The organism is Variovorax paradoxus (assembly GCF_000834655.1).
In the GTDB taxonomy this organism is placed as follows: Bacteria; Pseudomonadota; Gammaproteobacteria; order Burkholderiales; family Burkholderiaceae_C; genus Variovorax; species Variovorax paradoxus_F.
Window position 1 is genome coordinate 1 of record NZ_JXQQ01000030.1, and the last position, 55,119, is coordinate 55,119.

Annotated in this window: 55 protein-coding genes and 2 pseudogenes (1 of these 57 only partly in view); 22 read left to right on the forward strand and 35 right to left on the reverse strand. The window is 67.1% G+C overall.

Annotation, left to right across the window (positions count from 1 at the left end):
- Nucleotides 1–188: 188 nt before the first annotated feature.
- The 7 genes from RT97_RS14215 to RT97_RS14245 form a co-directional block, all read right to left on the reverse strand.
- Nucleotides 189–1,169 (reverse strand): 2-hydroxyacid dehydrogenase, encoded by a 981-nt coding sequence (locus RT97_RS14215; protein WP_042579445.1) that lies wholly within the window; start codon nt 1,167–1,169, stop codon nt 189–191.
- A gap of 1 nt (nt 1,170) precedes the next feature.
- Complete coding sequence (locus RT97_RS14220; RefSeq protein ID WP_042579446.1) at nt 1,171–2,124, reverse strand: sugar kinase; 954 nt, start codon at nt 2,122–2,124, stop codon at nt 1,171–1,173.
- An 8-nt stretch (nt 2,125–2,132) separates the two neighbouring features.
- Complete coding sequence (locus RT97_RS14225) at nt 2,133–2,876, reverse strand: sugar phosphate isomerase/epimerase family protein (RefSeq protein ID WP_042579447.1); 744 nt, start codon at nt 2,874–2,876, stop codon at nt 2,133–2,135.
- Nucleotides 2,876–3,631 carry an amino acid ABC transporter ATP-binding protein gene (locus RT97_RS14230; RefSeq protein WP_042579448.1) on the reverse strand — a complete coding sequence of 252 codons (756 nt, stop codon included), beginning with the start codon at nt 3,629–3,631 and terminating at the stop codon, nt 2,876–2,878. The genes RT97_RS14225 and RT97_RS14230 overlap by 1 nt, the downstream gene beginning before the upstream one ends.
- A gap of 146 nt (nt 3,632–3,777) precedes the next feature.
- Entirely contained in the window at nt 3,778–4,575 is a 798-nt protein-coding gene (locus RT97_RS14235; RefSeq protein ID WP_013540638.1) for a transporter substrate-binding domain-containing protein, read from the reverse strand.
- Between the two features lie 61 nt (nt 4,576–4,636).
- Nucleotides 4,637–5,290, reverse strand: coding sequence for an amino acid ABC transporter permease (locus RT97_RS14240; protein ID WP_042579449.1), 654 nt, complete (start codon nt 5,288–5,290; stop codon nt 4,637–4,639).
- A 25-nt stretch (nt 5,291–5,315) separates the two neighbouring features.
- Nucleotides 5,316–5,987, reverse strand: a complete 672-nt coding sequence (locus RT97_RS14245; protein WP_042579450.1) for an amino acid ABC transporter permease — start codon at nt 5,985–5,987, stop codon at nt 5,316–5,318.
- A gap of 134 nt (nt 5,988–6,121) precedes the next feature.
- On the opposite strand from RT97_RS14245, the gene RT97_RS14250 reads away from it, so the two are divergent.
- Together RT97_RS14250 and RT97_RS14255 are read left to right on the forward strand one after the other, a co-directional pair.
- Nucleotides 6,122–7,834 carry a CorA family divalent cation transporter gene (locus tag RT97_RS14250; RefSeq protein ID WP_216595171.1) on the forward strand — a complete coding sequence of 571 codons (1,713 nt, stop codon included), beginning with the start codon at nt 6,122–6,124 and terminating at the stop codon, nt 7,832–7,834.
- A gap of 9 nt (nt 7,835–7,843) precedes the next feature.
- On the forward strand, nt 7,844–8,581 hold the full coding sequence (locus tag RT97_RS14255) for a metallophosphoesterase family protein (RefSeq protein ID WP_042579451.1): 738 nt from the start codon (nt 7,844–7,846) through the stop codon (nt 8,579–8,581).
- A 3-nt stretch (nt 8,582–8,584) separates the two neighbouring features.
- On the opposite strand, the gene RT97_RS14260 is transcribed toward RT97_RS14255, so the two are convergent.
- Genes RT97_RS14260 through RT97_RS14270 form a run of 3 tightly spaced genes read right to left on the reverse strand, consistent with a single transcriptional unit; the run spans nt 8,585 to nt 11,186 of the window.
- Nucleotides 8,585–9,121 (reverse strand): isochorismatase family protein, encoded by a 537-nt coding sequence (locus RT97_RS14260; RefSeq protein ID WP_042579452.1) that lies wholly within the window; start codon nt 9,119–9,121, stop codon nt 8,585–8,587.
- A gap of 4 nt (nt 9,122–9,125) precedes the next feature.
- Nucleotides 9,126–9,539 (reverse strand): hypothetical protein, encoded by a 414-nt coding sequence (locus RT97_RS14265; RefSeq protein ID WP_042579453.1) that lies wholly within the window; start codon nt 9,537–9,539, stop codon nt 9,126–9,128.
- A gap of 57 nt (nt 9,540–9,596) precedes the next feature.
- On the reverse strand, nt 9,597–11,186 hold the full coding sequence (locus RT97_RS14270) for an esterase/lipase family protein (RefSeq protein ID WP_042579454.1): 1,590 nt from the start codon (nt 11,184–11,186) through the stop codon (nt 9,597–9,599).
- Between the two features lie 208 nt (nt 11,187–11,394).
- Here RT97_RS14270 and RT97_RS14275 point away from each other — a divergent pair, with 208 nt between their 5' ends.
- Complete coding sequence (locus RT97_RS14275; RefSeq protein WP_042579455.1) at nt 11,395–12,516, forward strand: MBL fold metallo-hydrolase; 1,122 nt, start codon at nt 11,395–11,397, stop codon at nt 12,514–12,516.
- 17 nt (nt 12,517–12,533) lie between these two features.
- Here RT97_RS14275 and RT97_RS14280 read toward each other — a convergent pair whose 3' ends face one another.
- From RT97_RS14280 to RT97_RS14300, 5 genes are read right to left on the reverse strand one after another with little or no spacing between them, the layout of a single operon-like run.
- On the reverse strand, nt 12,534–12,725 hold the full coding sequence (locus RT97_RS14280; RefSeq protein WP_042579456.1) for a hypothetical protein: 192 nt from the start codon (nt 12,723–12,725) through the stop codon (nt 12,534–12,536).
- The gene (gene parC / locus RT97_RS14285) at nt 12,725–15,127 is read right to left on the reverse strand and encodes a DNA topoisomerase IV subunit A (RefSeq protein ID WP_042579457.1); all 2,403 of its coding nucleotides are present in this window, start codon (nt 15,125–15,127) and stop codon (nt 12,725–12,727) included. The genes RT97_RS14280 and parC overlap by 1 nt, the downstream gene beginning before the upstream one ends.
- Nucleotides 15,128–15,179: 52 nt before the next feature.
- Nucleotides 15,180–16,301, reverse strand: coding sequence for a Kelch repeat-containing protein (locus tag RT97_RS14290; protein ID WP_042579458.1), 1,122 nt, complete (start codon nt 16,299–16,301; stop codon nt 15,180–15,182).
- A gap of 13 nt (nt 16,302–16,314) precedes the next feature.
- Nucleotides 16,315–17,196, reverse strand: a complete 882-nt coding sequence (locus tag RT97_RS14295) for a lytic transglycosylase domain-containing protein (protein WP_042579459.1) — start codon at nt 17,194–17,196, stop codon at nt 16,315–16,317.
- 40 nt (nt 17,197–17,236) lie between these two features.
- The gene (locus tag RT97_RS14300) at nt 17,237–19,225 is read right to left on the reverse strand and encodes a DNA topoisomerase IV subunit B (RefSeq protein WP_042579460.1); all 1,989 of its coding nucleotides are present in this window, start codon (nt 19,223–19,225) and stop codon (nt 17,237–17,239) included.
- 155 nt (nt 19,226–19,380) lie between these two features.
- Between RT97_RS14300 and RT97_RS14305 the strand changes: the two genes are divergently transcribed.
- From RT97_RS14305 to RT97_RS14325, 6 genes are all read left to right on the forward strand, one after another.
- On the forward strand, nt 19,381–20,607 hold the full coding sequence (locus tag RT97_RS14305; protein WP_042579461.1) for an MFS transporter: 1,227 nt from the start codon (nt 19,381–19,383) through the stop codon (nt 20,605–20,607).
- A gap of 17 nt (nt 20,608–20,624) precedes the next feature.
- On the forward strand, nt 20,625–20,765 hold the full coding sequence (locus RT97_RS33445; RefSeq protein ID WP_172672206.1) for a hypothetical protein: 141 nt from the start codon (nt 20,625–20,627) through the stop codon (nt 20,763–20,765).
- Between the two features lie 16 nt (nt 20,766–20,781).
- Complete coding sequence (locus RT97_RS14310) at nt 20,782–21,351, forward strand: class I SAM-dependent methyltransferase (protein WP_042579462.1); 570 nt, start codon at nt 20,782–20,784, stop codon at nt 21,349–21,351.
- 43 nt (nt 21,352–21,394) lie between these two features.
- Complete coding sequence (gene dapA, locus RT97_RS14315; RefSeq protein WP_374221300.1) at nt 21,395–22,321, forward strand: 4-hydroxy-tetrahydrodipicolinate synthase; 927 nt, start codon at nt 21,395–21,397, stop codon at nt 22,319–22,321.
- Between the two features lie 141 nt (nt 22,322–22,462).
- On the forward strand, nt 22,463–23,554 hold the full coding sequence (bamC, locus tag RT97_RS14320) for an outer membrane protein assembly factor BamC (RefSeq protein WP_042579463.1): 1,092 nt from the start codon (nt 22,463–22,465) through the stop codon (nt 23,552–23,554).
- A 120-nt stretch (nt 23,555–23,674) separates the two neighbouring features.
- Nucleotides 23,675–24,451 (forward strand): MBL fold metallo-hydrolase, encoded by a 777-nt coding sequence (locus RT97_RS14325; protein ID WP_042579464.1) that lies wholly within the window; start codon nt 23,675–23,677, stop codon nt 24,449–24,451.
- A 75-nt stretch (nt 24,452–24,526) separates the two neighbouring features.
- On the opposite strand, the gene RT97_RS14330 is transcribed toward RT97_RS14325, so the two are convergent.
- From RT97_RS14330 to RT97_RS14340, 3 genes are all read right to left on the reverse strand, one after another.
- Entirely contained in the window at nt 24,527–24,790 is a 264-nt protein-coding gene (locus tag RT97_RS14330; protein WP_042579465.1) for a hypothetical protein, read from the reverse strand.
- Nucleotides 24,791–24,883: 93 nt separating this feature from the next.
- Nucleotides 24,884–25,393 (reverse strand): hypothetical protein, encoded by a 510-nt coding sequence (locus RT97_RS14335; RefSeq protein WP_042579466.1) that lies wholly within the window; start codon nt 25,391–25,393, stop codon nt 24,884–24,886.
- The gene (locus tag RT97_RS14340; RefSeq protein ID WP_042579467.1) at nt 25,383–26,525 is read right to left on the reverse strand and encodes a cupin domain-containing protein; all 1,143 of its coding nucleotides are present in this window, start codon (nt 26,523–26,525) and stop codon (nt 25,383–25,385) included. The genes RT97_RS14335 and RT97_RS14340 overlap by 11 nt, the downstream gene beginning before the upstream one ends.
- 14 nt (nt 26,526–26,539) lie before the next feature.
- Between RT97_RS14340 and RT97_RS14345 the strand changes: the two genes are divergently transcribed.
- Nucleotides 26,540–27,064, forward strand: coding sequence for an FKBP-type peptidyl-prolyl cis-trans isomerase (locus tag RT97_RS14345; protein ID WP_042579468.1), 525 nt, complete (start codon nt 26,540–26,542; stop codon nt 27,062–27,064).
- A 61-nt stretch (nt 27,065–27,125) separates the two neighbouring features.
- Here RT97_RS14345 and RT97_RS14350 read toward each other — a convergent pair whose 3' ends face one another.
- The 4 genes from RT97_RS14350 to coaBC all read right to left on the reverse strand — a co-directional run bounded on the left by RT97_RS14350 (nt 27,126) and on the right by coaBC (nt 29,925).
- On the reverse strand, nt 27,126–27,626 hold the full coding sequence (locus RT97_RS14350) for a glycine zipper 2TM domain-containing protein (protein WP_042579469.1): 501 nt from the start codon (nt 27,624–27,626) through the stop codon (nt 27,126–27,128).
- Nucleotides 27,627–27,808: 182 nt separating this feature from the next.
- Complete coding sequence (dut, locus tag RT97_RS14355; protein WP_012748537.1) at nt 27,809–28,255, reverse strand: dUTP diphosphatase; 447 nt, start codon at nt 28,253–28,255, stop codon at nt 27,809–27,811.
- Nucleotides 28,256–28,258: 3 nt separating this feature from the next.
- The gene (locus RT97_RS14360) at nt 28,259–28,702 is read right to left on the reverse strand and encodes a hypothetical protein (protein WP_042579470.1); all 444 of its coding nucleotides are present in this window, start codon (nt 28,700–28,702) and stop codon (nt 28,259–28,261) included.
- The gene (coaBC, locus tag RT97_RS14365) at nt 28,702–29,925 is read right to left on the reverse strand and encodes a bifunctional phosphopantothenoylcysteine decarboxylase/phosphopantothenate--cysteine ligase CoaBC (protein ID WP_042579471.1); all 1,224 of its coding nucleotides are present in this window, start codon (nt 29,923–29,925) and stop codon (nt 28,702–28,704) included. The genes RT97_RS14360 and coaBC overlap by 1 nt, the downstream gene beginning before the upstream one ends.
- Nucleotides 29,926–30,048: 123 nt before the next feature.
- Here coaBC and RT97_RS14370 point away from each other — a divergent pair, with 123 nt between their 5' ends.
- The 8 genes from RT97_RS14370 to RT97_RS14405 all read left to right on the forward strand — a co-directional run bounded on the left by RT97_RS14370 (nt 30,049) and on the right by RT97_RS14405 (nt 36,880).
- Entirely contained in the window at nt 30,049–31,728 is a 1,680-nt protein-coding gene (locus RT97_RS14370) for a CTP synthase (RefSeq protein ID WP_042579472.1), read from the forward strand.
- Nucleotides 31,725–32,582 (forward strand): 3-deoxy-8-phosphooctulonate synthase, encoded by an 858-nt coding sequence (kdsA, locus tag RT97_RS14375; protein ID WP_042579473.1) that lies wholly within the window; start codon nt 31,725–31,727, stop codon nt 32,580–32,582. The genes RT97_RS14370 and kdsA overlap by 4 nt, the downstream gene beginning before the upstream one ends.
- Complete coding sequence (locus tag RT97_RS14380) at nt 32,579–32,869, forward strand: DUF1330 domain-containing protein (protein ID WP_042579474.1); 291 nt, start codon at nt 32,579–32,581, stop codon at nt 32,867–32,869. Before kdsA ends, RT97_RS14380 begins: the two co-directional genes overlap by 4 nt.
- A 26-nt stretch (nt 32,870–32,895) precedes the next feature.
- Nucleotides 32,896–34,179 carry a phosphopyruvate hydratase gene (eno, locus tag RT97_RS14385; protein ID WP_013540608.1) on the forward strand — a complete coding sequence of 428 codons (1,284 nt, stop codon included), beginning with the start codon at nt 32,896–32,898 and terminating at the stop codon, nt 34,177–34,179.
- Nucleotides 34,180–34,275: 96 nt separating this feature from the next.
- Entirely contained in the window at nt 34,276–34,554 is a 279-nt protein-coding gene (gene ftsB, locus RT97_RS14390; protein ID WP_042579475.1) for a cell division protein FtsB, read from the forward strand.
- Nucleotides 34,555–34,576: 22 nt separating this feature from the next.
- Nucleotides 34,577–35,197, forward strand: a complete 621-nt coding sequence (gene pnuC, locus RT97_RS14395; RefSeq protein ID WP_042579476.1) for a nicotinamide riboside transporter PnuC — start codon at nt 34,577–34,579, stop codon at nt 35,195–35,197.
- Entirely contained in the window at nt 35,194–35,874 is a 681-nt protein-coding gene (locus RT97_RS14400; RefSeq protein WP_052810664.1) for an AAA family ATPase, read from the forward strand. Before pnuC ends, RT97_RS14400 begins: the two co-directional genes overlap by 4 nt.
- Before the next feature lie 31 nt (nt 35,875–35,905).
- Nucleotides 35,906–36,880 (forward strand): hypothetical protein, encoded by a 975-nt coding sequence (locus tag RT97_RS14405; RefSeq protein ID WP_042579477.1) that lies wholly within the window; start codon nt 35,906–35,908, stop codon nt 36,878–36,880.
- A gap of 6 nt (nt 36,881–36,886) precedes the next feature.
- Here RT97_RS14405 and RT97_RS14410 read toward each other — a convergent pair whose 3' ends face one another.
- Nucleotides 36,887–37,714 carry an AraC family transcriptional regulator gene (locus RT97_RS14410; RefSeq protein ID WP_042579478.1) on the reverse strand — a complete coding sequence of 276 codons (828 nt, stop codon included), beginning with the start codon at nt 37,712–37,714 and terminating at the stop codon, nt 36,887–36,889.
- A 139-nt stretch (nt 37,715–37,853) separates the two neighbouring features.
- On the opposite strand from RT97_RS14410, the gene RT97_RS14415 reads away from it, so the two are divergent.
- The gene (locus RT97_RS14415) at nt 37,854–38,621 is read left to right on the forward strand and encodes an SDR family oxidoreductase (RefSeq protein WP_042579479.1); all 768 of its coding nucleotides are present in this window, start codon (nt 37,854–37,856) and stop codon (nt 38,619–38,621) included.
- Between the two features lie 25 nt (nt 38,622–38,646).
- Nucleotides 38,647–39,501, forward strand: a complete 855-nt coding sequence (locus RT97_RS14420; RefSeq protein WP_042579480.1) for an NAD(P)-dependent oxidoreductase — start codon at nt 38,647–38,649, stop codon at nt 39,499–39,501.
- Between the two features lie 51 nt (nt 39,502–39,552).
- Here RT97_RS14420 and RT97_RS32510 read toward each other — a convergent pair.
- The 4 genes and pseudogenes from RT97_RS32510 to RT97_RS14440 all read right to left on the reverse strand — a co-directional run.
- A pseudogene (locus RT97_RS32510) lies at nt 39,553–40,038 on the reverse strand (ShlB/FhaC/HecB family hemolysin secretion/activation protein); the annotation flags it as partial.
- 373 nt (nt 40,039–40,411) lie between these two features.
- A pseudogene (locus RT97_RS14430) lies at nt 40,412–44,860 on the reverse strand (two-partner secretion domain-containing protein); the annotation flags it as partial.
- Nucleotides 44,861–45,374: 514 nt separating this feature from the next.
- Nucleotides 45,375–46,373, reverse strand: a complete 999-nt coding sequence (locus RT97_RS14435; protein WP_042579482.1) for an Hsp33 family molecular chaperone HslO — start codon at nt 46,371–46,373, stop codon at nt 45,375–45,377.
- A 31-nt stretch (nt 46,374–46,404) separates the two neighbouring features.
- Nucleotides 46,405–46,929 carry a gamma carbonic anhydrase family protein gene (locus RT97_RS14440; RefSeq protein WP_042579483.1) on the reverse strand — a complete coding sequence of 175 codons (525 nt, stop codon included), beginning with the start codon at nt 46,927–46,929 and terminating at the stop codon, nt 46,405–46,407.
- A 37-nt stretch (nt 46,930–46,966) separates the two neighbouring features.
- Here RT97_RS14440 and RT97_RS14445 point away from each other — a divergent pair, with 37 nt between their 5' ends.
- The gene (locus tag RT97_RS14445) at nt 46,967–47,779 is read left to right on the forward strand and encodes a ferritin-like domain-containing protein (protein ID WP_042579484.1); all 813 of its coding nucleotides are present in this window, start codon (nt 46,967–46,969) and stop codon (nt 47,777–47,779) included.
- A 2-nt stretch (nt 47,780–47,781) separates the two neighbouring features.
- Nucleotides 47,782–48,480 (forward strand): pentapeptide repeat-containing protein, encoded by a 699-nt coding sequence (locus tag RT97_RS14450; protein ID WP_437184099.1) that lies wholly within the window; start codon nt 47,782–47,784, stop codon nt 48,478–48,480.
- A gap of 9 nt (nt 48,481–48,489) precedes the next feature.
- On the opposite strand, the gene RT97_RS14455 is transcribed toward RT97_RS14450, so the two are convergent.
- The 8 genes from RT97_RS14455 to psrA all read right to left on the reverse strand — a co-directional run.
- On the reverse strand, nt 48,490–48,969 hold the full coding sequence (locus tag RT97_RS14455; RefSeq protein WP_042579486.1) for a MaoC family dehydratase: 480 nt from the start codon (nt 48,967–48,969) through the stop codon (nt 48,490–48,492).
- A gap of 46 nt (nt 48,970–49,015) precedes the next feature.
- On the reverse strand, nt 49,016–50,149 hold the full coding sequence (locus RT97_RS14460) for a thiolase family protein (protein WP_042579487.1): 1,134 nt from the start codon (nt 50,147–50,149) through the stop codon (nt 49,016–49,018).
- A 94-nt stretch (nt 50,150–50,243) separates the two neighbouring features.
- Nucleotides 50,244–50,840 carry a TetR/AcrR family transcriptional regulator gene (locus RT97_RS14465; RefSeq protein ID WP_042579488.1) on the reverse strand — a complete coding sequence of 199 codons (597 nt, stop codon included), beginning with the start codon at nt 50,838–50,840 and terminating at the stop codon, nt 50,244–50,246.
- Between the two features lie 51 nt (nt 50,841–50,891).
- Nucleotides 50,892–51,872, reverse strand: a complete 981-nt coding sequence (locus RT97_RS14470) for a Bug family tripartite tricarboxylate transporter substrate binding protein (RefSeq protein WP_042579489.1) — start codon at nt 51,870–51,872, stop codon at nt 50,892–50,894.
- An 11-nt stretch (nt 51,873–51,883) separates the two neighbouring features.
- Complete coding sequence (locus RT97_RS14475) at nt 51,884–52,852, reverse strand: Bug family tripartite tricarboxylate transporter substrate binding protein (protein ID WP_042579490.1); 969 nt, start codon at nt 52,850–52,852, stop codon at nt 51,884–51,886.
- Between the two features lie 21 nt (nt 52,853–52,873).
- Nucleotides 52,874–53,620 carry a DUF72 domain-containing protein gene (locus RT97_RS14480; protein WP_080898298.1) on the reverse strand — a complete coding sequence of 249 codons (747 nt, stop codon included), beginning with the start codon at nt 53,618–53,620 and terminating at the stop codon, nt 52,874–52,876.
- Nucleotides 53,621–53,647: 27 nt separating this feature from the next.
- Nucleotides 53,648–55,105: a phosphonoacetaldehyde dehydrogenase gene (phnY, locus tag RT97_RS14485; RefSeq protein WP_042579491.1), complete on the reverse strand. Its 1,458-nt coding sequence runs from the start codon at nt 55,103–55,105 to the stop codon at nt 53,648–53,650.
- Nucleotides 55,102–55,119, reverse strand: partial view of an iron-containing alcohol dehydrogenase PsrA gene (gene psrA / locus RT97_RS14490; protein WP_042579492.1) — the end only. The gene runs 1,086 nt beyond the window's last position; the window shows 18 of its 1,104 coding nt (coding positions 1,087–1,104); its start codon lies off the right edge, out of view; its stop codon occupies nt 55,102–55,104. The genes phnY and psrA overlap by 4 nt, the downstream gene beginning before the upstream one ends.

The following is a 55,119-nucleotide window of genomic DNA, read 5'->3' on the forward strand; positions in this document are numbered from 1 at the left end:
CACCCCACCCCTTCCCCAGCGGGAGAAGGAGAAAGACATCGGGAACATTCGCGAGCGACGCGATTGCATTGCTCCTTCCCCCTCTGGGGGAAGGCTGGGATGGGGGCAGGCAGAGCGCTCGATGGATACGCCGCTTGCCCCCACCCCGGCCCTTCCCCAAAGGGCGAGGGAGAAAAGCGGGATCGCAGTCATGCGGCCGCGGTGTCGTACGGCGCCGTCGGCTTCTCGCCCGCCAGCACCTGCAGCAGGTTGGTCGTTGCCAGTTCGGCCATCGCGTGCCGCGTCTCGTGCGTGGCCGAGCCGATGTGCGGCAGCGGCGTCACGCGCGGGTGCGTGCGCAGCGGCGAATCGGCGGGCAGCGGCTCCTTGGCGAACACGTCGAGGCCGGCGGCGCGCAGCGTGCCGTGGTCCAGCGCCTGCAGCAACGCTTCTTCGTTCACCGTGGCGCCGCGGCCGCCGTTGATGAACGATGCGCCCGGCTTCATGCGTGCGAAGAAAGCGGCATCGATCATGCCGCGCGTGGCATCGGTCAGCGGCAGCATCGCGAGCACGATGTCGGCGCGCGCGAGCAGGTCATCGAGCGGGGTGTGCGTGGCGCGACCTTGCAGTTCGGGCGCCTGCGTAGCCAGGTCCACCGGGCGGCGTGAGTGATAGAGCACCGGCATGCCGAAGCCCAGCGCCGCGCGCCGTGCCACGGCCTGGCCGATGCGGCCGAAGCCGAGGATGCCGAGCGTCTTGCCATGCACGTCGGTGCCGAAAAGTTCTTCGCCGATGTTCTTGGTCCAGCTGCCTTCGCGCACGAGGTTCGAGAGCTCGACCACGCGGCGCTGCGTGGCCATGAGGATCGCGAACACCGTGTCGGCCACCGTCTCTGTGAGCACGTCGGGCGTGTGGCACAACACGATGCCGCGCTTGTGCAGCTCGACCAGCGGGTAGTTGTCGACGCCGACCGACACGCTCGAAATCACCTGGAGTCGTGGCGCTGCATCGAGCAGCGCGGCATCGACCGGGTGGCTCGAACCAATCAGGCCGTTCGCGGTGGCGAGCGCGGCGGCGAAGGCCTCGGGCTCCTTGCGCGGATCGGCAACGGTCACGTGATGGGCCGCTTGCAGGCGCGCCAGTTGGTCTTCGGGCAGGGGCCGGAAAACGAGCACGTTCTTTTTCGTCATGTCAGAGACCCGCTTCCTCGAGTTGCGCGCGTGTCGGCAGGCCTTCGGTGTCGCCCAGCACCTGTACCGCGCGGGCGCCGATCCAGGCACCGCGGCGCACGGCCTCGGGAACGCTCCTGCCTTCGAGCAGCGCGCTCACCACGCCGGCCGCGAAGCCGTCGCCGGCGCCCACGGTGTCGATCACTTCCTTCACCGGAAAGCCATCGACGCGGCCGGTGCCGGCCACGTCGCTGTCGTAGTAGGCGCCCTCGGCGCCGAGCTTGACGACCACCAGCTTCGCACCGCGTTCGCGGTAGAAGCGCGCCACGGCCTCTGGCTCGCTGTGGCCGGTGAGGAGCAGGCCTTCTTCGATGCCGGGCAGCACCCAGTCGGCGCGCGAGGCGAGTTCGTTGACCCAGTGGCGCATCGTCTCGGTCGAAGACCACAGCGTTGGGCGCAGGTTGGTGTCGAACGAGATCGTGCGGCCGGCCGCGCGCATCACGTCCATGGTCTTGAGCGCGGCCTGCAGGCTGGTCTCCGAGATCGCAGCGAACACGCCCGTGGCGTGCAGGTGGCGCGCCGAGCGCAGCCATGCTTCATCGACATCGGCCGGGCCCATCTGGCTCGCGGCCGAGCCCTTGCGGTGGTATTCGACCGGCGGGTCGCTGCCGTCGGTGACGCGGCCCTTGAACTGGAAGCCGGTGCGCTGCGTCGGATCGCAGATGACGTGCGAGCAGTCGATGCCCTCGCCCTTCATCGTCGCGAGCAGTGCGCGCCCCATCGAGTCGGTGCCCAGGCGGCTGGCCCAGCCCACCTTCAGGCCCAGGCGCGAGAGGCCGATGGCCACGTTGGTTTCGGCGCCCGCGGTGCGCTTGTGGAACGCCTCAGCGTTCTCCAGCGGCCCGGGGCGGTCCGCCACGAGCAGCAGCATGGCCTCCCCGAACAGGGCGACATCGAAAGCGGTGGGTTCTGGCATGTGTGGTTCTACGCCCGTGCGGCGCGGATGAATTCGATCTGCGTGCGGGTGACGGCCAGCAGGTCGTCGCCCACCAGGGGGTATTCGATGGCGTGGGGCACGTCGGCGGGCAAGGCGCGAAGGACCGCACGCCAAGGCGCAACAGAATCGCCGAGCGGCACCGCCACCCATTTGTGCGGCAGGCGCTGCGCGCCCTTGCAGTGCACGTAGCGCACGCGATGGCCGAGCGCCTGCGCCGCCTGCAGCGGGCATTCGCCGAGCCAGTGCCAGTTGCCCATGTCGAAGGTCATGCCGAGCGACACGCCGGCGCGGTCGGCCGCATCGAAGAAGGCCTGCAACGCGGGCAGCGTGCCGGCGCGCACGGTCTGGTCGTTCTCGATCAGCAACTCGACGCGGGTCTCGGCGAGCTCCACTTTCAAGCCCCAGAGCGAGCCGTGCGAAGACGCCTGGAAATCGCCGATGGACATCTTCAGGCGCTTGGCCCCGACGCGCGTGGCGGCGGCGATGCCGCGCTTGAGCGCCGCGCTGTCGAGCCAGCCGCCTTGGGCCCACAAGCCTTCGGGACTCGAATAGACAGAAGCAAGACCATGGAGCGCAGGCAGCTCGGCCTCCGCATCGCGCAGCATCTCGCCGCGCACTTCCACCGAATCGGCACCCGCAGTGCTTGCAAGCTGCGAGCACCAGAGCTGGCCGTGCCGACCCACCTCGGCCGCGCCGAAGGACGACAGAGAAATCAGGACCTCGAAGGACATCAGTGGGCCTGGTGGGAGCTGAGGATCTGGCCGAGGAACTGGCGCGTGCGCTCGTCCTTCGGGTTGCCGAAGAATTCCTCGGGCGGTGCCTGCTCGACGATCTTGCCTTCGGCCATGAAGATGACGCGGTCGGCCACGCTGCGGGCAAAGCCCATCTCGTGCGTCACGCACAGCATGGTCATGCCGTCTTCGGCCAGGCCGATCATGGTGTCGAGCACTTCCTTGACCATCTCGGGGTCGAGCGCCGAGGTGGGCTCGTCGAACAGCATGATCTTGGGCGACATGCAGAGGGCCCGCGCAATCGCCACGCGCTGCTGCTGGCCGCCCGAGAGCTGGCTCGGGTACTTCTTCGCCTGCTCGGGAATGCGCACGCGGGTGAGGTACTTCATCGCCACCTCCTCGGCCTGCGCTTTCGTCATACCGCGCGAGCGCATCGGCGCGAGCGTGCAGTTCTCCAGGATGGTGAGGTGCGGGAACAGGTTGAACTGCTGGAACACCATGCCGACCTCGGCACGCACCGCGTCCACGTTCTTGCCGCCCGCGGTGAGGTCGATGCCATCGACCACGATGCGGCCCTTCTGCACCGTCTCCAGCCGGTTGATGCAGCGGATGAGCGTCGATTTGCCCGAGCCCGAGGGCCCGCAGATCACGATGCGCTCGCCCTGGCGCACCGACAGGTCGATGCCGGTCAACACCTGGAATTCACCGTACCACTTGTTGACCGCTTCCATGCGGATGATCGATTCCGTCGTCATGCTCGTTGTTCCGATACTCACTGTGGGGCGCGCTGCGCCTTCTCGAGGAACACCGCGGAACCGGCTTTGCCGGGCCGCAGGTGTTGCCCCCTGCAAGGGGGTTGGCGCGCGCGACACGAAGTGCGCGAAGCCTGGGGGTTAGCCCATTACTGCATCTTCGGCAGGTCAGCCTGCAGCCACTTTTGATACAGCTTGTTCAGCTCGCCGTTGGCGGTGTTCTTCTGAACGAATTCGTTCACTGCCTTGGTCAGCTCTTCCTGGCCGGGGCGCATCGCGATGCCCATCGACTGCTGCACCAGCGTGAACTTGTTTTCGTAGGTGCCGGCGGGCACGCGCTTGGCGATCTGCGCGGCGACGGTGACCGAGCAGCCGATCGCATCGACCTGGCCCGAGATCAGCGCCTGCATGGCCGAGGCGTCGTCGTCGAAGCGGCGGATCTCGGTGCCTTCGGGCGCGGCCTTGGTCACGGCCACGTCTTGCGTCGAGGCGCGGGCCACGCCCACGCGCAGGCCCTTCAGGTCGGTCGCTGCCTTGATGGGGGTCTTGGTCGCGCCGTACAGCACGATGGTCGCGGCCGCGTAGGGCTGCGAGAACTGCACCTGCTTGGCGCGCTCGGGCGTCACGGCCAGCGAGGCGACCAGGAGGTCGACCTTGTTGGTCAGGAGGAAGGGAATGCGGTTCGGGCCGGTCACCGGCACGATGTTGGCCTTCACGCCCCAGTCCTTGGCCAGGAGCTTGGCCACGTCGGCGTCGTAGCCGTCGGGCTGGTTCTTGGCATCGGTGGTGCCGTAGGGCGGAAAGTCGACCAGCATGCCGATGGTGATCTCGCCCTTCTTCTTGATGTCGGCCACGCTTTGCGCCGAAGCGAAAGGCGCGAACACGGTGAGGGCGGCGCCGAGGCCGAGAGCTGCGAGCGCTGCGCGGCGGGTAGAGGTGCGGGTCATGGGATGTGTCTCCTGGATAAAGAAAGGAAGCGACGAGAAAAACGAAGGACGAAAGATCCGGTCAACGCGCGAGAGCACGAGCGCGCTTGCGCTCCATGCGCGCGGCCAGCAAAGACAGCGGCCAGCAGATCACGAAATAGATGGCCGCCACCACCGAGAACACGATGAGCGGCTGGAAGGTGGCGTTGTTCACGATCTGTCCGGCGCGCGTTATTTCCACGAAGCCGATGATGGCCGCGAGCGAGGTGCCCTTGATGATCTGCACCAGGTAGCCCACCGTGGGCGCGAGCGCGATCTTGAAGGCCTGCGGCAGCACCACGTCGCGCATGCGGGCGCCGTACTTCAGGCTCAGCGCCTCGGCCGCTTCCCATTGGCCGCGCGGGATGGCTTCGATGCAGCCGCGCCAGATCTCGCCGAGGAAGGCCGCGCTGTTGAGGATGAGCGCCACGCCGGCCGCCACCCACGGGTTGATGTCCAGCCCGAGCACCGGTGCGCCGAAGAACACGAGGAACAGCTGCAGCAGCAGCGGCGTGCCCTGGAAGATCTGGATGAAGGTGGTCGATATGCCGCGCGCCCACCCCGATTCCGAGGTGCGCATGAGCGCGATGATCAGGCCAAGGATCGCGCCGCCGACGAACGCGATGGCCGACAGCGCCAGCGTCCACTTGGCCGCTTCGAGGATGAAAAGGAATTCGGGAAAGCCGAAGGTACGCATGATGTTTTCTTCCGTCCGTCGTCGCTTACCGGCGGTCCGGATAGTTGAGCGTGCGCTTGTAGATCAGCTTGAACATCGCCGAGAAGGCCAGCGCCAGCGCCAGGTAGATGGCGGCCACCACGATGTAGATCTCGAAGCTGCGGAAGGTCTGCGACTGCAGGTTGGCGGCCACCGAGGTCAGGTCGTCGGCCGAGATGACCGAGACGACCGCCGAGCTCAGCATCAGGAGGATGAACTGGCTCGTGAGCGCCGGGTAGATGGCCTTGAGCGCGGGCTTGATGATGACGAAGCGGAAGATCTCCCAGGGCTTGAGGTTCAGCGCCCTGCCCGCTTCGATCTGCCCCTTGGGAATCGACTCGATGCCCGCGCGGATGATCTCGGTGGCATACGCGCCCAGGTTCACGACCATCGCCACCAGCGCGGCTGTCTGCGGCGACCAGCGCAGGCCGATGGCCGGCAGCGCGAAGAAGAAAAAGAACAGCTGCACGAGAAACGGCGTGTTGCGGATCACCTCGATGTACGCGTTGACGATGAAGCGCAGCCACCCCGGCCCCGAGGTCTTGCCCCAGGCGCAGAAGATCGCGACCACGAGGCCCAGCACCGTCGCGATGAGCGAGAGCTGGATCGTGATCCAGGTGCCCTTGAGCAAGAGCGGCCAGGCAGCGAAAACGGCGTCGAATTGAAACTGGTAGTTCATGGTTCGGCTTGCACGGCAGGGCCGTGCGCAGGCCTCCAAAAGAATGCTTGCAGCTTATATGAAACCGGTTTCAGACCGGACTAGGGATTCCCCTAGGTGGGCGTTTTGACCTACCTTCTGCCTACACTGGCGCGATGCTGAACCCACTCGCGGCCACCCTGCCCACAGAGGCGAATGCGCCTTCATCGGGAGCTCCCGGCGCCCCCGTCGTCCAGCATTTCAGGCAGGCCTTGCTCTGGCCCCTGCGCCTGATGCCCTCGCCCGATGCGAAGTACGCGCACCACGGCCCCTGGCAGGTGCTGCGCGACATGGGCGATGCGTCGCCCTGGCGCGAAGAGGTCGACGAATACACCGGCGACAGCAGCCGCTTCCACGAGCGGCACTACAACGAGTTCGTGAGTTTCCTGCCTTATGTGCAGCGCTTCCTGTACGGCGAAGGGCGCTCGCGCGGCAAGGGCGACGACTCGGCTTCCGGCAAGGATGGCGATTCGCCGATGCGCATCTTCCGCCGCCACGACATCGCCGCCGTGCGGTTGGTGTCCAGGCCCGGCGATGCACCGATCACGCTCGACGTGGTGCACTGCGACCTCTACTTCTTCTTCGACATCGACGTGGTGCTGCTGAACCTGGAGGTCGGCGCGAACCACCTGGGCCTCGCGCAGGCGCAGGACATCCTCTACCGCTTCGGGCGCGCCTATCCCTCGGGCTGGGAGCCCGACGGCTCGGCGCTGCATTGCATGGCGAGCGTCGAATGGCTGGGCGCCGACGGCCGCGTGCTCGCGAGTTCCGACGCGCAGCAGCGCGAGAGCTTTCTCTCGCACGTGGCGCAGCACCGCGCGCCGCGCATCTCCTCGCATTGGGCCTACCTGATGCAGCCGCTGGTGAGCGACCATTCGGAAGACCCCGGCGCATTGCGCTACCGCCAGATCGAGTACTACCGCATGCCGGTGATGGCGTACCTATCGATGGACGATCCGCGACGCCTCACGCGCGACGACTTCGTGCGCCTCGCGCTGGTGACCGGCGCGGGTACCACCGACGCCCACCTGCCCTACGCCGACCACCACCTGGCTGACTTCGAGCACAAGTACTGCTACGACCGCTTCTGGGTCGACGCGGGTGCCGCGCCCAACACGCGGTACCTGTGCAACGGCCACGCGCTCGTCGTGGTGGGCGATGCGCGTTCCGAATTCTTCTGCTGCCGCGACCGCGGCGTGCTCGCGCAGTTCAGGCACCAGCACTTCCTGCTGTTTCTCATCGCGCATTTCCAGAAGGCGTCGCTCCTGATGTTCTCGGACCAGCTGGTCGAGGCGCTCAAGAAGCTGGACATCCGCAGCACGCCGAGCGTGAAGCAGTTCAAGCGCGCGATCCGTTCGAGCTTCGAGCGGTTCCTGCGCTTCACGCATCGCTACTGGTTCCACGAGATCTCCGAGCAGGCGCAGGTGCGTGCGCTCTCGCACATGTGCGCCGCGCACCTCGGTCTCGATCCGCTCTACGACGAAGTGAAGTCGCGCATCGCCGACATGAACACCTACCTCGATGCCGACAGCCTGCGCCGGCAGGCGAGCACCGTGGTGCGGCTCACGGTGGTCACGCTGTTCGGGTTGATCGGCACCATCACCACCGGCTTTCTCGGCATGAACCTGCTGGCCGAAGCCGACGCGCCGCTGTGGCGCAAGGCGATCTGGTTCGGCGTGGTGTTCGCCTTCACGACGTGGCTCACGATCTACACCATGGTGAAGTCGCAGCGGCTGTCGGACTTCATCGACGCGCTGTCGAACGACCGGCTGGGGTTTCGCGGCAAGCTGGCGGCGCTGGCGCGGGTGTGGCGCCCGGGCGCGGATTAGAGTCGGCCGATGCGCATCGCCATCGTCTCCGACATTCACGGAAATCTCCCCGCCCTGGAAGCCGTGGTCGAGGACATCGAACGCCGCGGCGTCGATGCCACCGTCAACCTGGGCGACAGCCTCTCGGGTCCCTTGATGCCGCTGGAGACCGCGCGGTTCCTGATGGCGCAGGACTGGGTACAGCTCGCCGGCAACCATGAACGCCAGTTGCTCACCGTGCCCGCAGACAAGCGCGGTGCGTCCGATGCATTCGCGCATGCGCGGCTCGGTGCGAAGGAGTTCGCGTGGATCGCATCGCTCGCGCACACGCACCGCTTCAGCCCCGAGGTGCTGCTGTGCCATGGCACGCCGGCGAGCGATCTCGAATACTTCCTGGAGACCGTGGACCCCGACGACCTTCGCGCTGCAACCCAGGCGGAGATCGATACGCGGCTCGGCGATGTCGATGCGGCGCTGGTCGCCTGCGGGCACACGCATGTGCCGCGCGTGGCGCGTGCATCGGGCGGGCCGCTGATCGTCAATCCGGGCAGCGTCGGCCTGCCGGCCTACGACGACATTCATCCGTACCCGCACGCCGTCGAAACCGGCTCGCCCCATGCGCGCTACGCCATCGTCGAGCAGCGCGACAGCGGCTGGAGCGCCAGGCTGGTGGCCGTGCCTTACGACCACACTTCGATGGCGACGCTCGCGCTGGAGAACGGACGGCCGGACTGGGCCCATGCGCTGGCCACCGGGCGCATGCCCTGAGGATCAATCGCCGAACGCGATCCGTGCGCTGTCGATGGCGCTGATGCGCACGCAGAAGCTCGTGATGCCCGACAGCGTCGCGTTGTGGTGCGCGCGGATGAAGGCGCCCGTGGCATGCGGCTTGTCGTGCGAGGTGTGCGCGTCGGCTGCGAGCACCACCTCGTAGCCGAGCGCTGCGGCGCGGCGAGTGGTGGTGTCCACGCAGAACTCCGACGAGTAGCCGCAGACCACCACGCGCCGCACGCCCTGCCCCACGAGCCACGCTTCGAGCGGCGTGCGCAGGAAGGAATCGGGCGTGGTCTTGCGGATCTTCGTGTCGGCCGCATCGACGCCCAGCGCATCGGCGAGCTGCCAGCGTTCGGAATCGAATTCGAGGTCGACCTCGTACTCGTGTTGGATGAAGGCCACCGGCACGCCGGTCGCGCGGGCGCGCCCGGTGAGCGCGTTGATGCGCTGGACGACGTCCTGCGCCTCGTGCGGGCGCGGCGGATCGTCGCAAAGGCCGCGCTGCACGTCGATGACAAGGACTGCAGTTTTCATGGTGCTAGAAGGCAAGGCCCTTGACCGACCACAGGATGGCGCCGGACAAGAGGGTCGAGATGAGTGCGACGACCGCGCTGGCACCGAACGAGGTGCCGATGCCGATCTGGAAGCCCAGCGTGTAGGCCACGAACAGCCCCACCATCACCGCGATGGCGGGCAGCCCGTCGACGTGGTGAACAGCGGGACCGCTGGAAAAACTCACGAATGCCAGCATAGCCAGCGCCACGAGCAGCGAGGCGTAGAACACCGACTTGAACGACTCGCCCAGCGTCGGCGACACGCCCGACACCACCTGCGCAGAGATCTTCACCACCACCGTCACGAACAGCACCAGCGCACAGACCGCGATCGTGAGCTTGAGCGGCGCCATGAAGGCGAAGAAGATGAAGGCGCCGATGAACAGGAGGTAATGCATGCGAGGTGCGATTGTGGGGCCTTCAGCACCTGTGGGCCACGCGCACGAACTGCGGCCTCAACGCCAGGCGCTCACCTCCAGCCGCACCTTGCCGGCGATGCCGGGCGCGGCCGGCGCGGCGCCCAGGCTGGAGAGCGGCACGATGAACTGCTGCTTGCCGCCGGCCAGTTGCTTCGGGCTCATCGGCAGCGACGCCTGCCCTGCGGTGTCGGTCTGCCAGCCGTACTTGACGTTCCAGTTCTGCGCCGCGTCGTCCGGCCTGGGCGGCTCGATCTCGATGACGAGCGTGTCGCGAAAGAGCGAACTGCCTTCGTAGTGCCCGTCGAGCCAGAACTTCTTGTTCACCTGGTAGTCGGGCACGCGCACGCCCAGCGTCATGGCGTAGGCGAGCGTCCGGCGGTCCTGGTTGACGCGGGCCTTGTTCGCAAGGAACACGGTCGAGAGATAGATCGAGCGGCGCTCGGGCTTGTTCGGATCGGTCAGCTCCTTGTGCGTGCGGCACGCGGGCGAGTCTTCCTCGGCCACGCGGCGGCTCAGGTACCAGCGCTTGCCGCGCGGTGCGGCCAGGAGCTCGACCTGGTAGAGCGCATCGACGTCGGCGTCCTTGGGAAGATCTGGCGGCAGCGTCACGCCCTCGACGTCGAACCAGAGGTCGACCCGCACGTCCCCAAAGAGAAAGCGCACGAGGTTTTGATAGGCCTCCTCGGAATTGACGATGCCGAAGTAGCCCGAGTGCGAGCGGAAGGCGTAGGCGGTGGCCACGGGCTGCGTCTTCCTGTTCGCATCGATGGACCAGAGCGAGGCGTTCTCGATGCGCACCAGCCCGTCGCTGCCGTGGCCCGCGAACATGCGCGAGAGCCCCTTGGCGGTTTCGTAGTCGCCGCGGTTGGAGCCGACCATGCAGAAGAAGCGATCGGCCGGAAAGGCCGTGGCCGGCAGGTAGTCCATGCGGCCGTCGACGGCGGGCGTCGCGAGGAACTCGGACATCTTCTCGCGGTTGAAGGTGTTCATCTCGTTGGCCGTGAGCCAGGCCGGGATGTTGACGCCGCCCATGTCGATGCCGTTGTGCGGCGTGGCATAGGTGAACACCTTGTCGACGCAGGCCCGCGCGGCGGCGTCGCCCAGCGCCGGGTTCTGCAGGAAGGCGCGCACCACCAGCCCGCCCATCGAATGCGCCACCAGATAGCAGCGGAAGCCGGGGGCGGCAGCCGCCCCTTCGCGCTGCGCCACGAGGTCCCGCACCCGCAGGATCAGCTTGCTCAGCCCCTGCGCATAGAACTTGATGTTGCGCGCCTCGCCGTCGCCCAGGAGCTCCGAGCCGGTGTCGTAGTAGCGGTAGATGATGACCGAGGCGGAAGGGATGCCGTCCACGTCCTTGCCGGTCTCGTCGGGCGAGGGCTTCCAGTCGTCGTCCAGGATGTCTAGACCGTTCTGGTAGACGCTCTGGTACTGGAAGTCGGCCAGGAGGCGCACCACCGGCGACTCGAAGACGAACTTCTGCGCGGGCGCGTCTTTCTTGACGGTGGCGCGGTAGACGGTGGAGCCGATGTTGAAGCCGCAGAACGGGTCGGCCGCGGTCTCGTTGCGCTCGGATTCGGTCATGGCATAACCACGCACGTAGATGATGGGATAGCGGTTGCCGCTCATGTGTATCGCCTTCTCCTGGCCCATGAAGGGCCCGAGTGTGCCGGGGCGTCGCGCGGCGTGCCATAGAGCGCATGGCATAGGGACGAGGCCGGGCGCCCGGGGCGGAAATTCCCCTGCGCATCGAATGTTTCTGCGGCTGAAACCATTGAAACATGCGCCCGGGATAGTCTCGCGCCTCCATACAAACACACGTCCAGAGGTTCTTCCCATGGCTGACGATTCGGCTTCGCAGGGGTCCTACCTGCCCCAACTCCTGCGTCGGGGCACGGCGCTCGCCGCGGCCGGCTGCGCCTTCGTCGCGGGCTGCAGCGCCGCCGGCGGCGGTGAGACCCGCTACGAGAACTCGCCGCAGTTCCGGGACGGCGTCTTCCAGAACATGCCCAACCCCGACGAGAAGCCCTCGGCCAGCGCCTGGCGCATCTGGTCGCGCTTCATCGTCGGCAGCAAGGTCGACACGGTGCCGGTCGATGCGATTCCGGTGCGCGAGATCAGCGCCAAGGACCTGGATGCGCTCGACGCCAAGGCCAACCACGTGGTGCGCCTGGGCCACTCGTCGCACCTGCTCAAGCTGCGCGGCAAGTACTGGCTGATCGACCCAGTGTTCAGCGAGCGCGCATCGCCCGTGCAGTGGGCCGGGCCGAAGCGCTTTCACAAGCCGCCGCTCACGCTGGAGCAACTGCCGCCCATCGAGGGCGTGATCCTCTCGCACGACCACTACGACCACCTGGACGTCGCGACCATCGAATACCTCGCCAAGAGCGTCAAGCGCTACTTCGTGCCGCTGGGCGTGCGCTCACGGCTGGTGGTGATGGGCGTGCCGGCAGAACGCGTGAGCGAGCTGGACTGGTGGCAGGACGCCGAGCACGACGGCGTGAAGCTCACCGCCACGCCGGCCCAGCATTTCTCTGGCCGCACGCTCTCGGACCGCGGCCGCACGCTGTGGGCCTCATGGGTGGTGCAGAGCGGCGAGCAGCGCATCTTCTACAGCGGCGACTCGGGCTACTTCCAGGGCTTCAAGCAGATCGGCGAGCGCTTCGGCGGCTTCGACCTGGCGCTCATGGAAAACGGCGCCTACGACGCCTACTGGCCCGGCGTGCACATGACGCCCGAGCAGAGCGTGCAGGCCTTCGAGGACCTGCGCGGCAAGGTGTTCTTCTCGGTGCACAACAGCACCTTCGACCTCTCGTTCCACACCTGGCACGACCCGCTGGACCGCATCGCGAGCCTCACGGAAGCCAGGAAGATCGAACTGGCGACCCCGGTGATCGGGGAGGTGGTGACGGTGGGGCAGGCGCGCACCAACACGCGGTGGTGGCAGGGGCTGCGCTAGCCCCGGCCTCTGCTGCCCTACTTGCCGCCTTCGCGGCGCTCGCGCGCCCGGCGCACCTGCCGGGTCTCGATGGCCTGCGCCGCAAGGCGGTCCTTCTCGCGCCGCCTGGCGGCGCGCTTCATCCGGAAATGCCGGCCCACCAGGAAGCTGCCGAGGCCGGTCACCACCGCGATGAACAAGCCGATGACGCTGATGTCGATGCCGCCCATCACAGCACCCGCACGATGCTGGCCGGCTTGAAGCCCAGGTCGGCCGCCTTGCCCTTGCGCGCACGGGTGCCGCGCGCGTTGTTGAGGGTGCGGATCTCCAGCGTCTCGTCGCGCTCCTTGCCGCCGCGGCCGATGCCTTCGATCTTCACGCTGCGCGTGTAGGCCGCGGCACCCGCGAGGGTGTCCTTGGGCTCCAGGTCGATCAGCGTGAGGCCGCGGCCGCCCTTGGGCAGGCTCTTGAGCTCGGCGATCTCGAAGGTCAGGATGCGGCCGCCGGTCGAGGCGCAGGCCACGTGCGTGGCCGCGGGCATCGGCTCGGCGCCGCTCGCGCCGCCCACCAGCGACGGGCGGCAGAGCTGTTCGCCCTCGCCCACGTCGATGAAGGCCTTGCCGCCACGCTGGCGCGACATCATGTTCTCGACCGTCGCGATGAAACCGTAGCCGCCGGTGTTGGCCAGCAGCACGCTCGCGCCCACGGGGCCCGCGAAGAAGTGCGTGACGTGCGTGCCGGCATCGAGCTCGATGAGGGTGGTGACCGGCTGCCCGTCGCCGCGCGCGCCCGGCAGCGAGGCCACGGGCACGGTGTAGACGCGCACCGACTTGTCCTTGGCGGAGCCGAAGACCAGCAGCGTGTCGACGCTGCGGCACTCGAAGGCGCCGTAGAGCGAATCGCCCGACTTGAAGCTGTACTCGGGCGTCGACGAACCGTTGTTTCCGTTCGCCGCCTTCTCGCTCGCCCAGCCCTTCTGCGCGCGCACCCAGCCCTTCTGAGACACGATCACGGTGACGGGCTCGTCGACCACCTTCACTTCGGCCACGGCGCGCTTCTCGGCCTGGATCAGCGTGCGGCGCGGGTCTTCGAAGGTCTTGGCGTCGGCCTCGATTTCCTTGATCAGCAGGCGGCGCAGCGTGGCCGGGCTGCCGAGGATGTCTTCGAGCTTTTTCTGCTCTTCGCGCAGGCCCTTGAGTTCCTGCTCGATCTTGATGGCTTCGAGCCGCGCGAGTTGGCGCAGGCGAATTTCAAGAATGTCTTCGGCCTGCCGTTCGCTGAGGTTGAAGCGCGCGATGAGCGCCGCCTTCGGGTCTTCCGCCGCGCGGATGATCGCGATCACCTCGTCGATGTTCAGCAGCACCAGCTGCCGGCCCTCGAGGATGTGGATGCGCTCGAGCACCTTGTTCAGGCGGTGCCGCGAGCGCTTCTCGACGGTGATCTCGCGGAACGCGATCCACTCGTTGAGCATCTGCCGCAGGGACTTCTGCGTGGGCTTGCCGTCGATGCCCACCATCGTGAGGTTGATCGACGACGAGGTCTCCAGCGAGGTCTGCGCGAGCAGCGTGGTGATGAACTCTTCCTGGCTGATGCGCGAGGTCTTGGGCTCGAACACCAGGCGCACGGCGGCGTCCTTGCTCGATTCGTCGCGCACCACGTCCAGCACCGACAGCATCGCGGCCTTCAGCTGCGTCTGGTCGGCCGAGAGCGCCTTCTTGCCGGCCTTGACCTTCGGGTTGGTGATTTCCTCGATCTCCTCGAGCACCTTCTGCGTGCTCACCCCGGGCGGCAGTTCGTTGACCACGAGCTGCCACTGGCCGCGCGCGAGGTCTTCGATCTTCCAGCGCGCGCGCACCTTGAGCGAGCCGCGGCCGGTGCGGTAGGCATCGGCGATGTCGCCCGGGCCGCTGATGATCTGCGCGCCACCGGGGTAGTCGGGGCCGGGCACGATGGCGAAGAGCTCTTCTTCGCTCAGCTTGCCGTTCGACTTGATCAGCGCGACGCAGGCGTCTGCAATCTCGCGCAGGTTGTGGCTCGGGATTTCGGTGGCCAGGCCCACGGCGATGCCGCTCGCGCCGTTGAGCAGCGTGAAGGGCAGCCGCGCGGGCAGGAGGCGCGGCTCTTCGGTGCTGCCGTCGTAGTTGGGAATGAAGTCGACCGTGCCTTCGTCGATCTCGTCGAGCAGGAGGCTGGTGATGCGCGCCAGGCGCGCCTCGGTGTAGCGCATGGCCGCAGCGCCGTCGCCGTCGCGGCTGCCGAAGTTGCCCTGGCCGTCGACCAGCGGATAGCGCTGCGAGAAGTCTTGCGCCATGCGCACCAGCGCGTCGTAGGCGGCCTGGTCGCTGTGCGGGTGAAAGCGGCCGAGCACGTCGCCGACCACGCGCGCGCTCTTGACGGGCTTGGCGCCCACGGTGCCGTTGGTGCCGCCGAAGCCCAGGCCCATGCGCGACATCGAATAAAGGATGCGCCGCTGCACCGGCTTCTGCCCGTCGGACACATCGGGCAGCGCGCGGCCCTTGACCACGCTCAGGGCGTATTCGAGGTAGGCGGTCTGTGCGTAGTCGGCCAGCGTGAGGGTGGTGTCGCCGTCGGTGGGACCTGCGAGATCGAGCGGGGGTTGGGAGTCGTCCATGAAGAAGAGAGAAAGAAAAGCAGTTGCTGCAGGCTGCGCGCTTCGTTCGCGCTCAGCCCAGTGTGAAAGCCTCGTGCACCGCGGACTGCACGGCACCGCCGAGCACCGCGCCGCCGCCGGCCACATAGATGAAATCGCCGATCATCGCGGCGCCGACGGCATGGCGCGGCGTGGTCATCGGGGCATGGCGCTGCCAGGTGTCGTCCACGGGATCGTAGCTTTCCATCTGGCCGAACACCTTGGCCTGCCGCGGCACGCCGCCCACCAGGAAGCCGCCCTCCCCGCCCATGGCGAAGAAGCGGCCCCGGTACACCACGAGGCCGTGGCCCGAGCGCGCCGTGGGCAAGGGCGCGCGCAGCTCCCAGGTGTCGCGCGTGGGCAGGTAGACGTGGTGCAGGTCGGTGTTGTATTCGAAGGTGTTGAAGCGCCCGCCGATCACGTGGATCTGGTTGCCGTGCGAGACGCAGCCCACGTGGTCGCGCGCGCCGGGCAGCGGCTTGCGGCTCGTCCAGCGGTCGGCCTTCGGGTCGTAGACCTCGTGCCAGCCGACGCTCGCGCGCTCGGCGGCGGGCTCCGACGCGCCGCCGATCAGGTGCAGCGCCCCGCCGAGCATCACGGCCGCTGCCGCACCGCGCGGACGGGGCAGCGGAGCGATCGCGCTCCAGCGGTTGGCGGCGATGTCGTAGACGTAGGCGTTGGTGTCCGAGCGGCGGTTCTGCTCGACGAAGCCGCCGAGCGCATAGACGCGGCCGTCTTCGGCCGTCACCGCGACGTGGTTGGCGCCGCGCGGCAGCGGCGCGCCGTCGAGCCAGCGGTCTGCCTTCGGGTCGTAGATGTGGTGGTAGTCGCGGTTGACCGCGCCTTCGCCGTAGCCGCCGACCACGTGCATCCGGCCCATGGCGGCCGTCGCCCAGGCCATTTCGCTGCGCGGGATCGGCAAGGCCGCGCGCGCCGTCCAGCGGCCTTGCGGGCCGGCCGGCGCAGGGCTGTCTGTGACGCGTTGCGATTCCTGCTCGGGCGTCATGTGGTGCGGCACGCCGCCCTGCAGGCGCGCGTAGGGTTCCTTGGACGAAGGCGCCGCCGGCAGCGTGTCGTGCGTGGCCGCATGCTGGGCGCGCGCGGCACCGCCCACCGCGCAGGCGGCGGTCGCAAGAACGAAGCTTCGGCGGTGCATGGCGGACTCCTCTTCAGGACACGGGCGGCTCGACCGCGCCGGCCGGCACCTGCGGTTGCTCTGGAATGTCGGGCATGGCCGGCATGCCGCCGGGCGAATCGGGCGGCATGTTGCCACGGCCCAGCGCCCCGCCCTTGGGCACCACCAGCTCCATGCGGATGCGGCCCGGCGTCTTGCCGCCGCGCGCGCCACCGCCGCCACCCGTCGCCACCGAGGGCTTGAGGTAGGCGTACAGCTGCAGCACGGTCTGCACGTAGTTCTGCGTTTCCTTGTAGTTCGGGATCTTGTTGCCCGCGCGCTGCACAGCACCCTCGCCCGCGTTGTAGGCGGCCAGCGCCAGTTCGATCTGGCCCGGGAACATCGCGATCAGGTCGCGCAGGTAGCGGGAACCCGCAGCGATGTTGATGCGCGGATCGAACAGCTTCTTCTCGATGGTCGTGCGCTTGTCCGCCGCAACGCCGTAGCGCTGCGCGGTCGCGGGCATGAGCTGCATGAGGCCCATTGCGCCCTTGGGCGAGACCGCCTGCGCATCGAAACCCGATTCGGTGGCGATCAGCGCCTGCAGGAGTTCGTAGTCGATCGAATGCTTGTTCGACGCATCGCGCAGCGCCGACTTGGCGGTCTTGTAGCTGGGCGAGGCTTCGAACAGCGCAAGCAGGGTCTGCGAGGCGGGCGGCACCTTGCCGTCGAGCTTGCGCCCGTTGCGACCGAGCGGGGAGATGCCCTGCGACGTGTCGAAACTCTGGCCGCCGCGAAAGAAGATCTGGTAGCGCTCGTCGATCTTCTCGGAGGCGAAGTGCGCGACGCCCTTGCTGTCTATGTAGCCGTAGATGTCAGCGGCGTGCGCGAGCCCCTGCTGCAAGCACAGCAGCAGGGCCAACAGCAACGCACGCATGAGATCTGGGAGGGTCACTGGGGATCACGTGGTCAGAGGGTCACACATCGATGTCGACGTCGTCGGCGCGCAGTTCCATCAGCTCGCGCCGGGCGGCCGCCTCGCCCTTGCCCATGAGCTTGGTGATCTCGCCCTGGGTGGATGTGAAGTCGAAGCGTCCCAGCTGGACCTGCATCAGGCGCCGGGTATCCGGATTGAGCGTGGTTTCCCACAATTGTTCCGCGCTCATTTCACCCAGGCCCTTGAAGCGGCTGATGCTCCAGGCGCCTTCGCGCACGCCGTCCTTGCGCAGCTTGTCGAGCGTGGCCGTGAGTTCGCCCTCGTCGAGCGCATAGACCTTGGAGGCCGGCTTCTTGCCGCGCGCGGGCGCATCGACCCGGAACAGCGGCGGCTTCGCGACATACACGTGGCCGGTTTCGATGAGTTTCGGAAAATGGCGGAAGAACAGCGTGAGCAGGAGCACCTGGATGTGCGAGCCGTCCACGTCGGCGTCCGAGAGGATGCAGATCTTTCCGTAGCGCAGGCCGCTCATGTCGGGCGTGTCGCTGGGGCCGTGCGGATCGACGCCCACCGCCACCGAGATGTCGTGGATTTCGGTGTTGGCGAAGAGCCGGTCGCGCTCCACCTCCCAGGTGTTGAGCACCTTGCCGCGCAGCGGCAGGATGGCCTGGCTTTCCTTGTCGCGGCCCATCTTGGCGCTGCCGCCGGCCGAGTCGCCCTCGACCAGGAAGACTTCGTTGTGGCTGATGTCCTTGCTCTCGCAGTCGGTCAGCTTGCCGGGCAGCACGGCCACGCCGGAGCCCTTGCGCTTCTCGACCTTCTGGCCGGCGCGCTGGCGGGTCTGCGCAGCCTTGATGGCCAGTTCGGCGAGCTTCCTGCCGTAGTCGACATGCTGGTTGAGCCAGAGCTCGAGCGCCGGGCGCACGAAGCTGGACACCAGCCGCACCGCGTCGCGCGAATTCAGGCGTTCCTTGATCTGGCCCTGGAACTGCGGATCGAGCACCTTCGCGCTCAGCACATACGAAGCGCGTGCGAACACGTCTTCGGGCAGAAGCTTCACGCCCTTGGGCAAGAGCGAATGCAGCTCGATGAAGCCCTTCACCGCGGTGAAGAGGCCGTCGCGCAGGCCGCTTTCGTGCGTGCCGCCGGCGCTGGTGGGAATCAGGTTGACGTAGCTCTCGCGCACCGGCTGGCCGTCTTCGGTGAAGGCCACGCACCAGTCGGCGCCCTCGCCCTCGGCGAAGTTGTCGGCGTTCTTGTCGGCATGGCCGCTGCCTTCGAACAGCGGGATCACCGGGTCGCCGTTGAGCGTCTGCATGAGGTAGTCGCTCAGGCCACCCTTGTAGAGCCACTGCTGGGTTTCCTTTGTCTTCTCGACCGTGAGCGTGACGCTCACGCCGGGCATCAGCACCGCCTTGCTGCGCAAGAGGTGCGTGAGCTCGCCCATGGGGAGCGCGGCGGTCTCGAAGTACTTGGCGTCGGGCCAGGCGCGCACGGTGGTGCCTTGCTTGCGCTCGCCGGCTTCGAGCTTGCGGATCTCGAGCGGCTCGATCACGTCGCCGCCACTGAAAACCAGCCTGGCGATCGAGCCTTCGCGGTGGGTGGTGACTTCGAGGCGCTTGGACAGCGCATTGGTCACCGACACGCCCACGCCGTGCAGGCCGCCCGAGAAGCTGTAGGCGCCGCCCGAGCCCTTGTCGAACTTGCCGCCCGCATGCAGCCGGGTGTAGACCAGCTCGATCACCGGAGCCTTTTCTTCGGGGTGCAGGCCGAACGGAATGCCGCGGCCGTCGTCTTCGATGCTCACCGAGTTGTCGGCGTGCAGCGTGACCTTGATCTTCTTGCCGTGGCCGGCCAGCGCCTCGTCGGCGGCGTTGTCCAGCACTTCCTGGATCACGTGCAGGGGGTTGTCGGTCCGGGTGTACATGCCCGGGCGCTGCTTGACGGGCTCGAGGCCCTTGAGCACGCGGATGGAGCCTTCCGAGTAGCCGGAAGCGGAATCTGAGGATGTCTTGGGAGGAGTCGCCATGGGGGCGGATTGTAGTCAGTCGCCGCCAAACAACTGGATACCCATACAGCAGGCGCTTTGATGCGGGATGCGCATTGAAACGGTCCCGATAAATCATCAATGGCTTTGGCCGCCCGCGCGCCTGCCGCAGCACGCAAGTGGCTACATTCGACGCCATGCAAGCTGCTCCCACGCCCACCCTATCGATCAAGCAGGTGCTCTTTTGCGGCGCCATGATCGTCACGCTCTCGATGGGCATCCGCCACGGCTTCGGGCTCTGGCTGCAGCCGATCACGCAGGCGCAGGACTGGAGCCGGCAGACCTTCTCCTTCGCGCTGGCGATCCAGAATCTCTCGTGGGGCATCTTCGGCGTGTTCGCGGGCATGCTGGCCGACCGCTTCGGCGCGTTCCGCGTGCTGATCGGCGGCGCGGTCTTCTACGGGCTGGGGCTGCTGGGCATGGCGCATTCGCCGACGCCGCTGCTGTTCACGCTGAGCGCAGGCGTGCTGATCGGCGCGGCGCAGGCGGGCACCACCTACGCGGTGATCTACGGGGTGATCGGGCGGCAGATTCCGGCCGAGCGGCGCTCCTGGGCCATGGGCGTGGCAGCGGCGGCCGGCTCGTTCGGCCAGTTCCTCATGGCGCCCATCGAGGGGCGCCTCATCGGCCACCTGGGCTGGCAGACCGCGCTGGCGGTGCTGGCCGTGCTGGTGCTGGTGATCGTGCCCCTGGCCTTCGGCCTGCGCGAGACCCAACGCGAGGCGCTGGCCGGGCACCGCGAGCAGTCGGTTCTGCAGGCGGTGGGCGAAGCCTTCCGCTACCCCAGCTTCGGCCTCCTGATGGCGGGCTATTTCGTCTGCGGCTTCCAGCTCGCGTTCATCGGCATCCACATGCCGACCTACCTTCGCGACCGGAGCCTGTCGGCCGACGTGGCCGGCTACGCGCTGGCGCTGATCGGGCTCTTCAATGTGTTCGGCACGTACACGGTGGGCCTCCTGGGGCAGACGCTCGCAAAGCGCAAGATCCTCGCGGCGATCTACTTCGCGCGGGCGGTGTCGATCGCGCTCTTCCTGATCGTGCCGATCTCGCCGGTCAGCGTGTACGTGTTCTCGGCGGCCATGGGCTTCCTATGGCTCTCGACCGTGCCCGCGACCAATGCGATCGTGGCGGGCATCTTCGGGGTGGCGCACCTGTCGATGTTGAGCGGCTTCGTGTTCCTGAGCCACCAGGTCGGCTCGTTCCTGGGCGTGTGGCTCGGCGGCTACCTGTACGACACCACCGGCAGCTACGACATCGTCTGGTACATCTCGATTGCGCTGGGCGTGTTCGCGGCGCTGATCAACCTGCCGGTCAAGGAACACGCCATCGCCCGCCCGGGCCGGCCGGCGGCCGTGCCGGGCTGATTGCGGACAATCGTGCCATGACCCCGCAAATGCGCCACCACCTCGCACACGCCGGCTGGCTCGCGGCTGCGCTGGCGGCGCTCGCGGGGGTGTTCATGCTCTATACCCACCCGGAATTCCTCGTGACGCTGGTCGACCAGGTGTGGTCGTGTTTCTGAGGCCGGTCGATTTGCTATGAAAGATGTAGCGCCGTTGCACGGCACGGGTGCCCCCTCTGAATGGATCGTGCGCTGGTCGCACCTGTTGGCCGCCGACGCGACCGTGCTCGACGTGGCCTGCGGCTCCGGCCGGCACATGCAGTGGTTTGCCGGGCGCGGCCACGCGGTGACGGGCGTCGACCGGTCTCCGGAAGCGAACGAGGCAGCCGGCGCCTTCGGCCAGGCCGTCATGGCCGACATCGAAAACGGCCCCTGGCCCTTCGCCGGCCAGACCTTCGGCGCAGTGGTCGTCACCAACTATCTGTGGCGGCCTCGCATGGCCGACATCGTGGCCGCCGTGGCGCCTGGCGGCGTGCTGCTCTACGAGACCTTCGCCGCGGGCAACGAAACGGTGGGCAAGCCGTCGCGGGCCGACTTCCTGCTGCAACCCGGCGAACTGCTCGCGGCCTGCCATGACCTGCGCGTGGTGGCCTACGAGGACGGGTTCCTGGCCGAACCGGCCCGCTTCGTGCAGCGTATCGCCGCCATTCGCCCGCCGGCCCCAGTGACCGGCCAGCCCCTGCGCGCCCCGCTGAAGGGAAACTGAGGGGACAGGCCCGGCTGACTTGGCAGCCCCCGGAGTAAGTAGAATCGGCGCTTTCGTCCACCGACAAAGAGATTCCCCCTTGGAGCAACTGACAGGCAGCATCGTCGCGCTCGTCACGCCGATGCACGACGACGGCAGTGTCGACTACCCCGCCCTGCGGCGACTCATCGACTGGCACATCGACGAAGGCACCGACTGCCTCGGCGTGGTCGGCACCACCGGCGAATCGCCGACGGTCGATGTGGAAGAGCACTGCGAAATCATCCGCGTCTCGGTCGAGCAAGCCAAGGGCCGCGTGCCCGTGATGGCCGGCTGCGGCGCCAATTCGACCAAGGAAGCCATCGAGCTGGCCAAGTTCGCCAAGGGCGTGGGCGCCGACTCTCAGCTGCAGGTCGTGCCCTACTACAACAAGCCGACGCAGGAAGGCCAGTACCAGCATTTCAAGGCCATCGCCGAGGCGGTGGGCGACCTGCCCGTCGTGCTTTACAACGTGCCCGGCCGCACCGTCGCCGATATGGCGCACGACACCGTGCTGCGTCTTGCGCAGGTGCCCGGCATCATCGGCATCAAGGAAGCCACCGGCAACATCGAACGCGCCCAATGGCTCATTCGCGACCTCCCCAAGAACTTTGCCGTCTACTCGGGCGACGACCCGACCGCCGTCGCGCTCATGCTCTGCGGCGGCCAGGGCAACATCAGCGTTACTGCCAACATCGCGCCGCGCAAGATGCATGAACTGTGCGTGGCGGCGCTTGCCGGCGACGTGAAGCGCGCCATGCAGATTCAGTTCGAGCTCATGCCGCTGCACCGCAACCTGTTCGTCGAACCCAATCCGATTCCGCTCAAGTGGGCCATGGCCCGGCTCGGCCTGTGCGGTGGCGCCTTGAGGCTGCCGCTCACCGAGCTCGGCGAAGCCAGCCGTCCAGCGGTCGAGGGCGCCCTGCGCGCCACCGGCCTGCTCAAGAACTGAGCCCATCCCCAACACACGCCTGCGATCTGATTTTTCCCTGGCCGCAACGAGGTTAAGCAACCTTTTGCCCGAACTGTGCTCAGAGATGGCGGGCACTGCGGCCCATAGATTGACCGAACCATTCCAACAAGGAAGACGACGTTGAAGAACCTTTCGCAACTTTCGCGATATGCACTGCTGGCCACCCTCGTTGCCAGCCTCGCCGCCTGCTCCGTGCTCGAGAGCGACAAGATCGACTACAAGAGCGCCGGCAAGGCCCCGACGCTCGAAGTCCCGCCCGATCTGTCGCAACTCTCACGCGACAACCGCTACGCGGTGCCCGGCGGCGCAGTCACTGCCAACGCCTACCAGGCCGGCGTCGCGAACGCACCGGGTGTTCCCACCGCCGTTGCCAACATCGGCGACGTGCGCATGGAACGCGCGGGCACGCAGCGCTGGATCGTCGTCAACCGCACGCCCGACCAGCTCTGGGATCCGGTGAAGGACTTCTGGCAGGAAAGCGGTTTCCTGCTGACCACCGAACAGCGCAACCTGGGCATCATGGAAACCGACTGGGCCGAGAACCGCGCCAAGCTGCCGCAGGACATCATCCGCGGCACGCTGGGCAAGCTGGTCGACTCGGTCTACTCGACCGGCGAACTCGACCGCTTCCGCACCCGCATCGAACGCACGACCAACGGCACCGAGATCTTCATCAGCCACCGCGGCATGCAGGAGGTCTACAACAACTCGCGCCAGGACCAGACCGTGTGGCAGCCGCGCCCGAGCGATCCTGAGCTCGAGACCGAGTTCCTGCGCCGCCTGATGGTCAAGCTCGGTGTTTCGCAAGAGCAGTCGAAGATCCTGGCCGCCACCTCGGCACCGGCAAAGACCGCCACCATCGCCAGCGTGGGCAACCAGCCCGTGGTGCAGATCAGCGAAGGGTTCGATCGCGCATGGCGCCGCGTCGGCCTCGCGCTCGACCGCACCGGCTTCACCGTGGAAGACCGCGATCGCAGCGCCGGCATCTATTTCGTGCGCTACGTGACGCCGAATCCCGATAAGAAGGAAGAAGGCTTCTTCGGCAAGCTGTTCAGCAGCTCGTCCAAGGATGAAAAGCCGATCAAGTTCCGCATCCTCGTGAAGAGCCAGGGCGAAGCCACCACGGTCTCGGTGCAGAACGAAGCCGGTGCGCCCGAAACCTCGGCCAACGCGCAGCGCATCGTCAAGGTCATCGCCGACGACCTGAAGTAAAAGTGACCACCTCCAGGCTCGCCCACTTCGTGTGGCCGCCAACCCCCTTCCAGGGGGCGACACCAGCGGCCCGGCAAAGCCGGTTCCGCGGTGTTCCTGGAAAAAAGTCCCGTTAGGCACATGCTGCGTTTCCGAAGCCTCGGCAGCGGCAGCACGGGCAACGCCGCGCTGGTCGAAGCGACGAGCGGCGGCCGGACCTCCCGGCTCCTGGTCGACTGCGGCTTCGGCATACGGCAGCTCGATCAGCGGCTGGCCCAGGCGGGCCTTGCCGCCGGCGACATCGACGCCATCTTCATCACCCACGAGCACGGCGACCACATCGGCTGCGCCCACACGCTCTCGCGGCGCAACCGCATTCCTGTCTGGATGAGCGAAGGCACCTGGCTCGCCACGGGCGGCCGCGACTTCGAGGGCCGGCTGAACCTGGCGCGCGACGATGCAGCGTTTGCCGTCGGCGATATCGGCGTGCAGCCTTTCACCGTGCCGCACGATGCGCGCGAGCCGCTCCAGCTGCGCTGCACCGACGGTGCGCGCTCCCTCGGCGTGCTGACCGACCTGGGGCACGCCACGGCGCACGTGCTCAACCGCCTGAGCGGCGTGCATGCGCTGCTGCTCGAGTTCAATCACGACAGCGATCTGCTGGCCAGCTCGGCCTACCCGCCCTTCCTCAAGCTGCGCGTGGGCGGCAACTACGGGCACCTGTCGAATGCGGCAGCCGCGGACATCGCGCGCGCGGTGCGCCACGACGGCCTGCGCCACGTGGTCGCGGCGCACCTGAGCGAACAGAACAACAGGCCCGACATCGTGCGGCGCCTGATGGCCGAGGCGCTCGGTGGGCAGGAGGCGGAAATGCTGACCGCCACCGCCGCCGAGGGTTCGCCCTGGCTCGATGTCTGACCGCCAGCTGACCTGCCGACGGTGCCAGTAGAAAAGCCGCCCTCGGGCGGCTTTCTGCTTTGTGAAGGACCCGGCTTACTGCTTGGGTGCCTCGTTCTTCTTCGCGGCTTCTGTCGCTGCATTCGCGGCATCCAGTGCCGACGAAGCGGCAGGCGAAGGGCTCGTTGCGGCCGGATCGGCCGAAGGTGCCGGCGCGGCTGCGGGCGGCGGCGCGGGCTCGGTCACGGGCGCGGGCGGAGGCGTCACGACCGCGGGGGCGGCGTCCTCTTTCTTGCCGCAAGCAACGAGTGCGGCAGCGGCGATCAACGAGGCAATCAGGACGGACGACGACTTCTTCATGAGAACTCCTTTGGCAAAGATGTCTGGAACGAAAAAATTCTAGACCCGCATCTCCGCCTGAATGTGTCTCGCGGCCGCATTCGCGGCATTGGCTTACAAGCCGAGCGTCGATGCCGGAAATGCCGGCCGCGCGAGGCGCCAGCTCTCGTCGATGGCTTCGCGCAGTTCGCGGCGCGCGCGCGGATCGACGCCGCAGACGCCGCGGCTGCGCTCGGGGTCGATGCGGTGCACGAACCAGGTGGGCGTCCAGATCGCGCTGGGCACCTCGCGCATCTCCGCACTGGCCGCCTTGCCGGTGGCGCGGCATTCGATGATGTGGTCCCACATGCGACGCCACGGCACGAAGCGCGCATGGCCGCGTTCGATCGCGTCGAAGCGCTGCGCGAGCAGCACGAAACGCCGGCCGCTGGCCGACCAGGCCTGCAGCGCCTCGATGCTGGCGCGTTCGCCCAAGGGCCAGTCGGCGAAATCGGGATCGCTGAAGACGATCTCCCTCCAACCCTCTTGCGCGGCCGCCGACAGCGTGTTGCGCACGATCGCGCCGAACGCCTCGCGGCCGTCGAAGCGGCCTTCGGGCAGCAGTGGCGCGCTGTCAGTCGGCATGGACCCAGCCCGCCTCGCACCATTCCCCCAACAGCGCCAAGGCCCCTTCGCTGGCGCGCGCAAGTTCGCGCGGACCGAGTGCGCGCTGGTCGGCCAGCTTTCGCATCAGCGTCGCATCGGCACCGCCTGCGCGAAAGCTCTCGCCGTTGATGTAGATGTGGCGCGTGTCGTAGAGCATGCGCGTGCGGCGGTCGAGTGCCACGTGCTGCATCGCGTCGGGCACGTCGCCGCCTTCGTCGAACCAGATGTTCGCCTTGGGCTCTGTCAGCGATTCGCCCAGCGCCCGATCGATGGCATCCGGATCACGCAGCGCGGCCTCGACCGCCTTGCGCGCGAAGTCCTGCAACGCTGCGGGCATCGCGGCCGGGGCATCGACTGCGGGCTGCGTCGGATCGCGGTAGCGCGTCAATTCCGCGGGGCCGGCGTCCTCGAGGTCTTCGGAATAGGCCTGCGCCATGCGCGCGAGCAGGTCGGCACCGAGCTCGCCCACGGCGGACGAACGCAGGCCGATGGAAAAGGTCATGCAGTCGTCGCCCACCGCAACGCCTTCGTGGGCGTACTTCGGCGGCAGGTAGAGCATGTCGCCGGGCTCGAGCACGAAGCTTTCTTCCGGCTCGAAGTTCTGGAGGATCTTGAGCGGCACATCGGGCTGCAGTCGCAGGTCGCCCTGCTTGCCGATGGACCAGCGGCGCCGGCCCTGCGCCTGCAGCAGGAACACGTCGTAGCTGTCGAAATGCGCGCCGACTCCGCCGGTGTCGCTCGCGTAGCTGATCATCAGATCGTCCAGGCGCGCATCGGGCAGAAAGCGGAACTGCCGCAGCAGGTCGTGCACGCCCTCGTGATGCAGGTCGACGCCCTGCACCAGCAAGGTCCAGGCGGGTTGCTTCAGGGGCGGCAGGGCGCGCCGCGAGAGCGGCCCGTGCTTGAGCGACCAGCCGGCCTTGCCGTGGCGGATGAGGCGCGATTCCACCTCTTCGCGCTCGGCCAGCGCAAACAGGGCGCTGCGGTCGATTGGTGGCACCATGGCAGGAATGGCCTGGCGGACCAGCAGCGGCTTTTTCTGCCAGTACCGCCGCATGAACTGCGCGGCGCTCAGGCCGCCAAGCAACGGCAGCGGTTGTGTAATCTCCATGGGAGAATTCTGCAATGGAAATCTCTGAACAATGCGTGGTCGGTTTGACCTGGACGATGAAAGACACGCTCGGCGACGTGCTGGACGTGCTCGACGAGCCGGTGGAATTCATGGTGGGCGGCGACGATCTCTTCGACGTCATCGAGGCGGCCCTGCAAGGCCATGAGCCCGGCGCCCGTGTGCAACTGCAGGTCGAGCCCGAACAGGGTTTCGGCGACTTCAACGACCAGCTGCTCTTTCTCGAGCCGCGGAAGCTGTTTCCCGAGGGCACGGAAGAAGGCATGACCTTCGACGGCTCCGCCCTGCCAAAGGGCGTGAGCGACACCATCCCCCGGGATGCGCTCTACACCGTGGCCGAAATCTACCCGGACCACCTGGTGCTCGACGGCAACCATCCGCTGGCCGGCATCGCGATCAGGCTCGACATCACGGTGCGCTCGGTGCGCGAGGCGACGGAAGAAGAAGTCGGCCGCGGCACGGCGGGCACCGCCTTCTTCAAGGTGCCACCGATGGCGCCCGGCAACCAGATGCTGCACTGAGGACTGCGGACGTCAAAAAGCCGGGCAGTGCCCGGCTTTTTTGTGCCCGTGAAGGCCGCTTTTACATGCGCGAGATCTGGCCGTTGTCGATGCGCACGCGGTCGCCGATGCGCAGGTCGCCAGGGCTTTGCACGTCGAAGGCCCGGAAGGCGCCGCGGTCGGTCTCCACCGAGACGCGATAGGTTTCATAGGCGCGTGGCCCGTTCTGCTGGGCCTCGATGGTGTTGCCCAGCAGGGCACCGCCCACGATGCCCAGCGCAGTGGCCGCCGCGCGGCCGTTGCCACGTCCGAACTGGTTGCCGACCACGCCGCCGATGACGCCACCGGCCACGGCACCACCGCCGGTGGTGCCCACGCCTGCGGTTTCGCTGCGCAGCACCTCGATGTTGGCGACGTGGCCGTATTCGACGTAGGCGGCCTCGCGATATTGGATCGCCTGCGGCGGTGCCTGGTAGGGGTAGCGCGAAGTCTGGTAGACCGGCGCCGGTGCAACGCAGGCGGTGAGCGTGGCCAGGGCCAGCACGGAGGCGGTGACGGATACGAAGCGCATTGAGATCTTCATGTTGAGAGGCTCCTCGAATAGAACTGCGCGTGAAAGGTGCGCTGCCTGTGAATAACGCCACAGCTTTCGCCGCGATGACGCAGGACACATGCTGAAACTTTCGAGAGCGGTGTGCTACCCGGGTTCCGTTCTTTACCCCTCGCTTACCTCGCGGTTACTCAGGTTCGCTTCAGCTTCGGCGCTCAGTGCTTGCCCGTGGAGCCGTAGCCGCCCTCGCCGCGCTGCGATGCCGCAAATTCCGTGACCACCCTGAACTGCGCCTGTACGACCGGCACGATCACCAGCTGGGCGAGCCGCTCCATCGGCTGCAGCACGAAGGGCGTGTCGCTGCGATTCCAGGCGCTGATCTTGAGTTCGCCCTGGTAGTCGCTGTCGATCAGCCCGACGAGGTTGCCCAGCACGATGCCGTGCTTGTGACCCAGCCCCGAGCGCGGCAGGATCAGTGCCGCATAGGCGGGGTCCGCCAGGTGGATCGCGATGCCGGTGCCCACCAGCTGCCAGCCGTTGGGCTCCAGCGTGATCGGGGCGTCGAGGCAGGCCCGCAGGTCGAGGCCGGCGCTTCCCGGGGTGGCATACGCGGGCAATTGATCCACCATGCGCGGATCGAGGATACGAACGTCGACTTTCACTGATTACTTGCCTTGCTTTTGTTGCTGTTCACGTTGCTTGCGGGCGGCCTCTTCGAGCACCTGCTGCCACTTGGCCACGCCCGGCGTCAGCTTGAAACTCTTGAAAAAACTCTTGCCGAACCAGAGCGCCGCGCCGATCACCAGAACCAGCACGAAGAACGGCACGCCAGCCGCCCAGAGCACCAGGAACAGCAGCGCACCCACGCCGCCCAGGACCTTGAGCATCGTGGGGCCCATCACTGGCTTGGCCCCCTCGCCATTCGACGACTCGCGCCGTTGGGCTGCCGTGGCCGCGGTGCCCTGGGCGCCAGGGCCCGGCGTCATGCCGACGTCCAGCCCATGCTCGCCGGACTGCGCCACGCGCCCCGGCTGCGCGGCCCGGGCCGAGAGTTGCTCGACGTAGCGGGCAAAGTCGCCATTGGGCGGTGTGTTCGATTCGGTATTCATCAGACCCTCCAGTCGGGAAGTCGCGCGGCGATCTCGGTCATCAGTTCACGCGCCAGCGTGAGCTTGGATGCACGGGGGAGCTCGCGCACGCCCTTGGCGTCCACGAGCAGCAATGCGTTGTCGTCCTGCCCGAAGGTCAGCGGTCCGATGTTGCCGACCAGCAGCGGAATGCCCTTGCGCTCGCGCTTGGCCTTGGCGTGTTCGACGAGGTTTTCGCTCTCGGCGGCGAACCCGACGCAGAACAGTTTTTTCGCCTGTGCGCGCTCGCTCTTGGCGACGGTGAGCAGGATGTCTGCGTTCTCGACGAAGTTGAGCACCGGCGTCTTGCCGCTGCCGTCTTTCTTGATCTTCTGGTCGCTGTGCGTGGCAGGACGCCAATCCGCAACTGCGGCCGTCGCTACAAAAATGCTAGCACTCTGCGCAGCGCGGGTGGTAGCTTCGAGCATCTCTTGAGCGGAAAGCACATCGACGCGCGTCACGCCGCGCGGCGTGGGCAGGTGGACCGGGCCGGCCACCAACGTGACTTCGGCACCCGCCTCGCGGGCGGCCCGTGCAATGGCAAAACCCATTTTTCCGGACGAGTGGTTGGTGATGCCGCGAATCGGATCGAGCGCCTCGAAGGTCGGGCCCGCAGTCACCAGCACCTTTTGGCCCGCCAGAAGCTTGGGCTGGAAGAAGGCGGTGATGTCCTCGAGCAGTTGCGCCGGCTCGAGCATGCGCCCGTCGCCGGTCTCGCCGCAGGCCTGCCAGCCGCTGCCCACGCCAAGGACCGTCGCACCGTCGGCCGACACCTGCATCAGGTTGCGCTGCGTGGCCGGATGGGCCCACATCTCGCGATTCATGGCGGGGGCGATCAGGAGGGGAATGCGGTCCATCGGACGGGCCAGGCACATGAGGCTCAGCAGGTCATCGGAGCGGCCCTGCACGAGGCGCGCGATGAAGTCGGCACTGCACGGCGCAAGCACGATCGCATCGGCCTCCCGGCTCAGGTTGATGTGCGGCATGTTGTTGGGCTCGCGCGCATCCCACTGCGAGGTGTAGACCGTGCGCCCGGAGAGCGCCTGCATCGTCACCGGGGTGATGAACTGCTCGGCCGCCTCGGTCATCACCACCTGGACGGTGGCTCCCGCCTTCACGAAGAGCCGGCACAGCTCGGCCGACTTGTAGCAGGCGATGCCGCCCGTGAGGCCCAGGACAATGTGTTTTCCGGCGAGATCTTGCATGGGCCGTATTGTTGCTCATAGGCCATCGAACAAATGGCAACAAGCCCTTGGCGGGAGGTGTCGCAAAGGGCACACCTATAATCGCAATTTCCCACTGCCCGGATTCACGCATCCGGAACTGGCATGACCAAATTTGTCTTCGTCACCGGTGGTGTCGTATCTTCCCTTGGCAAGGGAATCGCCTCCGCCTCGCTCGCCGCGATCCTCGAATCGCGCGGCCTCCAAGTCACCCTCATCAAGCTCGATCCGTACATCAATGTCGACCCCGGCACGATGTCGCCCTTCCAGCACGGCGAGGTGTTCGTCACCGATGACGGCGCGGAAACCGACCTCGACCTCGGCCACTATGAGCGCTTCATCAACACGCGGATGCGCAAGGCCAACAACTTCACGACCGGCCAGATCTACAAGACCGTGCTCGAGAAGGAACGCCGCGGAGACTACCTGGGCAAGACGGTGCAGGTGATCCCGCACATCACCAACGAGATCCAGGAATACATCAAGCGCGGCGCCGGCATCGGCACGGCGCACGAAGTCGACGTGGCCATCGTCGAGATCGGCGGCACCGTGGGCGACATCGAATCGCTGCCCTTCCTGGAAGCCGTTCGCCAGATGAGCCTGCGCATGGGCCCGAACAACTCGGCCTTCGTGCACCTGTCCTACGTGCCCTGGATCGCCGCCGCCGGCGAGCTCAAGACCAAGCCCACCCAGCACACCGCCAAGGAACTGCGCGCCATTGGCATCCAGGCCGACGCCCTCCTCTGCCGTGCCGACCGCCCGATCCCCGACGACGAGCGCGCCAAGATCTCGCTGTTCTCCAACGTGCCCGAATGGGGCGTCATCTCGATGTGGGACGTGGACACCATCTACAAGGTGCCCCGCATGCTGCACGAGCAAGGCCTGGACGGCCTCATCTGCGACAAGCTGCGCATCAACACCCCTCCGGCCAAGCTGCAGCGCTGGGACGACCTGGTCTACGAAGTCGAGCATCCGCAGCAGGAAGTCTCGATCGCCATGGTCGGCAAGTACGTCGACCTGTCGGACAGCTACAAGTCGCTGAACGAAGCCCTGCGCCACGCCGGCATGAAGAACCACGCGCGCGTGAAGATCGACTACATCGACTCGGAAACCATCAACGCGCAGGACGTCTCGCGCCTGGCGAAATACGATGCGATCCTCGTGCCCGGCGGCTTCGGCCAGCGCGGCGTCGAGGGCAAGATCTCCGCTGCCCGCTTCGCCCGCGAAGGCAAGGTGCCTTACCTGGGCATCTGCCTGGGCATGCAGGTGGCCACCATCGAATACGCGCGCCACGTGGCGGGCCTGAAGAACGCCAACAGCACCGAGTTCGACCCCGAGACGCCCACTCCCGTGATCGCGCTGATCACCGAGTGGAAGGACAGCGACGGCACCGTGAAGACGCGCGACGCGAAGTCCGACCTGGGCGGCACCATGCGCCTGGGCGCGCAGAGCTCCGACGTCTCGCCCGGCACGCTCGCCCACAGCATCTACGGCGACGTGGTCACCGAGCGCCACCGCCACCGCTACGAAGCCAACGTCAATTACCTGGACGAGCTGCGCGCCGCGGGCCTCGTGATCTCGGCGCTCACGCAGCGCGAGCACCTGACCGAAATCGTCGAGCTGCCGCAGGACGTGCACCCCTGGTTCATGGGCGTGCAGTTCCACCCCGAGTTCAAGTCGACGCCGTGGGGCGGCCACCCGCTTTTCAACGCCTTCATCAAGGCGGCGCTCGAACACAAGGACCAGGGTGCGGGCAGCACCAAGGCGCTGAAGGCCGTCGCATGAAACTTTGCGGGTTCGACGTCGGACTGAACCAGCCTTTCTTCCTGATCGCCGGTCCGTGCGTGATCGAATCCGAGCAGCTGCAGATGGACACCGCCGGGACGCTGAAGGAAATCACCTCGGCGCTGGGCATTCCGTTCATCTTCAAAAGCAGCTTCGACAAGGCCAACCGCTCCTCGGGCACGAGCTTTCGCGGCCCTGGCCGCGACAAGGGCCTCGAAATCCTGGCGAAGGTCAAGCGCGAACTCGGCCTGCCCGTACTGACCGACGTGCACACCACCGAAGACATCACCGAGGCCGCCAAGGTGGTCGACGTGCTGCAGACGCCCGCCTTCCTGTGCCGCCAGACCGACTTCATCCACGCTGCGGCGCAGTCGGGCAAGCCGGTCAACATCAAGAAGGGCCAGTTCCTCGCGCCGCACGACATGAAGAACGTGATCGACAAGGCGCGGGCTGCAGCCAAAGAAGCGGGCCTGGACGAAGACAGCTTCATGGCCTGCGAACGCGGTGCGAGCTTCGGCTACAACAACCTCGTCTCGGACATGCGCTCGCTCGCGATCATGCGCGAGACGAAGGCGCCGGTCGTCTTCGACGCGACGCACTCGGTGCAGCTCCCCGGCGGCCAGGGCACGACCTCGGGCGGCCAGCGCGAGATGGTGCCAGTGCTCTCGCGCGCGGCCGTGGCCGTGGGCGTGGCGGGGCTCTTCATGGAGACGCACCCCGATCCGGCCAAGGCCCTGAGCGACGGCCCCAACGCCGTGCCTCTCAAGCACATGAAGGCCCTGCTCGAGACACTCGTGGCGCTCGACCAGGTCACCAAGAAAAACGCTTTCCTCGAGGACATCTTTCAGCAATGAGCAGCGCCTACATCATCGCCAACATCGAAGTCACCAACCCGGCCCAGTACGAGGACTACAAGAAGTGGTCCACCGAAGCCATGAAGGCGCACGGCGCCGAGGTGTGCGTGCGCGGCGGCAAGATCGAGGTGCTCGAGGGCGACTGGGCCCCGCAGCGCATCGTGATCCTCAAGTTCCCGAGCGTCGAAGCCGCAAAGAAATTCAATGAATCGCCCGAATACGGCAAGGCGCGCGACTCGCGCCAGGGCGCCGCGATCATGCGCATGATCGTTGTCGAAGGTCTGTGATCCGTTTTATTTGAGAAAGACAAAAGATGAGTGCAATCGTTGACATCGTCGGCCGCGAAATTCTCGACAGCCGAGGCAACCCCACCGTCGAGTGCGACGTGCTGCTCGAGTCGGGCACCATGGGTCGCGCGGCCGTGCCTTCGGGCGCATCGACCGGTTCGCGCGAAGCCATCGAGCTGCGCGACGGCGACAAGAGCCGCTATCTCGGCAAGGGCGTGCTCAAGGCGGTGGAGAACATCAACACCGAGATCTCCGAAGCCGTGCTCGGCCTGGATGCCAGCGAACAGGCCTTCCTCGATCGCACGATGATCGACCTGGACGGCACCGACAACAAGGCGCGCCTGGGCGCCAACGCCACCCTCGCCGTCTCGATGGCCGTGGCCCGCGCCGCGGCCGAAGAATCGGGCCTGCCGCTGTATCGCTACTTCGGCGGCATGGGCGGCATGCAGCTGCCGGTGCCGATGATGAACGTCATCAACGGCGGCGCGCACGCCAACAACAGCCTCGACCTGCAAGAGTTCATGATCATCCCCGTGGGCGCCAAGAGCTTCCGCGAGGCCGTGCGCTACGGCGCCGAAGTGTTCCACGCGCTCAAGAAGATCCTGGGCGACCGCGGCATCAGCACGGCGGTCGGCGACGAAGGCGGCTTCGCTCCCAGCGTCGAAAGCCACGAAGCGGCCATCCAGCTGATCCTGGAAGCCATCGACAAGGCCGGCTACACCGCAGGCGAGCAGATCGCGCTGGGCCTCGATTGCGCGGCCAGCGAGTTCTACAAGGACGGCAAGTACGTGCTGTCGGGCGAAAACCTGTCGCTGTCGGCCGAGAGCTGGACCGACATGCTGGCCAACTGGGTCGACAAGTACCCGATCATCAGCATCGAAGACGGCATGCACGAAGGCGACTGGGACGGCTGGAAGCACCTGACCGAGCGCCTGGGCAAGCGCGTGCAGCTGGTGGGCGACGACCTGTTCGTCACCAACACCAAGATCCTGCAGGAAGGCATCGACAAGGGCATCGCCAACTCGATCCTGATCAAGATCAACCAGATCGGCACGCTCACCGAGACCTTCGCCGCCATCGAGATGGCCAAGCGCGCGGGCTACACGGCCGTGATTTCGCACCGCTCGGGCGAAACCGAGGACAGCACCATCGCCGACATCGCCGTGGGCACCAACGCTGGCCAGATCAAGACCGGCTCGCTCTCGCGTTCGGACCGCATCGCCAAGTACAACCAGCTGCTGCGCATCGAAGAAGACCTCGGCGACATCGCCAGCTACCCGGGCCGCGGCGCGTTCTACAACCTCAAGTGATGCCAGCCACCCGGCTCGCCAGGCCGCGCACCTCGCCGCTCCCTCTGGAACGGCAGCGCGGCCGCTCCGGCGTGCGGGTGGCCTAGACAGACGCTCATGCGCGCGCGCTTCGTCCCCCCCATCGTCCTGCTGCTCCTGCTGGCCGTTCTTCAGTGGCAGCTGTGGAACGGGCGCGGCAGCGTGCGCGACGTTGCGCAACTGCAGACCAAGCTGACCGACCAGAAGGAAGCGAACGCCAAGGCCACGATCACCAACGAGCGCCTCGCCTCGGAGGTCAACGACCTCAAGGACGGGCTCGAGATGGTCGAAGAGCGCGCCAGGGCGGAACTCGGCATGGTCAAGCCGAACGAAGTGTTCGTGCAGATCGCGCACTGACCCTCCACTTCCCCGCCTGCCGATGCCCGAGCTTCTCTCGGCCCCCGCTTTTGCGCTCTGGGGCTCCCCCGTCAGCTGGCTCGAACTCGTGGCCGCGGTCCTCGCGCTCGCCATGGTCGGCTGCAACATGCGCGAGATCCACTGGGGCTGGCCCTTGGCCATCGCCAGCTCGCTGCTCTACGTCGTCGTCTTCGCCAAGGCGCGCATCTACGGCGATGCGTCGCTGCAGGTGTTCTTCGCCTTCGTCGCGCTGTGGGGCTGGTCGCAGTGGCTGCGCGGCCATCGCAGCGACGGCAGCGCGCTGCACGTCAGCCGGCTGTCGCAGCGCGGCATCACGCTCACCCTGGCGGCCTGCGCCATCGCGTGGCCCGCGGTCGCCCTCTTCCTTCGCCGTTTCACCGACACCGATGTGCCGTGGTGGGACGGTTTCTCCACGGGCCTGAGCCTCGTCGGGCAATTCCTGCTCGGGCGCAAGTTCATCGAGAACTGGCTCGTCTGGTTGGCCGTGAACGTTGTGAGCGTGGGCCTGTTCATCCACAAGGGGCTGTGGCTCACCGTCGGCCTGTACGCCGTGTTCGCCGTGCTCAGCGTGGCCGGCTATTTGGCATGGCGGCAGCGCCTGCCAGCGGCGGAGCGCGCATGACGCCGATGCTGCCGACCGGCTGCGTCATCGCGGTGCTGGGCGCCGAGAGCACCGGCAAGACCGAGCTGGCGCGCGCTATCGCGCAGCGCCTGCAGGAGCGCGGCATTCCGGCCACGCTGGTGGGCGAATACCTGCGCGAATGGTGCGATCGCGAAGGCCGCACGCCGCGCCCCGACGAGCAACAGGCCATCGCCGACGAACAGACCCGCCGCATCGACATCGCCGCCGCAACAGGCGTGGTGATCGCCGACACCACCGCGCTCATGACTGCGGTCTACAGCGAACAGCTCTTCGACGACCGTTCGCTCTACGCCGGCGCACTTGCGGCCCAGCGGCGCTGCGCCATCACGCTGCTCACGGCGCTCGATATTCCCTGGGTCGGCGACCACTTGCGCGACGGCCCCCATGCCCGCGAGCCGACCGACACGCTGGTGCGCGCAGCGCTCACGGGCGCAAAGCTCTCGTTCGCCGTCGTGCACGGCACGGGCGCCGAGCGCCTGGCCAGTGCATGGAACGCCATCAATTCGATCGCCAGCGGCGATGAGCGCGAAACCCGTGCCCGTGCGCGCGGCAAGGCCGACGCAAAGCCCGCCGCCTGGACATGGCCTTGCGAGAAGTGTTCCGACCCGGAATGCGAACATCGGCTTTTCACAGACCTGATCGGGCGGCGCGAATAAGCACACACCGCCGTTCTTCCCCGGAGACCTGATGCCCCTGCACCCCGCCCCGCGCACCGCCTCCCTCCTGCCGATCGTCATTGCCGCGCTCCTGTCGGCCGGCCCGGCGCTCGCGGCTCCCGTCGCCGCGACCGTCGAGAACGGCACCACCCCCACCGCCTGCGCCGAGGAAGACAACGTCTCCATGGTGCTGCGCGGCGACGGCATCCGCCACATGCGCATCGAGGCGCTGCAGCCCGACTACCTCGACAAGATCGGCAACGACGTCACCGCGCCCGATTTCTCGGGCTGCAATTTCGACGGCGGCGCGCACCCCACCGACCCGGCGCACCGCTTCAAGAAACGCACCGTGGTGCTGCTGGACAACGCCGAGTGGCGCATCGTCGGCATGACCCTGCCGACCTTTTGGCGACCGCAGCGCGTGCCGGTGCAGGTGGGTGCGCGCAACGACCGCGGCTTTCACCTGCTGCAGGTGTTCAAGAAGGAGAACGGCAACGCGCTCGAGGCGATCGTGCTGTACCCCTCCGACGGCTACTGGCGCCTGAAGCCGCTGCCCGAGGCGCGATTCGGTGACGGCGTGTACGGCTCGTCGTTCCTGCTGGGGCCGGTCGAGCAGGCGGGACGGCCGGTGGTGAACATCGCGTCGATCCGCGTGGTGCCGAAGCCGCTGGCGATCCATCTGCGCTTCACGAACGGTGGCAGCGCCGTGGCGCGCGTTGAGGAGATCAGCCGCAAGCGTACGGCGCTCGACGTGACGCTGTCGAAACCCACGGCGAGTACGCAGCCCTTCGCGGTGCTGCGCTCGATGTACGTCACGCCCGACAACGCGGACATGAGCGAAGTGCGCTGGCAGGAATCGCCGAATGCGGCATTGCAGGCCAGGCCGCTGCCCGAGGTGAAATCGCTGAACGCCACGCAGGTGCGCTTCGGCCGCAGCCTGCCCTCGAAGCACAACACGAGCGCACCCGACATCGAGTTCAGCGGCTTCGACGACGAAGCCCGCTAGCCCGAACTACCCCGCGCGCCGTACCTCGCCCGGCGTCACGCCGAGCACCCGGCGCATGCACCGCGCCATGTGGCTCTGGTGCGAGAAGCCGCTCTCCAGCGCCACCAGGCTCGCCGGCATCGCGCTGCGCAGCAGCAGGCCGCGTGCGCGGTCCACGCGGCGGTGCACCACGTACTCATGCACCGGCAAGCCGGTGGAGCGCTTGAACTGCGTCTTCAGGTGTGAAGCGCTCAGGCCGACGATGTCCGCCAGCGCGGACAGCGACAGATCGCCATCGAGATTCGCCTCGATGTATTCCGTCACACGCCGCAGCTGCAGCCGCGACAGCCCTTGCACGGACGCCGTCTCGATCTTCTGCCCCGCGATCAGGTGCACGGCCAGCGCGGTACCCAGGCTGTCGGTGTACAGCGTGCCGTTCGGAAAGCCGGCGCGCCGCTCGGCATCGAGCGCGAGGGCGATGTGCTCGATCTGCGCATCGCGGAACTGGTGCCGCTCGCCGAGCTGGGCGCGTTCGGCAGGCAGGCCCATCTCGTCGGCCGTGCGCTGCAGCAGCGAGGGCGCCATGCGCACGACGATCGAGGTGCTCGGCGCCTCTTCGTGCCAGACATCGGTCGCCCCGGCCGGCAGGATGTCGAGATCGCCGCGCGTATAGAGGAACTTGTGAAGCCTGCACGCGCCCGGCACCGGCGCGCCCGCGTGGAGCTTGATGCGGTGGTCGGGCAAGGCCTCGTAGCCGACCACGCCGGCCGGGGTCTGGCGCATGTCGACGCGCAAGCCGGAGGGAGGAGGCATCACGAAGCTGTCGGCCGTCATTGCCAGGTCGGTGTAGCTCATCGGAAAGATTATCTGCCGCGACCGCGCGGCATGCCATTGTCCGTTTGTGCTCCGGCGCGCCCGAACGTGCGCGACCGTTCGGCCGGCGATCCCGATCATTCGCAGCCATGAACTCCACTCGTTTCAAGGCATGCGAATCATGAACAAACCCTACGCGGGCAAGAAGGCCGTCATCACGGGCGGCACCATCGGCATGGGCCTGGCGACGGCGCGGGCGCTGCTCGAAGGCGGCGCCGAGGTGCTGGTGACCGGGCGCAATCCGGAGAACCTCGAAGCGGCACGCCGCACGCTCGGCCCGGGCGCGCATGTGCTGGCATCCGACACTGCCTCGCTGGCCGACGTCGACACCCTCGCCGCCACGGCACGCGAGCGCTTCGGCCACATCGACCTGCTGCACATCAACGCGGGCATCGCGACGCTGGAGCCTTTCGAGCAGGTGACCGAAGCGGGCTACGACCGCGCCTTCGCGATCAACACCAAGGGCCCGTTCTTCACCGTGCAGCGCCTCGCGCCGCTGATGCCGCCGGGCAGCGCGATCGTCTTCACCTCGTCCATTGCGGACGAGGGCGGCATGCACGGCATGAGCGTCTACAGCGCCACCAAGGCGGCGCTGCGCTCCTTCGCCTCGGGCTTCGCGGCCGAACTGGTGACGCGCGGCATCCGCGTGAACGTGGTGAGCCCCGGCTTCATCGACACGCCCACGCTCGGCATCGCCGACGCGACGGCTGCCGAGCGCGCGGAGTTCATCCGCATCGGCGACCAGATCACGCCGATGCGCCGGCACGGCACCGCCGCCGAAGTTGCGCGCGCCGTACTTTTCTTCGCATTCGAGGCCACCTTCACGACCGGGGCGCGGCTCACCGTCGATGGCGGGCTGGGGCAGAACCTCACGCCGGCTGCGGACTGAAATCAACACCCAAGGAACACACGACATGACAGACGTTTCCCTCATCGGCCTCGGCCCCATGGGCATGGCCCTTGCGCGCGCCCTTCAATCGAAATTCACGCTGACGGTATGGAACCGCACCGCCGAGCGCGCGACGCCCCTGCTGAACCAGGGCACGGTGCTCGCGCCGACCGCGCTCGCCGCAGTGCAGGCCAGCCCCGTCGTGCTGGTCTGCGTGGCCGACTACACGGCGTCGCACGCGATCCTCGCCGCGCCCGGCGTGGCCGACGCGCTGCGCGGCAAGGTACTGGTGCAGCTGAGCACCGGCACCCCGCAGGACGCGCGCGAAGACTGGGCCGCCCTGAGCGGTGTGGCCTACCTGGACGGCGCCCTGCTCGCCACGCCCGGCCAGATCGGCCGGCCCGACACGCCGCTCTTCATCTCCGGCGAGGAACGCGCCCTCACCGCCTGCCGGCCGGTGCTCGAAGCCATTGCCGGAAACATCCAGTACATGGGCGAGCCCATCGGCAACGCGGCCGCCTGCGACCTCGCCACGCTCTCGTGCATGTTCGGCGCGATGAGCGGGTTCTTCCACGGCGTGCGCATCTGCGAATCCGAAGGGCTGGGGGTGGACGCCTTCTCGCAGATGATCGGCGCGATCTCGCCGGTGCTCGGCGAAATGATCAGCGCCGAGGGCCAGGCCATCCACGCCAACCGCTATGGCGAGCCCGAGAGCTCGATGGCCACCTGCGCGGGCTCGGGTCGGCTTTTCGTGAAGCAGGCGCGGGAAGCGAAGCTCGATGCGAGCTTTCCGGATTTCCTGATGAGGTTGTTCGAGCGCTCATTGAGCGCCGGTTTTGCGAATGAGCGGCTGGCGGCGATGGTCAAGGTGCTGCGCTAGTGGCCCGCGCGCGGCTGCACGGCCGGGTGTGGCCATGCAAGCCGAGCTTCTTCAGAAAGCCGCATTCAGGTTGAACCCCAGCGTGACCTCCGCCGTCCGATAACCCTGGGGCTTGCTGAAGGGTGCACCAACGAAGAAGTCGTAGCTCAACTTGCTCCACTGACCGCGCACGCCGACCACGGCACCCGCCAGGTTCCGGCCGAGCGTGTCGATGGTGGAGCGGCCGCCGACGTGGCCGTAATCTGCGCCAACGTAGAGCTCCGCGCCGCTCTGCCCCATGGCCCATCCGATGTCGTTGCGCAGCAGCCAGCCGCGCTCGCCCATGAGGTTCGTCTCGCCGTCAAAGCCACGTACCGTGTAACGCCCGCCGATGGAGAAGCGGTCTTGCGGCGTGAGTGGCGTGCGGTTCCACTGGGCGCGGATCAGGCCGGAGTACCGCAGCTTTTGCTCACCGAGCTTGAACGGCGCGTTGAGGCTGATGTCTGCGGTGTAGAGCTTCAGGCGCGAGGTGCCCTCGCTGAACTCTTCTTCCGGCGCGATGCGCGATGGTTGCGGCTTGCAGCGTGAGATCTTGACCGTTGCTGGCGATGCGTCCGCCATCGTTACTGAGCGTGCCACTCATGGCGATTGTTGTGGTGCCCGTGCCGAACTGGACGATCTCGCCGCCATTCGTGTTGACGAGATTCGAGAGCTTCAGACCGAGCTGCTTCGCGTTGAGCTTGCCGGCGTCGTTGACCAAGGTCTGTGCCGCCCCGCTGTTGGCGGTGACGCTCAGGGTGCCGGGTGTCACGACCATGGCTTTGCTCGTCGTCACATTGCCCTGAGTGGCCGTGACCGCGATGTTCGAAGCGCTGGTCTTGCTCCCCGCGAGATCGGCGCTCGCGCCTTGTAGCAAGGTATTGCCGGCGGCGATGTTGTTGCCGTTGGCGACCAGCGCGCCGGAGGTCGTCACGCGCAGATCGCCTGTGCTCGCGAGCTTTCCATCGCTCTGGATGCCCGCACCCAACACACCGGTGCTGCTGCTCAAGCTGTCGGCCGTGATCGTCGTATGGCGGCCCGCGGTGATATTCCCGTCGTTGACCAACTGGCCGCCTACGGCCATCGTGGTGTCGTTCGCGCCGCGCATGTTGCCGGTGTTGTTGACGCTGCCCGCCTTGACATCCAGGTCGGTGGCCGCGCTGATCTGCCCCTGGCTGTTCTTCAGCGCCTCGGCCACGCCCAACCGGGCGGTGGACTGACGCGACTGGACCACGCCCTTGGCGTTGTCCAGCGATCCGGCATCGAGCACCAGCGCCTGATTGGCCACGACGGTGCCTGCCCTGTTGTCCAACGCGCTCGCAACACCCATGTTGACGCGATTCACGCCGGACACGGTGCCGGCGCTGTTGTCCAGGCTTCCGGCGTTCAGAACAGTGTTGCCACTCGCGGCGATGGTGCCGCGCCGATTGCTGGCGGCGCCTCGGGTGACACTCGATATGTCGCCGGCAGCCGCGATGCGCCCCATGTCATTGCTCAGAGCGCCAGCCTTCATCGAGAGGTCGCGTCCGGAAAGAATGTCGCCGCCGCTGTTGTTCGCGAGGGCTCGTGCCGTCAACGAGAGGTCCGCCCCCGCAGCCGTTTGCACCGAGCCGCTGCGATTGCTCAGGCTCGCCGCATCCAGCGCAAGATTGCCGTTGCTGGCAACGCGACCGCCGTCATTGTCGAGCGTGCCGCTCATCGCAATAGTGGTCGCTCCTGTACCGGTCTGCACGATCTCGCCGCCACTGGTGTTGGCGAGGTTCGAGAGCTTCAGGTCGAGCTGCTTCGCGTTGAGCTTGCCGGCGTCGTTGACGAGGGTCTGCGCTGCGTTGCTATTGGCGGTGACGCTCAAGATGCCCGGCGTGACGACCGTGGCCTTGCTGGTGATCACGTTGCCCTGCGTTGCGGTGAGTGCGAGGTTCGCAGCGCCAGTTTGGCTCCCTGACACGTCGACGCTCGCGCCTTGCAGCGTGGCTTTGCCTGCTGCGAGGTTCGTGCCGCGTGCAACGAGTGCGCCATCCGCAGTCACACTCAAATCACCTGTCGTACCGAGCTTGCCGTCGCTCTGGATGCCTGCGCCCAGCACGCTGGTGCTGCTGCTTTGCACGCTGCCGGCTTTGATGGTGGTGTTTCGCCCCGCCGTGATGTTGCCGTCGTTGGCCAGTTGAGCGGTTACGGCCACGGTGGTGTCGTTGGTGCCGCGCAAGCCGCCGGCGTTGGACAAGCTACCGGCCTTGACGTTCAGATCGGTCGCAGCACCGACGTAACCCGAGCCGTTGTTCAAAGCGCCGCCGACGTTCAATCGGACCGCTGCCTGCGTCGACTGGACCGAGCCCTTGTCGTTGACCAGCGAGCCCGCATCGAGCACGAGCGCCTGGTTGGCGACCAGCGTGCCTGCCGTGTTGTTCACCGCGCCTTGAACGTTCGCCGTCAGGGTGTTCTGCGCGGAAACGGTGCCCCCTGCGTTGTCCAGGCTCCCGGCGTTCAGGGTCGTGTTGCCGTTCGCCGCGATGGTGCCACCCCGGTTGCTGGTCGCGCCGCTCGTGGTGCTCGATGCATTGCCCGCAGCCGTGATGCGTCCGGCGTCGTTGTCGAGGCTGCCCGCCCGGAGCGACGTGTTGCCGCCCGCGCTCATCTCGGCCTGGCGGTTGTCCACCAAGCCAGCCACCGTGACCGCCAGGTCCGATGTCTGCGCGGCCCGCAAGGTACCGCCCTTGTTGTTCAGGCTCGCAGCGGTGAAGGCCAGGCTGCCATTGCTCGCCAGCGTGCCGCCGCTGTTGTCGATGACGCCCGAGGTCGTGATGCGGGTGGCGCCTGTACCGGTCTGGACGATCTCGCCGCCCTGGGTGTTCACGAGATTCGAGACCTTCAGGTCCAGCCGGTTCGCGTTGAGCTTGCCACCCGCGTTGACCAGCGTCTGGCCAGGCTGCGCATTGGCCGTCACGCTCAGGGTGCCTGGGGTGACGATCGTGGCCTTGCTTGTTGTGACGTTGCCTTGTGTGGCTGTGACTGCGATGTTGGCTGCGCTGGTCTGGCTCACCGACAGATCGACACTCGCGCCTTGCAGCGTGGCATTGCCGGCAGCGATGCTGTTGCCGTTGGCAACCAGCGCGCCGGAGGCCGTGACGCGCAGATCGCCTGCTGCACCCAGCTTGCCGTCGTTTTGCACGCCCGCGGCGAGCACGCTGGCGTTGCCCGATGCGATGCTGCCTGCTGTGATTGTGGCGTTGCGACCTGCAGTGATGCTGCCGTCATTTGCCAATACACCGCCGACCGCGACACTGACATCGTTTGCTCCACGCAAGCTGCCGTCGTTGGTCATCGATGCCGCTTGGACGTTCAGGTCCGTGGCCGCACCGATGGCACCCTCGCTGCCGTTGAGCAGCTGGTTTGTCACCGTGAGTTGAGCGCCGCCTTGTGCCGACTGGATGCCCCCCTTAATGTTGTCGAGCGAGCCGGTCTTTAACGTCAGGCCCTCGTTGGAAGCAAGGGTGCCTTCGGTGTTGTTCGTCGCGCCGGCCACGGTCGCATTCAAGGCACCTGCCGCGGAGATCGTCCCGCGTGTGTTGTCCGCTTTGCCTCCGATGGCGAGCGTGGTGTCACCGGCGCTGGTCAGCGTGCCGTCGACGTTGATCAGGTCGTCGCTGGTGGCGATGTTCAAGCTGCCCGCATTGAGCTTGCCGCCGCTGTTGTCGAAGCGATCGACATTGGCGTTGAAGCCGTTGGTGACATTCAACGTTCCGCCGCGGTTGTCGAAGCTGGGCTGCTGGACCGTCATGCTGGCGAGGCTCATCGTCCCGCCGTTGTTGTTGATGTTCGCGCTCTGCAGCGTGATCGCTCCGCCCGCGTAGATGCGGCCACCGTCGTTGAGGATCGCACTCGCTGCAGTGATCGTACCTGGCGACGGCGGCACATACGGCGCAGGTGTGATGGTTCCAGCGGTGCCGGTTCCACCCGCTGCTGCCGGTGTCCCCTGAGTGGCGGTGCCACCGCCCGAGCCCGCACCGGTGTCCGTGCCGCCGCCGGGCTGCGACGGCGACAGCACAATCGGCTCCAGGCCGATCACGCCGCCGCTGGCGTTGCTCAAGGTCGGCGCGGAAATCTCCAGCGCCGCGTTGCTGGTCTGGCGGATGGTGCCGCCATTGCGGTTGTCGATGTTGCCCGCCGCGCTGGCGAGTTCGACGCGCACCCCTTCGAGCGTGCCGCCCGCTCCGTTGAAGGAATTTCCCAGCGTGTCTTGCGTGGCAACCTTCAGGTTGCCGCCACTGCTGATGCGGCCGCTGTTGGCAAGGCTCGCTGCGGCAAGGTTGGCATCGGCCGTGGCCTGGATCGTGCCGATGTTTTCGAGCCGGCCCGCGCTTGTCACCACGAGTTGCCCCGCGCCCGCCATCGCGGGCGTGCCCGGCGCGGCCTGGATCGTGCCGACATTGCGAACCCCAAGTCCGGCCTCGGTCCCGATGAGCACGATCTTGCCGGCGTACATGCCACCAAGCGCGGCTACGTCGAGCGCAAAGGTGGGCGTCGTGCCGGTGCCCGTGGTGGCGCTGATCTGGTTGTGATCGGCTGAGACCTGATTGGCGCCGGTCACGACTTTCAGTTCATTGGCCCAGATGCCTGCGTTGGCTTCCACAGCTCGGGCAAGAATGGCCGCGTAGTCGGTCTTGCTGGCATCGAGGCCCGCACCCTTGATGGTGATGGTGCCGCCACGCACGAGAAAGCTGTCGAGACCGCCGAACGCATTGAGCTGAGGCAGGCCCGTGGTCAGCGTGGCGCGGCTCGCGTTGATGAAGCCCGCGCCGTCCACGTTAATACCGGCCGGATTCGCAATGATGATTTCTGCGCGCTGGCCCGCAACCTCCATGTAGCCGCGCAACTGGCTCAGGTTGCCGCCGTTGACTTCGTTCAAGATGATGCGCGCCGGACCTCTGGCGAGGAATGGGTTGCCCTGAACGATGCCGCCTAACTGCGTCTGCGCATTCGTGCGGCTGTTGTTGAAGATCGCGCCGTTGGGTCCGACGTTCAACTGGTTGAAGACGTTGCGCGAAACACCCGCCGCCGAAGGCGTCTGAATGTTGATGAGCGGCACGCCGTTGGGTGCCACCAGCACGGTGGGACGCAGGTTGCCGGGAACGTTGGGGGCACCCACGATCTGGGCCTGTCCGGGTAACGCCACCAGCGCGCCGAATAACACCACGGCAGCCGCCACCTTCGCTGGTGCTGTTGCTGCCGATCCATCCGTTGCCTTATTGGTCCCCTTGCCGTCGCTTGCCGCTGTTTCCTGCACCACCATGCGAATACCGCGCGCACGGTTGAAGACGACTCTATAAAGCGACTTGTTCATGTTTCTTTTTTCCCTGGGATCGCGCAACGTGACAGCCAAGCGCGGCGCAGGAGCAACATGCTGGCCCACTGACACTGGCATCAATGGATCCGGATTTTCCGAGGACCTCCGCATCGCAAATGTCAACAAGATTCAACGCGCACAGATTCACACGGCATGCGCAATAAATGTCACGCCGTCGAATCAATCGGTGAGTCTTTAAGTTGTATCGACGTGATCGACTGTGGCTCGACTGCTACCGTTCCACAGGTAGCTCAAGCGACTTTCCCCTCACACTCCTGGGGCTACTGTTCAGTCCGTCAAGGCGCCTCGTGCTCTGGCAGGTTTCTTTATTGGCATTGACTCCGCGACGTGCAGGAAGTCGCCCAATTAAGTAGTCTCACGCGGACCGGCGTGAGCGACCCGGCATGGCGGGTGTTTCGCTGGAAGTGCTGCCGAGCCGGACTCGAATCGGCACGCAACGACATAGCCATCAGCGGTGCTTCTTGCGCACCTCCGCTGACATCAGTGCGTCCTACTGAACGATCGGACTGCCCGGAATCTGGTCCGTCGGCGGCCTGAAGATCTGCGCCGCATCGATCGCGTCGAAGCGGTACTGCTTGCCGCAGAAGTCGCAGCCCACCTCGATGTCGCCGCGCTCGGCCAGGATCTCCTCGGCTTCTTCCACGCCGAGCCCGCGGATCATCTGCGCCACGCGCTCGCGGCCGCAGGTGCACGCGAAGTGCGGGCCCAGGAGGCCCGCCTGCGGTTCGAAGCGCAGCAGCTTCTCTTCCCAGAAGAGGCGCCGAAGAATGGTCTCGATGTCGAGCGTGAGCAGCTCGTCGCGGGTGAGGCTCGAAGCGAGGATCGAGATGCGGTTGTAGTCCTCGTTGCGGCCGATCTGGTCTTCGTTGGCCTGGTCGCGGTCCTTGTCGGACGTGCCTTCGAGGTTCCCTTCGCCCTTCACCGGCAGGCGCTGGATCAAAAGGCCCGCGGCCACCTTGTCGTCGGCCGCGAGCACCAGCGTGGTGTCGAGCTGTTCGCTCTGCAGCATGTAGTGCTGCAGCACGTCGCTCAACTTGCCGAGCTTCTCGCCTTCGTCGCCGAAGAGCGGCACGACACCCTGGTACGGCGTGGCGCCCGGGAGCTTGTCCTTCGGGTCGAGCGTGATCGCGCAGCGGCCCTTGTTGCTCACGTTGACCATGTCGGGCAGGCGCGCATCGGCCGGCAGGTCGCCGATCACCTTGGCGGTGGCGCGCAGGCTCAGGTCGGGCTTGGCCTCGGCCACGGCCACCTTGACCGGACCGTCGCCGAAGATCTGCAGGATCAGCGCGCCGTTGAACTTGATGTTGGCCTGCATCAGCGTGGCCGCGGCGGTCATCTCGCCGAGCAGTTCGGCCACGGGCGGCGGATAAGCGCCGGTAGCTGTATTGGAGGCGCGCCGCGCAAGGATCTCCTGCCACGCATCGGTCAGGCGCACGATCATGCCGCGCACCGGCAGGCCATCGAACAGGAATTTGTGCAGCTCGCTCAAAACGGATTCTTTCTGTTGGGCCTGCGCGGGGTCAGGCGATTTTCTTGAGGCCCTTCGCGTAGCGAACGGCATTTTCGACGTAATGCTCGGAACCGTGACGCAGCCGGGCAGCGTCTTCGTCGCTGATCGTGCGCATCACCTTGGCGGGCGAGCCGAAGATCAGGGAATTGTCGGGAAACTCCTTGCCCTCGGTCACCACGCTGCCGGCGCCAACGATCGAATTGCGGCCTATCTTCGCGTTATTCAAGACCACCGCCTGGATGCCGATGAGCGAGTTGTCGCCGATGGTGCAGCCGTGCAGCATGACCTGGTGGCCGATGGTGACGTTCTCGCCCACGGTGAGCGGGCTGCCGGGGTCGGAGTGCAGCATCGACATGTCCTGCACGTTGCTGTTACGGCCGATGCTCATCGTCTCGTTGTCCCCGCGCAGCACGGCGCCGAACCAGATGCTCGCGTTCTCGCCCAGCTTCACGTTGCCGATCACCTCCGCGCTGTCGGCGACCCAGGCGCCGGTGGCGAGTTGCGGCGCAACGCCGTCGAGTTCATAGAGGGCCATCGTGGAGTCTCCGGGGGCAAAAACTAGAATTGTAGGGATGCACCCCCGATTGAGCGCGCTGGCCGCGCTGCGCCTCTCCGATCCTGAACAAAAGGTGGCTGCAACGCACGCCACGGCGGCGCTGCCCGCTACCGATTCCATAGCAACCGACCCGATCCGCGCCGAGGGCGACGACCTGGGCGTGCCGGGCCGCCCCGAACGGCCGGTGCGCGTCTCTGCCACCGCGGTGCAGAAGCGCTCGCCCTTCACCCCCGAAGGCCGGGCCTCGCTGATCCATTCGATCTGCCACATCGAATTCAACGCGATCAACCTCGCGCTCGATGCGGTCTGGCGCTACGACGGCATGCCCGAGGCCTATTACCGCGACTGGCTGCGCGTGGCCGACGAGGAGGCATTGCACTTCACGCTGCTGCATGCGCACCTGCAGGGCATGGGCTACCGCTACGGCGACTTCCCGGGCCACGACGGCCTGTGGAACATGTGCGAGAAAACGAAGGACGACGTCCTCGCCCGCATGGCACTGGTGCCCCGCACGCTCGAGGCACGCGGGCTCGACGCCACGCCGCTGATCCAGGCCAAGCTCAGGCGCGTCAACACGCCCGATGCGCTGCGCGCGGTGGAGATCCTGGACATCATCCTGCGCGACGAGGTAGGCCACGTCGCCATCGGGAACCACTGGTACCGCTGGCTCTGCGAGCGCGCGGGGCTCGACGCCGAAGCCAACTATCCGGCGCTCGTGGCGCGCTACGACGCGCCGCGCATCCGGCCGCCATTCAACATCGAGGCCCGCGAACGCGCCGGCTTCACCGCCGAAGAGCTGCGCGTCCTGGCCGCAGGCTCCGACGCATGAACATGACCGCCGCCTCCGTGATTTCCGACCAGACCTGGTCGCGAGCCGACCTTGTCGCCTGCCTGCAAGGCCGCGACGAGCCCCTGCTTCTGCCCCTGCATTTCGAGCGCTGCAACTTCGACGAAGCCGACCTCTCCCGGCTCGACCTGCGCGGCGCGCACTTCACGCTGTGCCAGTTCGCCGAAGCCTCGTTCGACCGGGCCCTGCTGTCTGAAACCCGCTGGGCCGGATGCAGGGCACGCCAGGCCGACTTCGGCCTCGCAGACCTCACGAATGCGCGCTTCCAGGACTGCGATCTCAACAACACGCAATGGACGCGTGCCAAGCTGGCCTCCGCGCTCTTCACGGGCGTGAAGCTCACCGGCGCGCACTTTGCCGAAGTCTCGGCGCTGGGCATCGTCTTCAAGGATTCGCTGCTGGTCGATGCGCACCTGCGCAGCCTGTCGTTCCGCAAGCAGACGCTCGCGCAGCTGGACTTTTCCGAAGCCGACCTCTCGGGCTGCGATTTCCGAGAGGCCGTGTTCGAAGGCGGCAGCCTGCGCAACGCGCACCTGAAGCTCGCGCGCTTCGAAGGTGCGGACCTGCGCGACGTCGACCTGGGCGGCCTGCGCCTGGCGAACGCCGCGCAGTTCAAGGGCGCGACCATCTCGCACCGGCAGGCCGCATCGCTGGTCGAAGAGCTGGGCCTGCGCGTGGTCTGAAGCCGGGCTTCAGGCGGCCGTGGGCCGGCTGTGCACCACCAGCTTCGGCGTGAAGTACTGAAGCACCTCGCCGCGCTGGTTGCGCGTCTGGCAACGCATCGTCACCATCGCGCGGCCTGGCTTGGAGCGCGAAGGCGTGATGTCGAGCACCTCGCTCACCACGTGCAGCACGTCGCCGGGGCGCGTGGGCTTGGGCCACTGCAACTCGCCGCCCGAGCCGATGATGCCGTCGGCCAGCGGCACGCCGCTTTCCACCAGCAGCTTCATCGTGATCGCCGCGGTGTGCCAGCCGCTCGCCGCGAGGCCGCCGAAGAAAGTGTTCTTCGCGGCCTCTTCGTCGGTGTGGAAGGGCCGCGGATCGAACTGCAGCGCAAAGGCCTTGATCTGTGCCACGTCGAGCGTGTGCTCGCCGCTCTGGAAGCGGTCGCCGACCGACAGGTCTTCGAGGTACAGCGCGCGCCTGGCGCCGGTGTCAGTGGGTGCTGCCATGAGGTCTCCTTGTCGTGCCTTCGCGCATTCTCAGACGTTCCGTCCGTCAGACGCGCTCGAGGATGGTCGCAATGCCCTGCCCGCCGCCGATGCACTGCGTAGCCAGCGCGTAGCGGCCCTTCTCGCGTGCCAGCAACGACGCCGCCTTGCCGGTGATGCGCGCACCGGTCGCGCCCAGCGGATGGCCGATGGAAAGGCCGCCGCCGTCGAGGTTGATCTTGGCGGGGTCGAGGCCCAGGTCGCGGATGCAGGCGAGCGCCTGCGACGAGAAGGCTTCGTTGATCTCGATCACGTCCAGGTCCGCCGCGGTCAGCCCTGCACGGGCGAGCGCCTTGCGGGTCGCGGGGATCGGGCCGATGCCCATGATGGCCGGGTCCACGCCCACGGTCGCGAACGACTTGATGCGCGCCAGCATCTGCAGGCCGTGCTTCGCGGCGAAGGCGTCGCTGGTCACGAGCACGACGGCCGCGCCGTCGGTGAGCGGCGACGAGGTGCCGGCCGTCACCACGCCGTCGGGGCGGAACGCGGGCTTGAGGTTGGCCAGCGCTTCGGCCGAGGTGGTCGGTCGGATGCAGCCGTCGGCATCGACCACGTCGCCGGAAGCCAGCCGCACCGGCACGATCTCACCGGCCAACCGCCCTTCTGCGCGCGCGGCAGCGGCCTTGCGGTGCGAGTCGACGGCGAAGGCCTCCTGGTCGGCGCGGCTCACGTTCCAGCGCTGCGCAACGTTCTCTGCCGTCTCGCCCATCGAGATGTAGGCGTCGGTGTTGGCCAGCAGCTCGGGGCTGGGCGAGAAGTTGAAGCCGCCCTGCGGCACCATCGTCATCGACTCCACGCCCACGCACAGGAAGGCCTCGCCCATGCCCGCCTCGATCTGCGCCGCGGCGATGTGCACGGCCTGCATCGACGAGCCGCAGAAGCGGTTCACCGTCATGCCGCCCACCTCGTGCGGCAACCCGGCCAGCAGGCCCACGATGCGCGCGACGTTGTTGCCCTGGGAAGCCTCGGGGTAGGCGCAGCCCAGGATGATGTCTTCGAGCAGCGCGGGGTCCAGGTCGGTGCGCTGCAGCAGGCCCTTCACCACGCCGGCGGCCAGCGTGTCGGGGCGCACTTCGGCGAGCGCGCCTTTCTTAGCGAAGTGGAAGGGCGAGCGGGCGTAGGCGGAAATAACGGCTTTCATGAGGATGCTCCTTGGGAAAAACTACCATCCAATCGGTAGGCGATGAGATCAAAAAATAAGCACGCCGATGCGTGCCTGCGATGCCGCCCGGCCGTCAGCCGGGCAATGAACTCCTGAGTTGCGCGATGGCTTCGTCGAAGTCCTCGACGCGCCCCGTCATGCGCGAGGCGAGCAGCGCGCCCTGGCACACCGAGAACACATAGCTGGCCTGCGCGGCGACCGAGGGGCCGTTGTTCCGCGCCCCCGCCGGCGACAGCGCGCCCAGCACGCCGGTGAGCCACAGCACCTGCGTGTGGCGCAGCTCCTGCACGGCCTGGCGCAATTCTTCGTTGATGCAATCCCACCCCGGCGCCAGCGAGCCCGCGGGGCACATGCCCGAGCCGGCCCTCAGCGTGTTGCGGTACATCCGGAAGTAGGAGTCCAACGCATCCGTCGGCGTTCGCGCCCTGGCCGCATCCCAGTCCTTGAAGAACTGGGTGGCCTGCCGAATCACCGCGATGCCCAGCGCTTCCTTGGTCGGAAAGTGGTGGTACAGGCTCGCCTTGCGGATGCCGACCGCGTCGGCCACGTCCTGGAAGCTGAAGCCCAGGTACGAGCGGGTTTCGATCAGGCTGCGGGCCACCCCGAGGATCTGGTCCCGGGTACTGCCCGCGGCAAGAGGGGCAGCGGTGGCGGCGGCGGCGTTTTGCATCTACCTACTATAAGGTAGGGAAACTTGGACCGCAAGCCGCGGGGTCATTCCTCAATCGGCCTTGATGTTCGCGGCCTTCACGATGCGCCCGTTGCTCTCGAACTCCGAGGCGATCTCCTTGGCGAAGGCCGCGGCCGTGCCGCCGGTCGGCACGTTGTCGGTGGCCGTGAGCTTGGCGCGCAGCTCGGGGCTGGCCAGGGCCTTGTTGATCTCGGCGTTGTATTTCGCGATCAACGCGGGCGGCGTGGCTGCCGGTGCGAACACGCCGAACAGCGAGTTGATGTTCGCCGCGTTGTAGCCCAGCTCGCCCAGCGTCGGGACCTGCGGCAGGCTTTCCAGCCGCGCCGGCGCGCCCACGGCCAGAGGCCGCAGCTTGCCCGACTGGATGTGCGAAGTGAGCGTCGGGCTCGCGTTGGTCGACAGGATCTCGAACTGCCCGCCCAGCGCATCGTTGAGCTGCTGGCCGCCGCCCTTGTAGGGCACGTGCGTGATGTCCACGCCCGTTGCCGCCCTCACCTGCTCCAGCACGATGTGCCCGAGCGACGCCGGCCCCGAGGTGGCCCAGCGCACCGCGCCCGGCTGCGCCTTGGCATCTGCCAGGAGCGCGCGGAAATCCTTCGCCTTGCTGGCGGGCGTGGCGATCAGCAGCACCGGCGAATACATCACGCTCGAAACCGGCGCGATGTCCTTCTGCGCGTCGAAGGGCAGCTTGCCCAGGTGCGGGCTCAGCACCAGCGGGCTGATCGCCGAGAAGCCCAGCGTCGCGCCGTCGGGCGCGGCCTTGGCCACCGCGTCCATGCCGATGGCGCCGCTCGCGCCGGCGCGGTTGTCGACGATCACCGTCGTGCCCAGTTGCGCGGCGAGCCGGTCGCCGAGGGCGCGCGCGACCACGTCGCTCACGCCGCCGGCAGGGTACGCCACGATGAGGCGGATGGTCTTGGGAACGTTCTGTGCCTGCGCGCCGGCAGCGGCGCAGAGCGCAGCCGCAGCGAGGAGCCACGACGGCTTGAACTTGAAATGCATGTCTGTCATGAGAAAGGGAGTCAGTCGAGTTGCAGCTTGCGCTCGCGGATGAGCCTGGACCACTTCTCATTGTCGGCCTTGACGAAGGCTGCGAACTCGGCCGGCCCGAGCGGATGCACCTCGGCGCCGGCGGTCGCGAACTTGGCCTTGATGTCCGGCTGCGCCAGCGCGCGTGCCAGCTCGTTCGAGAGGCGATCGACCACGTCCTTGGGCATGTTGGCCGGCCCGACCAGCCCCTGGAAGCCCACCGACTCCATGCCCGCGAGGCCCAGCTCCTTCACCGTCGGCACGTCGGGCAGTTGCGGATCGCGCACCGGCCCGGTCACCGCCAGCGCCTTGAGCTTGCCGCCCTTGACCTGCGGCAGCAGCACGCTGCCCGCATCGATGAGGATCTGCGTCTGCCCGCCGAGCAGGTCCTGGACCGCGGGCGCGCTGCCCTTGTAGGGAACGTGGGTCATGTCCAGGCCCGTCACCTGGTTCATCAGCTCGCCGTTCAGGTGCGTGGAGGTGCCGTTGCCGCCCGAGGCGAAGTTGACCTTGCCCGGCTGCCCCTTGGCCCAGGCGACGAACTCCTTGAGGTTCTTCGCCGGATGGTCGGGCCGCGTCACCGCGATGTAGCTGCCCTGGCTGATCTGCCCGATGTAGGTGAACTGCTTGATGGGGTCGTACGGCGGCTTGCTCTGCAGGTACGGCGCAATGGCGAAGGGGCCGGTGTTGGCCAGCAGCAGGGTGTAGCCGTCGGCCGGCTGGCGCGTGAGCTCGGTGGCCGCGATCATGCCGCTCGCGCCGGGCTTGTAGTCGACCACCAATTGCTGCTTGAGCGCCTCCTGCAGCGGCACCTGCACCGTGCGCGCCGCGAAGTCGATGCCGCCGCCGGGCGGATACCCGACGATCAGGCGGATGGGCTTGGCGGTGGGAAAGCCTTGCGCTGCGGCGAGTCCCGCGGCGGCGGCCAGCGCAACGCCGGCACAGAGTCTGTTGAAGTTCACGGTGTTGTCTCCTCGAATGAATCAGCGATTCTGAAGCAGGCGCGCCAAGGTCATCGCGTTGCCGGTCGCCTCGCCGCCCGCCGTGTTGTCGAAGATGCACCAGCACGCGGCGCCCTCCCCGCCTGCGAGCCGCAAACGCGCTGCGAGCCGTTCGAGCAGCGTATCGTCGTAGGCTGACCAGTAGCGGCGAGGCGATCCATGCAAGCGCAGGTAGACCAGCCCCGGCCATCCGCCGGGCGCAGCAGCTTCGTCGAACAGCACCGGGTCGGCCAGCACGCGCCCGACCTGGAAGCGCGACAGCAGCGCCTCGGCCGCGGGCACGAACCAGCTGCGATGCCGCGGCTCCAGCGCCACCGGCCCGGTGTGTCTCTGCCGCACATCGGAGAGAAAACGCCGGACTACAGGCGTGTCGAAGGCAAGGCTCGGCGGCAGTTGAACGACAAGACAGCCGAGCCTGTCGCCCAACCCTGCCACCTGCGCCAGGAATTCATCGAAGGCCGGCATCGCACCGGCCAGCCGCTGCTCGTGCGTGACAGCCTTCGGCAGCTTCACCGCGAAGCGAAACCCATCGGGCGTGCCGGCGGCCCATCGCTCGTAGGTCTCGCGGCGATGCGGCCGGTAGAACGAGGTATCGATCTCGACCGCATCGAAGCGCTGCGCATAGCGCTCCAGATGCGAACCCTCGGCCGGAAACGCCGGCCACACATCGCGCGGCAGGCTCCAGCCGGCGCACCCGATGCGCGGCATCCCGGGAATGATCGAAGTCATTCCCGCATCGTAAGCACTGCGGCTGGCTCAGCCCCAGGGCATCGTGAAGGTCTTGCCGTTGGTGAACGACTTGATCGCCTCCTGCACCCCTTCCTTGTAGCCCAGCCCCGAGTCCTTGATGCCGCCGAACGGCGTGAGTTCGATGCGGTAACCCGGCACCTCCCACACGTTCACCGTGCCCACCTTCAGTTCGTTGGCGAAGCGCGTCGCGTAGTCCATACGGTCGGTGCAGATGCCCGACGACAAACCGTAGGCCGTGCCGTTCGAGATGGCGATCGCCTCGTCGATGCTGCCGAAGCGGATGATCGGCGAGACCGGGCCGAAGGTTTCCTCGCGCACCACCGTCATCTCGGGGCGCACGTTGTCGAGCACGGTCGGCGAATAGAGCGCGCCCTCGCGCCGGTTGCCCACGAGCAGCCGCGCGCCCTGCGCCACCGCCTCCTCCACCAGCAGTTCGAAGCGGCGGGCAGCGGCTTCGTCGATCACCGTGCCCATGTCGTTGCCGGCGTCCGCGGGGTCGCCATGCTTCCAGCGCCTGGTCTTCTCGACCACGCGCTCGGTGAACTCGCTCGCCACATCCTTGTGCACCAGCATCCGCTTCACTGCCGTGCAGCGCTGGCCCGAGTTCTTGTACGAGCCCTGCACCGCGAGGTCGGAGGCGCGGTCGAGGTCGGCGTCTTCCATCACGATCAGCGGATCGTTGCCGCCCAGCTCCAGCACGATGCGCCGGTAGCCCGCCTTCGCGGCGATGTACTTGCCGATGGCCACGCCGCCGGTGAAGGTGACCAGGTCCACCTGCGCATTGGTGATGAGCTCGTCGGCGATCTCGCGCGGGTCGCCCGTCACCACCTGGAACATCTCGGGCGGCAGCCCCGCCTCATAGAGGATGTCGGCCAGGTAGAAGGCCGAGAGCGGCACTTTCTCGGAGGGCTTGAGCACCATGCGGTTGTTGGTCGCGATGCTTGGCACCACCTTGTGCGCGACCTGGTTCATCGGGTGGTTGAACGGCGTGATCGCGGTGATCACGCCCAGGAGCGGCTCGCGCAGCGTGATGACCTTGCGCTTCTTGCCGTGCGCCGTGAGGTCGCACGAGAACACCTGCCCGTCGTCGCGCAGCGCCTCGGTCGCGCCGAAGGTCAGCACGTCGGCGACGCGGCCGATTTCGTACAGCGCGTCCTTGCGGCACAGGCCCGACTCCATCGTGATGATCGCGGCGCCTTCGTCGGCGCGTTCGCGCAGCAGCGCGCAGGCCCGCTGCAGGATGCTCGCGCGCTCGTAGCGCGACAGCGTCGAGCGGTAGGCGTGGCCGATGCGAAAGGCTTCGCGCACGTCATCCACCGAGGCCAGCGGCACGGTGCCCACGCGCTCGTTGGTGTAGGGGTTGAACACATCGAGCGTGCGCTCGCGCCGCACGCGCTCGCCGCCGATGCGCAGGGACTCGGCGCGAAAGGCGGCGCTGTCCCGGTGGGGTGTCGAAAGGCTCATGCCTGGTTCTCCGC

Coding starts and splice junctions, on each gene's coding strand:
- RT97_RS14460 (WP_042579487.1), bottom strand. CDS start 50,149: ATGAAAGCCGTTATTTCCGCCTACGCCCGCTCGCCCTTCCACTTCGCT.
- RT97_RS14450 (WP_437184099.1), top strand. CDS start 47,782: ATGACCGCCGCCTCCGTGATTTCCGACCAGACCTGGTCGCGAGCCGAC.
- RT97_RS14470 (WP_042579489.1), bottom strand. CDS start 51,872: ATGACAGACATGCATTTCAAGTTCAAGCCGTCGTGGCTCCTCGCTGCG.
- RT97_RS14305 (WP_042579461.1), top strand. CDS start 19,381: ATGCAAGCTGCTCCCACGCCCACCCTATCGATCAAGCAGGTGCTCTTT.
- RT97_RS14415 (WP_042579479.1), top strand. CDS start 37,854: ATGAACAAACCCTACGCGGGCAAGAAGGCCGTCATCACGGGCGGCACC.
- RT97_RS14290 (WP_042579458.1), bottom strand. CDS start 16,301: ATGCACCGCCGAAGCTTCGTTCTTGCGACCGCCGCCTGCGCGGTGGGC.
- RT97_RS14420 (WP_042579480.1), top strand. CDS start 38,647: ATGACAGACGTTTCCCTCATCGGCCTCGGCCCCATGGGCATGGCCCTT.
- RT97_RS14465 (WP_042579488.1), bottom strand. CDS start 50,840: ATGCAAAACGCCGCCGCCGCCACCGCTGCCCCTCTTGCCGCGGGCAGT.
- RT97_RS14405 (WP_042579477.1), top strand. CDS start 35,906: ATGCCCCTGCACCCCGCCCCGCGCACCGCCTCCCTCCTGCCGATCGTC.
- RT97_RS14330 (WP_042579465.1), bottom strand. CDS start 24,790: ATGAAGAAGTCGTCGTCCGTCCTGATTGCCTCGTTGATCGCCGCTGCC.
- ftsB (WP_042579475.1), top strand. CDS start 34,276: ATGCGCGCGCGCTTCGTCCCCCCCATCGTCCTGCTGCTCCTGCTGGCC.
- RT97_RS14225 (WP_042579447.1), bottom strand. CDS start 2,876: ATGTCCTTCGAGGTCCTGATTTCTCTGTCGTCCTTCGGCGCGGCCGAG.
- RT97_RS14215 (WP_042579445.1), bottom strand. CDS start 1,169: ATGACGAAAAAGAACGTGCTCGTTTTCCGGCCCCTGCCCGAAGACCAA.
- RT97_RS14445 (WP_042579484.1), top strand. CDS start 46,967: ATGCACCCCCGATTGAGCGCGCTGGCCGCGCTGCGCCTCTCCGATCCT.
- RT97_RS33445 (WP_172672206.1), top strand. CDS start 20,625: ATGACCCCGCAAATGCGCCACCACCTCGCACACGCCGGCTGGCTCGCG.
- RT97_RS14335 (WP_042579466.1), bottom strand. CDS start 25,393: ATGCCGACTGACAGCGCGCCACTGCTGCCCGAAGGCCGCTTCGACGGC.
- RT97_RS14280 (WP_042579456.1), bottom strand. CDS start 12,725: ATGGGCGGCATCGACATCAGCGTCATCGGCTTGTTCATCGCGGTGGTG.
- RT97_RS14340 (WP_042579467.1), bottom strand. CDS start 26,525: ATGGAGATTACACAACCGCTGCCGTTGCTTGGCGGCCTGAGCGCCGCG.
- RT97_RS14245 (WP_042579450.1), bottom strand. CDS start 5,987: ATGAACTACCAGTTTCAATTCGACGCCGTTTTCGCTGCCTGGCCGCTC.
- RT97_RS14440 (WP_042579483.1), bottom strand. CDS start 46,929: ATGGCCCTCTATGAACTCGACGGCGTTGCGCCGCAACTCGCCACCGGC.
- RT97_RS14360 (WP_042579470.1), bottom strand. CDS start 28,702: ATGAATACCGAATCGAACACACCGCCCAATGGCGACTTTGCCCGCTAC.
- eno (WP_013540608.1), top strand. CDS start 32,896: ATGAGTGCAATCGTTGACATCGTCGGCCGCGAAATTCTCGACAGCCGA.
- RT97_RS14480 (WP_080898298.1), bottom strand. CDS start 53,620: ATGACTTCGATCATTCCCGGGATGCCGCGCATCGGGTGCGCCGGCTGG.
- RT97_RS14240 (WP_042579449.1), bottom strand. CDS start 5,290: ATGCGTACCTTCGGCTTTCCCGAATTCCTTTTCATCCTCGAAGCGGCC.
- RT97_RS14270 (WP_042579454.1), bottom strand. CDS start 11,186: ATGAGCGGCAACCGCTATCCCATCATCTACGTGCGTGGTTATGCCATG.
- RT97_RS14370 (WP_042579472.1), top strand. CDS start 30,049: ATGACCAAATTTGTCTTCGTCACCGGTGGTGTCGTATCTTCCCTTGGC.
- RT97_RS14255 (WP_042579451.1), top strand. CDS start 7,844: ATGCGCATCGCCATCGTCTCCGACATTCACGGAAATCTCCCCGCCCTG.
- coaBC (WP_042579471.1), bottom strand. CDS start 29,925: ATGCAAGATCTCGCCGGAAAACACATTGTCCTGGGCCTCACGGGCGGC.
- parC (WP_042579457.1), bottom strand. CDS start 15,127: ATGGACGACTCCCAACCCCCGCTCGATCTCGCAGGTCCCACCGACGGC.
- RT97_RS14230 (WP_042579448.1), bottom strand. CDS start 3,631: ATGACGACGGAATCGATCATCCGCATGGAAGCGGTCAACAAGTGGTAC.
- RT97_RS14300 (WP_042579460.1), bottom strand. CDS start 19,225: ATGGCGACTCCTCCCAAGACATCCTCAGATTCCGCTTCCGGCTACTCG.
- kdsA (WP_042579473.1), top strand. CDS start 31,725: ATGAAACTTTGCGGGTTCGACGTCGGACTGAACCAGCCTTTCTTCCTG.
- RT97_RS14275 (WP_042579455.1), top strand. CDS start 11,395: ATGGCTGACGATTCGGCTTCGCAGGGGTCCTACCTGCCCCAACTCCTG.
- RT97_RS14380 (WP_042579474.1), top strand. CDS start 32,579: ATGAGCAGCGCCTACATCATCGCCAACATCGAAGTCACCAACCCGGCC.
- RT97_RS14410 (WP_042579478.1), bottom strand. CDS start 37,714: ATGAGCTACACCGACCTGGCAATGACGGCCGACAGCTTCGTGATGCCT.
- RT97_RS14310 (WP_042579462.1), top strand. CDS start 20,782: ATGAAAGATGTAGCGCCGTTGCACGGCACGGGTGCCCCCTCTGAATGG.
- RT97_RS14325 (WP_042579464.1), top strand. CDS start 23,675: ATGCTGCGTTTCCGAAGCCTCGGCAGCGGCAGCACGGGCAACGCCGCG.
- RT97_RS14260 (WP_042579452.1), bottom strand. CDS start 9,121: ATGAAAACTGCAGTCCTTGTCATCGACGTGCAGCGCGGCCTTTGCGAC.
- RT97_RS14400 (WP_052810664.1), top strand. CDS start 35,194: ATGACGCCGATGCTGCCGACCGGCTGCGTCATCGCGGTGCTGGGCGCC.
- RT97_RS14235 (WP_013540638.1), bottom strand. CDS start 4,575: ATGACCCGCACCTCTACCCGCCGCGCAGCGCTCGCAGCTCTCGGCCTC.
- RT97_RS14250 (WP_216595171.1), top strand. CDS start 6,122: ATGCTGAACCCACTCGCGGCCACCCTGCCCACAGAGGCGAATGCGCCT.
- pnuC (WP_042579476.1), top strand. CDS start 34,577: ATGCCCGAGCTTCTCTCGGCCCCCGCTTTTGCGCTCTGGGGCTCCCCC.
- RT97_RS14220 (WP_042579446.1), bottom strand. CDS start 2,124: ATGCCAGAACCCACCGCTTTCGATGTCGCCCTGTTCGGGGAGGCCATG.
- RT97_RS14265 (WP_042579453.1), bottom strand. CDS start 9,539: ATGCATTACCTCCTGTTCATCGGCGCCTTCATCTTCTTCGCCTTCATG.
- RT97_RS14345 (WP_042579468.1), top strand. CDS start 26,540: ATGGAAATCTCTGAACAATGCGTGGTCGGTTTGACCTGGACGATGAAA.
- phnY (WP_042579491.1), bottom strand. CDS start 55,105: ATGAGCCTTTCGACACCCCACCGGGACAGCGCCGCCTTTCGCGCCGAG.
- RT97_RS14295 (WP_042579459.1), bottom strand. CDS start 17,196: ATGCGTGCGTTGCTGTTGGCCCTGCTGCTGTGCTTGCAGCAGGGGCTC.
- RT97_RS14350 (WP_042579469.1), bottom strand. CDS start 27,626: ATGAAGATCTCAATGCGCTTCGTATCCGTCACCGCCTCCGTGCTGGCC.
- RT97_RS14455 (WP_042579486.1), bottom strand. CDS start 48,969: ATGGCAGCACCCACTGACACCGGCGCCAGGCGCGCGCTGTACCTCGAA.